The following is a 57,671-nucleotide window of genomic DNA, read 5'->3' as shown; positions in this document are numbered from 1 at the left end:
CTTCTTGGTGCAAAGATAGGCTTTTGGATTACAATTGTACAGTTGGTAGCTGGTTTCTTATTATTATTTTCATTTGATACGAATATTCGTATGCTTTATTTAGGCGAGGATTTATTGTTAACTTCTTTACTCATCATTTCTATTGTATTAACTGTTATACTTTGTATGTTACTATATGCAGCAGGCTATAAAGATTCTACTAGTTCTTTTCTAGCCTCTATAATTGTGTTCATTTGTGTAGTAGGTATAATGGGATGGATGCGACATGAATTAAGAGAAGCCTATTTATCCCCATATCTTGACGAACATCCACGAACAGAAGAAAGAATTGAATCTACCTCAGAATAAAATTAATTGTACCAATCATTTTTCTATATAACGTAATCCGCAATCCCGTTTTTCTATTAGGTTAAACGGGATTGCTATGTTATTAAAACAATATATCAATTCATTTGATTGAAAAGGTTTATCTTAAACTACGAGATAAAACTTCTGCTCATAGATAAAATCTAATGTAAATTGTAATGCACTCAAAATAGATTCACTATATAAATAACTCTGATCAATTTATCTTTTTATCATATTTTCCCCCTATTATAGGTTTACTTCAATTGTTGCTCTACTGTTATATTAAAAACTAAAAAGCCACACCTGTTTAGATGTGACTAGTAATACCATACTCAAGTATTAAGGTTACTTACGTACTTACATTTCACTTTATTTGTAAGCCCGAAATATAAAAAAAGCGCACCTTCTCGGTACGCACGTTGAATGGCCATCTATCCTATTTTTTCGGATAGATGGCTATTTTGCACATGTGACTTGGATTTCTTTCGACCAAGGCATGTAATTATTTAAAATCTCTGGTTGTTGGTGAATCGGTAAATTTGGCAATTCTGTCATTAACGTCACTAGGTATTGATAGAAATCGATGCCATTTGCTTTTGCCGTTTCAGCCAAACTTAAACAAATCGCATTTGCTTTAGCGCCTGCTTCACTAACAGAGAAAAGCCAGTTCTTACGACCAATCACATTTGGACGAATCGCATTTTCAGCTGGATTATTATCGATTTCAACTCGACCATCGAATAGAAAAGCCTTTAATCCATGTACACGATTTAATGTGTATTCGGCAGCTTTTGCGAGCGCATTTTTCCCGAAAAAAGGCGATTCGTCAACCCATTTTAGAAACTTCTCTACAATCGGCTTTGAATGTTTTTGCCTTGCTTTTCTGCGCTTACCTGGTGAAAGATGCTTAAATTGGCGTTCTAAATCATATAGTTGATCACAATAATCGACGCCAATTTTGCCGTTTTTGCTATCAGCTTTCAGCCAATAGCGTCGCACATGCGCCCAACAGTTGGCGAACGTAACGTCAGGTAGATTCCCGTATGCAGAATAACCATCACAAATCACAGTTCCTTGAAAACCAGCTGTAAAGTCTTCTAATACAGAACGGCTTCTCGATAAAGCGCTTTAAAAAAGAACGATGATCGGTCCTTGACTTGGCACGCTTCGGAACACCCAATTATAGGCGTTCGATTGACCGGATTTTCCGTCTGAACGTTTGATTATTTGCGCATAGGTTTCATCTACATGCAGAACAGATTTAGCTGTTAATGTCTGCTTCATCTGTTCATAAACCGGTAGAAGCCAATCTTCAGTTGCACGGATCACCCAGTTTGATAAGTTCTTATCATTCGTAAGCAGCCCATATCGTTCCCATTCCTTTACCTGACGGTAAAGAGGTAAGTATTGGATGAACTTATCATAGATGAGTTTTGCTAGAACGGTTGGTCCCGCAATGCTTCGCTGAATGGCAGCTTGTGGCGCTTTCCCACGTTTCATTTGTGCTTTTTGTGTGGCATCCATTTTACAGTGCCTGCACTCGTAGGCATGTTCAATATGCTGGATGCGCATCATTTTTGCCGGAATGAATTTTGCTTCTTCACGCGCAATAGTTGTACCGGCTTCAGTCATTTGGCCAAGGCAACAGTCGCATTGTGTATTGGCGGGGTGATGATGAATTTCTTCTATTTCAATCCCATCACGAAAAGAATCATTCCGTTTTTTCTTATGTAGTTTACGGACAACGGTATACGTAACAGTTGGCGTGCTTTGTTCTTCTGTGTGCTCAGATTCGTTAAAAGACGGATCGTCATCGAATAAAGAGCCTTGCCCGTCTGGTGCTTGATACTTTGATTTTTCTGATTTAGAGCCGTATAAAGCCTCGGTTAATTGGCGAACTTGTTCTGTTAGCACTTCAATTTGTTTCGATAAATCTTTGTTTTGGTTTTTCATATACGCAAGTTGTTCTTCAAGAAGTTGAATCACTTTTTCGTTAGAAGTGCTCATCAAATCATTCACCACATTTCATTCAATCTAAGTTATGGTTGATTATACCATCTTAGAAAGTAAATTTAAAAGACACCTTTTGCAGATTTCGCAATTGCCTTTGGTTGCTGAAGCGATAAACCTTCTAAAAGCCAGCGAAGTTCCTTTTGTGAAAGGTTACGTACTTCCTTTTCATCTTTTGGCCATTGCAGTTTGCCATTATCTAATCGTTTATAAAGTATGGCGAAGCCATCTCCATCAAAATACAAACATTTATAACGGTCTTTACTCGTTCCAGAAAATAAGAAGATGGAATCACTATATGGATCGAGTTTAAAAGAATCCTGAATGAGTGCTGCGAGACCGTCGATACCTTTACGCATATCGGTCTTACCGCAAATAATGTAGATGTTCTGCACGCTCGTAAAATCTTGCTTCATTGATTATTCAACTCCTTCAGGATCGTTTGGATGATGCGCTCATCTACGCCATTAAAGAAGGAAATTTCAGCACTAGTTGTTTTAATGATGCAGCTCGGCTCAGGAGAGTTTTGTGGTGAAGTTGTTGATAAAGAGTTGTCAGTGATCGGATCTAGTGTCACAGGGACAATTGTTAGTTTGGTAGTTGACATAAAGAAGCACCTCCTCTAATTTTTGATACATTTATCGTACAGGAGGTGCCTGTTTGTTTATATGCGTTATTTGATTACGGGCTTACCTTTATTTTACAATTTCTAATTGCTTAGCATTATAGATTAAAATATCCTGAACTGAATTTAAAGTTCCGTCTGGATAACTTCTTAATTCAACCAGTTTTGTTTTATCTGAAGCAGTTGCAAGGCCTTTCCCTTGTGGCATATGTGCGTTATCAACAATAAGATCTGGTTTTAGAGCTATAAGATCCTTTAGTTGAGCAGCCGTTAATTCCTCTGGACCATACTCCCCAACAACATCAAAACCAAACCATTTAACTAATGGAGTCATGTAAACTTGAGAAATCACTTTGACTTTGGATACATCTTGTTTTTTGGCCAATTGTTCTAGTTCTTCTACCACCTTATTAAACTCTTCTTCCCACTTGGCCTCCTCAGCTTGTGTACCCCAAATGTTCGCTAATTTTCTGGCTTCATTAAGGTAACCGTCAGGTGTATTATCTACTTCAATAACCGCTGTTAAATCCGAAGAAATATTTGAAGATTCAATCAATTTTTTCATAAATGGTTCATAACCAAGATAAATAATATAACTGTCAGTGATTTTTGACAAATCACTTGGGCGATAGTCATATTCTGGAGGATGACGTAATTCTAAAGGTGCTATGTAAGTCACATTCTTGGCACCAGCTGCTTTTGCTATCATTGCGGTTAAACTCGTAGAAGCCACTACACCTTTTACTTCTGAAAGGCTTACGGGTTTATTGCTTTGCTGATCAATGTATTTTCACTTTCCTTTGCATTTCCACATCCTGACAATGAAATAACAGTAAACAGAGAAAAATACATTATAGCTTTATTCCACTTCATCTCATAACCCCTTTTAATTCTTATTATTTAACGTCGGAACAGCAATGTGATTAGTAGTAAACTTACACCCACAATCGCAATTGTTGCCCCTATAGGAAAATCTAACATTATTGAAAGAAATAGACCTCCACAGGTTGTAAGCATGCCAAAAATAGAAGTCAAAAGTAACAATTGTTTGAAATCTCTTGAAATTCTTAGTGCTGATAGAGCAGGCAACAATATTATGGCGTCAATCATCAGTGCTCCAACAATTTTCATCACTATGCCAATAGCCAATCCAGTCATAAAGAGCAATATATTTTTTATTAACTCTGTTGGCATACCTAGCCATTCTGCCTGAACTTCATCGTAAAACAGTAGCTGAAGTTCTCGATAAAAGAAAAAATAGCACCCTACGACCATTAATGATAATACTGTTAGTAATATTAAATCCCACTTGGTCATGGTAAGTACGCTACCCGAAAACAACCCAAATACATCCATAGCTGGTATACCAGCACTATAAAATATTAGGAATGCTATAGCTATAGCACCGGTCATAAAAAAAGCGCCAATTAACCCTGTGTCCATCTTTAATTTTCGAGAAAAAGGCCCTAGTAATAGAGATCCCAACACAATACCACCCATAGCCCCTGTAATAGGGGTAGTACCAAACATTAAACCGATAGCTCCCCCGAGTAATGCCATATGCATAAGAGCAAATCGAATTGTAGTCAAATTCAACATCACTATTACAATACCCAGTAATGAAATAAAAGTTCCAGACAATATACATGCATATAATGCCTTTTGAAAAACCGGAAGTTCAAAATACTGCCATACATTCATCTTTTTTACCTCAACTCTTCATACATGCATCCATTTTGAAGACGAACTACTCGAGCACCAAATTGCTCTATTGCATCTTGTTCATGTGTTATTAGAATCACTGACATATTGTATAGGGTTCTTAATTCATTAACACATTGCTCTAACATAATACGAGACTCTTTGTCTAAATAAGTAGTAGGCTCATCAAGTAATAAAATTTTAGGTTCTCGTACTAAAGCACGTGCTATGTTAAGTCTCTGACGTTGTCCCCCTGAAAGCAACCGACAATCCTTGTCTTTCAGTTCAAATAAGCCAACTCTTTCAAGTAGCAAATTAGCCTTTTCTCTATCTTGTAATGAGGGGCGTCTACCAAAACCAAATGAGGTTCCCCATCTTCCTAGTAATACAGCTTCCTCCGCAGAAACGGGGAACTTTCCTGTAACAAGGGTTTGTGGAACATAACCAATCTGCGCACGCACCCAACGCTTATCAAATGATGAACTAATATTTCGACCAAGCATTAAACACTCGCCTTTTTGCCTTGGCAATAGTTGTAAAATCGCTCGTAGAAAAGTGGTTTTCCCTACCCCATTCTCACCAACTACTGCTACTGCTTCACCCATTCGCACATTAAAATCTAAATTACGAAGGATTGGTTTCTTAGTATATCCTCCTGTTAACCCTACTATTTTAATGGCATTTTCATCTTTCCAACAATTAGAATCCTTTCTCATTCCTCCTCAGTCTCCTTAGAATTATCCGTAATTGAAAAAAATTATCTTGTTTAAATGATAGTTACTTATTTCCTCCTTAAAATGGTTTAAAAGACAACTCTTTCCCAAAGTTAGGATATCATATATATGTGAAATAAAAATGAGGTTAGTATGTGATTAAAGTGAAATATATACATAAGGAAAAATAATAATTAAAGTTATATAACTATATCTTATTTGTGAAATAAAATGAGATATAGTTATATAAAATAGAATCAATTTTACTGTATATAAAAAGCTGTCAATTTGAAGATGATTGTTCAAATTGACAGCTTACTTTTATTTTTGAAATGGATTTTTCCCATGGAATAATAATTGTTGTATTGTTTATATATTATGATAAATAGAATGTGTAATATCACCTATATAGACGTAATCTCACTCACTATAAGCTTTAATGATTAAGTCCAAGCAACTTTTCATAAAGTGGTTGTTCTAAATATTTGAGGTTGACCTTGATTTTATGTAAAAGTTCCATTCCCTCTAACCAATAGACCTTCATGAAAACTCTTTGGTAATACAGGCATTAAATCATGTAACGGCTTAGCAAAGTCTGTTTATTAATAAACGTTTACTTCAGAACTAACTTCATTCTTTTAGATAGATGGCATCTAAATTTTTCTTGTTTATGTATTACAAAGTAAGCTGAAAATAATGACAAGTAGAATAGTTATGAACTATTGTATGACTAAACCTCCATAGTTCCAATCTATAGTTCATAGCGATTCTCATCCAAAGAACCTAATCTGAATAGGATATTAAAGTTCTATTTATTCTTTCAATCTTTGTATGTATTCTATATTTCATTAGCTATATTGAATACCAAACGAACTTCATTTCCACTTTTGTCTTTTATAAGGTTTTGTAAGATCATAATCAATTCTTTTTTTCAAAATATTTATTATCGAAATTTAGAGTATCAAATTTAAAGATGCTACTTGGTGTTTCTTCCAAACCTTCTGTAATCTTTTCTAAGGTCTGTACTATCTCTATTACTTTGTAATTTCTTATTGAACTAACCTGCCTCGTTAGCTTAAGTACACTGTTTCACAAACTCACATCAAAATTAACTTAAAATCCTATTTTTAATTTAGAAGTGTTATTCAATTAAATGGACATTTCATGAAGAAAGACGCTTTCCTTATTTCAGAAAAGCTTCCGATTGTTGAAGATCGTTAATGAACAAAAGCACCTAGTTAGTTCAATAAGAAAAAAAGAGCTGCATACACAATCAATGATTTTTAACTAATCATTAACATATATTTACCCCTAATTCATTCATAGATTTGTTATTTATAGTTTTCAAGATAGTTTCCTTTTTCAAAAATTTCTTTTGCACTGAGGGCAGTCCATTCCTCTGAGGTTACATTTGGGTGCAAATCAAGATAGGATTTTACCATTTTATAGCCCTCACTGTAACCATAACGATTAGGAAGGCCATTACCTCCCAGTATAATTTCGTAAGCCCGATTAAGATCATGCTTTTCGAGATCTACTACAATTTTTGACCAATAATATTTGTTGTATGTTGAATAAATTGGAACATAATAAATATCAGGATAAACTAACTTTTCAAACATAAACGCCTTTCCTTCAAATATTAGGCTATCCAAAACGGTAAAAGATGGAGCATTACGTAAGTACTTCTCTGTCCAAACACTATGATGATATTCGTGAGCCATGCTAGACCTTAAAACATCTTTTTTATAATATTTGTTGTAAAGTACTATTATTTTTCCTGCCCCCACAGTAGTCATTAGTGTATTTGTATTTGTGGCAGGAAAAACACATACAGTTGTTTCATTTCCAGATGGAAGAAGATCAGAAGATTTTAAAAGGGCTTCCTTAATAATTTTTTCAGTTTCTTCCCTATCAATTTTTTCACTTAATAGTTGATTTTCTGTTAAAAGGTCGGGAGCTACATTTAGAATTTCATCTGCCATATTAGGATATTCACCATTCTCAAAACAAGCACTATATACGGGTTTAATTACCTCTTCATTATAAATTTCCAATTGTGATTGTTTTGGATTAATTTCAACTTTATCTGCATAGTTTTGATAAAGTTTATAGGCATTGACTATTTTAAATTTTTGACCTGTTTGTGGGTGTTCGAATGATAAAACGATACTTTCAATATCTTGCTTTGCTTTCGATTCTTCAGCTTGTGTGCAGGAAATAATTATTAGAAGAAATATGACAACTGTTTTTTTGATAATTTTTCAAATAAAATCCCCCTATGTAAAAAAACAGACTATTCGCCCAATTATTTTACCATATTTTAGTATTAATTCTCGTATTACTTTGAATTTCTTATTGAACTAATCTGCCTCGTTACCTTAAGTACACTGTTTCACAAACTCACATCAAGATTAATATAAAATCCTATTTTAAGTTTAGAAGTGTTATTCAATTAAATGGCCCTTTCATGAAAAGGGACACTCTCCTATTCAAGGAAAGCGCCCGATTGTTGAACAAGAAGTTTAGTTTCTAAATAAAGCGATATTTCCGTGAAAATTGCGTGATAACCAAAATACTTGTTAACCCAACAACGAGATACCATATTGTAATAAAAGGAACTATGTACATAAATACACCAAATAAAATAGCTGTTAAAAAGCTAACTGTAATTGATTGTACATTCGTAATTTTATCTTGAATTAAATAATATAAAGTGAATGGTAGAGCTAAAGTAAATAACGGAATATAAATTGTTACAATAGATGATTTAATGAGGGATATTGAAAGCACGGCTATTATGAAACCTATTGACGTAGTAAGCGTTCTTCCCATAAATGCTTTACCAGTAAAATAGCCGTATAGCAGAATAAACATAAGCGTTAAACTGGAACAAATCCCCGTTATTAAAACAAATGGATGACCTATGACGAGAGCTGCTATTGAGATAAAAACTAAAGAAACGAATGGCAATAGCAATATTGAAGGATTTTGCACTTTTTCTACATTCATTACATTTGTAAAACTTACAAGAAGTAATAAAGTAAATGGAACCGTCAAATATCCTAATTCAAAGTTATTACCTAGACTAATATGATTAACCTTGAGGTTTCCAACCATTATGATTACAAGTGACGCACTGATTTGACCAAGCATCGCCCAAGTGCTTGATAATTTAAAAGCTTGAGTAAGCTTATCCGTAATTACAATTGAAACGACACCAATAAATAAAGCTAAATATACCAAATTCTCCCCTCCCAAAGTAATTCTTTAGAAATACTCAAAGTTAAATATTCCAATTCTAAATTATACAGTATATGTAAAAATAAATAAATACTAACTAAACCGCCCTGTTAGCTTAATTATATTGTTTTACAAACTCACATCAAGATTAACATAAAATCCTATTTTTAATTTAGGAGTGTTATTTAATTAAATGGCCCTTTCATGAAGAAAGACGCTTTCCTTATCACAGAAAAGCGCCCGATTGTGGAAGATCACTATTCAATTAAAGGCACTGTAATTGAAGTATAGTAACGATAAAAATTCAGTTTTAAAGCGTCGAATATACAGGTTAACACATCGTTTCAACAGCAATTCCTGGGTTTTGCCCTCTTTTCAAATTTTCATTTGGTAACGTTATTAGGTTTATTTATGTATACGTTATAAATCCTTGTTTAACTATTATCTCTACACTATGTTTCTAAAATTAGGACGAGGTTAAAAAAGAAGAAGTGGCTGGGACAAAAAGAAAAAATGCTAGACCAAGATATAATTTGGTCTAACATTTTTTGATTTAGGAAGGCATTTTTAACTTCTTGAAGTGAAAAAGCTAATATCCAATTTTATTGTTTTTCAATATAATCGAGTTCTGTCCCAACCTCTTTCTTAAACCGAAGGACTCTTTTGCTTAATAAGAAATGCCTTATTCAAATACAACCATTTCTCCGACATCTATAAACCCAAAGCGCTTATAGATATTTTTTCCATCATCTGATGCTTGTAAGACAACGGGTTTTTGTTTATCTTTTGTTTGAGTAAGAAGGTATTGAAACATTTCACTGCCATATCCTTTACCTCTAAATGTTTCTTTTGTCATTACATCATAAATACCATAACTTTCTTTGCTATCTATTAGTAAACCAGTAGATACAGTTATTTCACCGACGCGTCCAATAAACATTTGAATTTCTGAACCTAAATTTACTTCAGAAAACTTATTAAAATAATTTTCTAGCGCATCTTTTTCTGGTGTACCTTCAAATAGGCTTATAAAGACCTCTTTATATTCCTTAAGTTCTTCAAAATTCCCCACACGAGTAATCATAAGCTGATGGGAATTTCTTTGACCGGCATTAAGAGTATTTTCAAGTTTCATCATTACATTACGTTCTGCTTCTTTTAGATTGTATTCTTGCATCAAGTCTTGCCAACCAGCGTTCAAATACCGAGAGTCAATCCACGTACTAAAAGGATATTTTTTTAGAGACATATTTTCTATGCTACTTCTAATATTAAATGCATTTTTTATATGTGAAGCTTTCGGCAAAAGTATATTGAATGTATCCGTGGGTATTTCTGTATTCGCCAAAACGAAATCTTCTTCTTTGATAAGTTTTCCATTAACTGCACGAGTAAATATTCTTAATTTTTCTTCCAGGTTGTTTATAACTAATTGTTGATTTGCAATCATTTCTTTGCTCCTTCCAATTACTACAGCGCGCGCTTTTTTTATTATAGGGGCAATTCAATAATAATAATACATTGTTCACAATTTTTATATCCTCCCATAATTTTCAGAAAACTTAAAGCATACTTGTTTATGTACTCCATAATCTTGCTAATTGTTAAAAAACAACTCACATTGTTGATTATTTTAATTCTTCTTATTCCACTGAAACCCATTAGTTTAAGTACATTTGTTCAAAATATCTTTAGTATACAGCCTAATCGGTTATTCAAGAATATGGCCCTTTAACGGAAAAAGGCCCTTCCCTTATTCAAGGAAAGCGCCCGATTGTTGAATAACAGAGAAGTTTCAAAAAGCCGATATAGTTAAAGAAGCAATTATTAAACATTTAAAACAAGTATTGCAAATGCAAGGATTTTGGTCTCTTTCAAAACTTGCATTTGGGAATGTTACTAGTTTATTTATGTATACGTTATAAATCCTTGTTACACTAAAGCGCCCCTATCTACAGTATATCAAGAAATTCGAGGTTTACTTTTATCTCAAAATTAGGGATTTGTGGAAATTTTTTATTAATATTTTTTCAAAGGTAAGAAGTATATTTACATTTTATGTATAATTGGTAATTTGTAACAAAATAAAGAAATAAAAAGGAGGTTTTTTATGTCGAAGGTGAAAAAATTCTTTTTACCAGTATTAATGATTTTTGCTACCTTTTTCTATAGTTTACCTCAAACTACAGTTTCCGCGCTAACTAACGACGCTCCGGGTATTGTTCAAGTTATCGGCTCTGCGGCTGAGGAAAAGATTGATGCAACGTTTCGTTTAGTCGAAGAAGGTAAAGGGACTGTAGCTCCTACGTCTGCTCTTAGATTGGAAGGTTCAATTGTGTACACTGTCGGTGGTGGAGTTACAGCTGTTTCAATTCCTTTGCATGGGGATTATAGCCTTTCTAGTAACATCACGGTGTTCTTCGATGAGGATGATAACGTATTACAGACAAATGAAATGTTTCTTACCAAGAATGTACTAGGAAACTTCCAGGTTTCGACGTATTTGAATGGAACGCTTGTTAAATCTCAGGATATTGGGATTGCTTATATGACGGATGAGGAATTGCTTGCAGAAGAGCCCTCTATGATTCAACCGAGGAGTGTAGGCGATGTGGCAACTTGTCTTGTAGTAGCCATGGATATTGGTGGTACGCTGGCTTATGCCATTGCGGTTGCGTGTGGCGGTTCGTGTGCAGCACCAACACCAGTAACTGCAGTGATATGTGCTGCATGTATTGGTGCATATGCAGTTCTTGGTGCTGGTACTATTGCTGGAGCAGTATCTTGTTTTAATTATCTATGAGGTGATTCAATGAACAAGGTTTTGGCGTTTTTGATCTTGGGAATGGGTTTTACTGGATCCGTTTTAATAATCTCAGTCGTGCTATTGTTCAAATCTCGAACCGGAATAGTGTTGCAGATTGCTGTCGCCTCATCATTTGTTTTAGCGGTGTTCACTGTCTGGGCTCTAGTAATACGAAAGCGCTTTGAGAACGAATTAAAGTGAAAAACGTTGTGTTAAAAAGGGGGATTTGCCCTCGGTTTTCGACAAAAGGCATCGAGTTTTACTTTTCTCGGTGCCTTTGTCTTTTTTTCTTTGATTATTCTGGCTCGGCATAAAGAACATTGCCTTCTCTTTCAAATTCCCTTACATAATACTTCGATTAATTTTAATATAAACCTTCCCAAAGCGTCATTAGATAACATTTCATAAAAGTCTTTTATTCCACAATATGGCCCTATTAATGAAAAAGGCACAATTCCTTTTCAAGAATTGCGCCCGATTATTTCATATGTCTTCGAAATAGCGGTAATGAAAATAAATAAATTTTATATAAAGGAAATATCCTCTTGAAAGTAGAATATTACCCTACAACTATAATTAACTATTCCGATGAGGAGGATTCATGTGCGTCCACGACCATTATTTATTGAAAATCCAGAGCATGATAGGTATGTTAGTCTTGTGCCAGATGGAAATATTGAAGAGATACTTAATAAGCAACGAGCTAAGACCCTTACCCTCTTAGGCAGCGTATCAGAGGAGTTAGCAAGTAAGACGTACGCACCAGGGAAATGGACTTTAAAAGAAGTGATTGGGCATATGACCGACTCGGAACGTGTGATGTCATATCGAATGCTTGCCATTGCACGAAATGAAATTGTACCACTCCCAGCAATGGATCAGGATCAATACGTTTCTGCGGCAAACTTCAACAAATTATCATGGGAACAGTTACTAGCTGGTTTAGACACCGTACGCTCCAACACGTTAAGCCTGATTTCAACTATTGATGAAGCTGCTTGGGTTCGTAATGGGACTGTAATGAACAGCCCAGTTTCAGTAGGTACCATTGTATATGGCATTGTCGGACACGAGTTACACCATATGAAAGTGATTAGCGATAAATACTTATAAATCTCTTTCTATTAATGAAAAAACCTAATTTTTCATTTAATACTGAGAAATTAGGATTTTTAATAGTGAACCTTACTTAGCGTTATAAATCCGCATTTTCCTGACGTTATCCCTATTTATAAATTATCATTTCTTATTCAATTATATGTCCCTATAATGATCGAGCGCTGATCCTTATTACAGAACCGCGCCCGATTGTTGAGTAGTCTATTTACTAAATTTGAAAGGGAGAACCCAAAACAGGCTCTCCCTTATTTTTATTTTACTTGTTTATATATTTGATAACAGCCATTTCCTTTCCAAATCGGTCACCATTATCAATAAATCCTAAACTGGCATATAAGTGATGTGCTTCCTGATTTTCCGGATGATAACCAACAACAATTCTTTCTGCATCTGGCAACTTACTCATCTCTGAAATCATTAGCTTTGTCGCAGCTTTCCCTATACCTTTACCTTGAAAATTCTCATCAATCATTATCCTAAATACCCAATATCCATCAAGTTCCTCTTTTTCAGTGTTAAACATAAGGAAACCCACTACTTTATCTTTATAGTAAATTGCAAAAGGTTTTAATGAAGGTTCAAACTTTGATTGGGCAATTGATCTGGCGTTTGACTCCAAATACTCCGTTTGTTTCGCGGATAATTTCAATTCACAGCATTCATACCAGTTCTCTTCGTTCAATTCTACGATTTTCACATTACTTGTAAGCATATATTTTCCCCTTTCAAATTTCGGGGAAACGCTAAGTAAACTTTGTTAGTTAGGCGTTATCCCCTTTAAGTTCTTCAGTAAAAAAGTTTTTTTGTTTGTCATAATGAACGCCTCCCTTAATAAAATAATGTCTAAAAAACAATATTATGGAAATATTTAGACAATGTAATTATACCATATTCTTTTCCACAATATGGCCCTTTCATGAAGAAGGACGCTTTCCTTATTCCAGAAAAGCGCCCGATTGGGAGTTAGTTTAAGAAGAAAGGCAAAACTAATAAAGAATAGTACATAATTATGATACGTTTCACCTTAGTGTAGTTAATTTCCATTATATATCCTTACCATCGATTCTTCGCTATTTTCACCAAAACAACGTATAATAAGAGAAACAGAAGAAGAATTCATTTTTCCTCTAGTTAAAAAAAGAGGTGCAATTACTTGAAACAATTTGAAACAGCATTACCTGAGCAGTATGAAACATTAAAAAAACAGGCCAATTATACGTCTAGCTGGCGAGAGCGTTTAGACGCAGTCGAAAAATTATCAGCTTATCAACATGACAAAATCATAGATTTATTAAAAAATCGTATGCAGCATGATACTGTCAACAAGGTGCAATTAGCAGCCTATGAAGCACTTGCGGCGTTTGGCGAGGACGTAGAGAAGCCATCACCTGCACGTTTTGATATTATCAAAGGAACAGACAAAATTTTCCTGCGTGTTAAAAAGAGCTTGCCGAAGGACCATACAGTGGCAGACTTTGCGGATAAACTAAAACGCATGCGTTTAGATGTTTTTGATGCGTATGAAGGCGACAAAGGTGAGCAATTTATGAACTGGTTAGAGGAACGTTGGGCAAAACTATAATCAGCAGTTTTGCGATTTATGAAGGAAAGTCATTCTCTCCGCTTGTGTAGGGAATGACTTTTTCTTATCTTACGCTGCGGTTCATCGAAACGAATATTAAATTGTCTTACTTCTTTTCTTTGATCATCTATCTTTATTGTTTAATGATAAAACAAACACCTTATAAAACTAACTTTAGTTTAAGTGAAAATCTTCACAATTTCTTTGCTCCAAAACAATTTTGTTTAAATGTGTTACTCAAGAAAATGGCCCTATAATGAGATCGAGCGCATCTAGCTGCTGTAGGAGTTGTTCTAACTGCTCATTTTTCTCACGTAATAATAGAATTTTTTCTGGATAACGACCGTCTGCTATATCAATATCTATTGATCTTGCTTGCTGCTTATATTTTCTTAAATAACCAAAACACTTATTGACAACAATCCCTCATATACCTTGCATAAAAATTTGTATAGATAATGTTCATACATAAAGCCACAAAACACTGATTTAACAGCGCTCATGGCTTTTTCAAGTGTTTCCAAAAATTTGATTTGGGAACGTTATTTTGTATGTGTTATATTATACTTAGTTAAAGGTCGTTAAATTATCTGATATAGTATTTAAAAAATCTTTTTCAAATTTATAATAAAATTTACCCTCTGTCTCACTTAATGTTATTGAATCCGTTTGCATTCCGTTGCTTAAAGAAACCAATTTTATTGAATGAATTTCTGGCTGATTTTCTAACAATGAATCAAGTGATGTATTCGTTTCCATTTGAGTAAACATTTCTTTTAATTGTACTGGTGGCATTTCAGCTTCCATTTTATTAATTATAGCTTGCAATAGATTTACGAGATTTTCTTCATTTAGATTTACACCTTCTGTGGCTGCCATCAATAATGCGATAACTTCTTCACCGCTAAAACTCTGTAATCCTTTTTCAAATTCAAATGCTACTTGTGTGATTGCTCTCACTCGAATATCTTCTGGCAAATCGTATTCTAATCCATTTACAGAATCAATGAGCGTTGAAATAGTTTCCACATCAATTACTGAATAATAATCAATTGGTAATGCTAATAATTTTGAAACAGTCGTTTTTACATTATCAGCGCCCCCATATTTATATGCAAACAATAATTTATCGTACAAAGGTGTCCCATCATTATTAGTCGATACTGGTGCATATGTCTCAGCAGGGAATGATACAACTTTCATCATCTTTTTATCTTTATTATAAGTAAGTAATAGATTTAGATAAATTCTATTATCCATCTCCTTTGATTTCACCGTAATTAATGTAGTTGAAACCTTCTCTTCTTCAACCACTTGGTTACTTGCAGTACGTATGTTAGATTCTTTAGTCAGATTTCCAGGGAGTAATGATGGCAAAAATAAAAATAAACATAGACCTATTATTAATATAGAAACTGTTACTGGTGCGAATTTTTGTAGGAAAATAGGTGACTTTTTTTGCATATGAGAATCCCTGTCTATTTTCTTAATTTGTTCAAATACTTTTTGACGATCTTCTTTCGTAAATTGTAGTTCTTGATTCAACTTATTAGAAAAGTGAGTTTTTGAACGTTTCTCATTCATTAACTTCTGCCTCCTTTATCATCGACTCTAATCGTTGTTTTGCTCTTCTTAATCGAGTTTTCACTGTATTTACTGAAACATCTAAAACATTGGCAATTTCATCAGTCGTCAATGAATCGTAGTAGTATAGATAAACCACTTCCCAATATACTTTTGGAAGAGAAAAAATCGTATCTTTAATTTCTTCATTATTGTATTTATCAAGTACTGTTTTTTCTGTTGAAGGTAATATTGACTTCGCCGTTTCATTAATAAAACTTTTTACGTGTACCATTTTGTAATTCCAACTTTTCAAATAGTCCTTACATTCGTTAATGGTAATACGATAAAGCCATGTTTTAATTTGTGCGTCAAAGCGAAATGAATCAAGGCTTTTGTAACATTTGATAAACGTATTTTGAACCATGTCCTTCGCAATCTCTGCATCTTTCACATATGAAAAGGCCAATCGTACCAACTCATTACCATAATCAATCATCAATTTTTCTAGTATGAAATCATTTTCTTCTCTATCCAATCTACTTCCCTCCTTCTCAACCTGCTCCCAAATTCTTCTATTAGACGATTATCAATTCAAGAAAGGTTCAATTTTTAAAAATAACTCCGAAATATCCGTTACCGACTTGTAACAATTGCGAGTGTAAGCGCTGAGAATAGGCGGGCGTTGGATTTGTTAATTATTTGATCAATCTTTCCATAAATTCTATTGATTGCTCCTTTTATAAATTATCAATGTCTGAATTATAGACGCGATTTCTTTGAAAGTGAATGACTCCTGTCTAACCATTTATTCTTCTCTCCTACTATTTCATAAGAATAGAGTAGCATTGTAATAATGTTGGATTTAATTAATGATATCAGAGCAAATCTAAAGAGCATGTTTTGAAAAAGATTGTTCAAAACATGCTCTTATTTAATGGGGCAGATTAAATTCTTTATAGAAAAGTCTGATTATTATTAAAAAACCCTTGTTGTGCTATAGCACTTGTTAATTAAAATATGATTCTTCACAAATTCTTCGTTATTCGTAATAAGTAACAGATTACCTTTTTTATAAATTAATTCAAAGTGTTCAGTAAAACACTAACCAAGTATATTTTTTTGCTATTCCATCTAAAGAGGCTTTCATTTTTCTTTCAATTACTTTAATATCGATAAGGGCACCCCAAAAAAGATAGAGGTGCTAATATGTACGGTATTATTAATTATGAAATGTTTTTATTAACAGGGATATTATTAAATCTAATCCCAGGTGCTGATACCATGTATATTGTTGGTAGAAGTATTTCACAAGGTAAAAGAGCTGGTGTTTATTCTGTATTCGGTATTATTACTGGCTCCTTGGTTCATACGTTATTTGTTGCTTTTGGCTTATCGCTTATTCTAACAAAATCGATTGTATTATTTAATACCATAAAGATTATTGGTGTTATTTATCTCGTTTATCTAGGAATTAAAATGATACTTGATAAATCAAACATAGGTTTTGAAGCGTCATCAAGTAAATTAAACTTAAGAAAAATTTATATACAAGGTCTTTTAACAAGTCTAACGAATCCCAAAGTCTCGTTATTTTTTATTGCTTTTCTTCCGCAGTTTATAGATATTAAAGCATCAGGTCCTGCTCCTTTTTTAATTTTAGGGCTTACATTTACAGCAACTGGACTCCTATGGTGTTTATTTGTTGCTTATTTCTCCTCGTACGTTACTAAAAAACTAAGAGGAAACCAAAAATTAGGTATGATTCTGAATAAAATAACAGGAATGATATTTATTTGTATGGGGTTAAAGCTACTTCAAACAAAAGCTCCACATTAAACTTGTAAAATAAAGCAATGCCCCCTTAATGAACAGTCCTTTCAAATTTGAAGGGACTGTTTCTTAATTAATATCCGCTCGTTTACTGCCGACTTTATTTCTGACATTCATTCAATATAGTGATGAAATTTATAGTTTCCCTTTAGTATATATGTTTAAGTACCATTGATAGTACTATCTTTCCCATACTATTTCCTTTTAAAAACAGAAAATGGATATATAAAACTGATTCTATTAATCAATTCTTTGAACTTTTAACTAGAAAATCACTTCTTAATATAAAGAATTATCTAACAAGAATATTAGATACGGATCATACATATATTGATTTTAGTATTTCATTAAAACAGAACTATTAATCACTTCTTAATATAAAGAATTATCTAACAAGAATATTAGATACGGATCATACATATATTGATTTTAGTATTTCATTAAAACAGAACTATTATTATCCTAATGATGGAATTAGAATATAAGCAAAAATTTTCTATAAAGATAGGATGATGACAATTATTGAAAAATCGGTTCTTGCTATGGTTATATTACGTGTATTGTCTGGAAGTATTGAAGTAAGTGCTGGATTGTTGATGCTAAAGTTGAATAATTTAGAAAAAGCATTCTATATTAATACAATGCTTGCATTGGTTGGTCCAACAGTTTTAATCGTAACGACAGCAATTGCCTTATTTGGACTAGCTGATAAAATTCCTGTGACGAGAATCATTTGCTTATTTACCGGTATCACACTTATTATTATTAGCTCACATATTAAGTAATATGGACATCCCATTTATTAGCCATCATTTTCCGTCATTTTTGAACAATATTTTATTGTAGCGTGTGATAACGCTGCATTTTTTTATGTATAGGTACCTCTACATGCACAAATTTATATTGAGTGTATTGCAAGCACTTATTCGGTTGTGGCATTGGTTGACCGTTACATCCTCTCTCATTCAGTGTCATTAACTCAATAACCCTTTTAGCTTTACATAACTCTTCTAGCCCTTCTATTCTTGCTGCATCTGCTGACTTAGATTAGATTTTTGTCTAGACAATTGTTGCACTGAATATTTTATTCGTCTTAAGAAGAATCTAGATAAAACGATAAATTATGGGAAACATCCGATGACTAGATTAGAAAATTGTGACCAAAGTATTTATATTATGTAACCCAAAATAATTTTAGGCTTGAATATGTCAGTTCCCTTGTATGAGGATCATCAGCATAATTTGATGGTCTTTTTATTCCTTGTTAGCCTTTTTCAACGTTCTTAATTGAAAATAAAGTAAAACAAAAATGACAAATATGTTTATTATTATTAGGAAAATTTTATTGCTAAATAGCAAAATTGGTACTGATGCTATATTTAAAATTGGTTCTATATTGGGTACATCAATACCCATCATACCTAATATTACAGCACCTAAAATAATACAAGCACAGCATATTACTAATATAAATAACCATCTTACTATTTGTAATAGTATAATAAACGCTCTCATATAAACCTCTTTCTAACTACTTATGAAAACAATTTTAAGTTACTTTCCAAACTATTAATACAAGTAAAAAAAGCCAATTAAATTCTTTAACTACACAGCTCCGTTAGTTTAACAAAGTGAAATTTTCCCACCACATTATGTATTCGCTAAAGGAATATTAGCCTTTTGTTTTAAAGGAGTGATTTTATGTTTTTAAGTGGTAAAATTCCTAAATTCAATTTTGGCGAGGTTATTGAAATTGTAGTAATAGCACATTCTGAAAAATAAATAAAACGGCAGTGTTTCTGCCGCTTTATACTTAGAGTAAACCTAATAATGCACGATCTGGAACTAATTCAAAACTCTGCTTTACCATCATTTGTGTACGGTTCACCTTTTCTGAATCTAAATGAGGCCCTTACTCATTAATCCTATAAAATCGATTTCAAGATCGTTAAGAGAATTCCTATCGTAAACCCGCATATAGCTCCATTCACTCGTATCCATTGTAGATCCTTACCAACGCTATTTTCCATCATATTAATAAGCGTTTCGTTATCCAATTTATCTAGATTTTCTTTAACGAGAACTCCTATTTTTGAATGGTTCATATCAAGGTAATATAAAATTTGCTTTTGAATCCAATTTTCAATACTTTCCATTTTTTCAGGTGTTTTTACTATGTTATTTACATAGTTTTGAATAAATGAAATCACATGCTTGTCAATATATTCGTCATCTTCGGCTAGAAGCATCAACTTTTTCTGTAGTTGTTTTAAAATCTCAGTAATTTGATCTACTGGGCTCCAATTGTTTACGAATGTTTTCTTCCAATTATTTATCTCAGCCATCAATTCTTCCTTATCCTGCATGCCTACTACCTCTTCTCGAATTCGAGAAAGAATCAAATGCCTATATGGGTCATCTTCTCTTTGTAAAAGAATGATTCTTTTAAGCAAATATGGTTGAAGCATATTCCCTAGCTTTTCCTCCGTTATTAGATTACGAAAAGAACTAATTGCCATCTTTAAAAAGCCGTCTGCTTCGGTATTATCAAGTAATTGTTTGGCCATTACTCCTATTTTTCGCTTTGTCTCTTCTTTTGACATCCACTTTTCCATTTCAGTCAAGATATAGTTCAAAGCTTTTTCATCTAACTTTCTATTGAATGTTTGAGTAATTATAGTTTCAAGAATTTTTTCTACTTTTAAAGTATGAAGATACTCTTTTAACTCCTTTTCAATAAACGGAGCCATTTTTTCTATATTGACAAAACTGATGAACTCATTAAGAATTAAACTAATTCTTCTCTTCAAAGTTACTGATGACAATTCATTCTCAGCAATTTGTATTAGTTTATCTGTAAAATTAATTTGATTGATTTTCTCTTTAATACTTTCTTTAGTCAGCCAATCTTTTTCAAGCATGGTGATAAGAGCTGTAATCATTCGATCTCGGTTTTTTGGCAGCAATGCGGTATGAGGGATGGGAATACCCATTGGATGGCGAAAAAGAGCTGTTACAGCAAACCAATCTGCCAATCCTCCAACAAGTCCTGCCTCAAATCCACCTTGCAATAATCGTCCCATAAAGGTTTCTTGAAAAGGAATCGTTATGAGAAAGCCTGCACCCATAACGCCTAAAGATATTTTCGCTAAATAATTTGATTTATTTCCTTTTTTTATCACTGTAATCAACCTCTTAAATTTTTTTATACATATTCCTTATCGGACTAATTTGCTTCGTTAGTAAAATACAACATAGTCTGTATTGAATGCATCAAAATGGAACATCCATCAATCCGAATTTTAGATGCCAAATTCGTGTTTAATCAAGTAGAACCGATTTATTCCATCTCATCCATTATAACAGCAACATCAATTTACTCTCTGTCGTCTGCTGGTGTTAAGTCATCTTGACCATCATCTTCATTAAAAAAGCTAACCAATCCTTTAAGCCCACTATCTGATTATAATATACCACGGTTTTAATATTCCCAAATAAGCCGACTTTTTCCGTCATTTGAAAAAGAAAAAGATAGGATCTCTATGGAATCCTATCTTAAAGTAAAGCACTATTTTCTTTCATAAACATGAAAATAGTAGTTATAAGGGTTTTTGTCATTCATTATCCCTTTTTCAACAGAAACTTCTTTCCAATTATTGAAATGAACTTCTGGGAAAACTAAATTCTCATAATTTGTTTTATTTTTCCCAGATCAATACAGCACGTTCTAAAATTGAATCCCAAGAATCCTTTCCAGCAGTGATTTTTTCTACATCATAGTCCACATAATACACAGCATCAATTTTTTCACTTTCAGGAAGGTTAGAGATATATCCTCGTTCATTATTTTCATTGCTAAAAAGTTTTCTTGAAGGTGAATCGGCAATTGTTTCTGTATAAAAGATAAAACTCACATTCTTTTTCTCACCGTCAATTTCAAATGGACTAGGATGGGTCCCGTGAAAAGTAGCATAACTTTTACCGTAATAATGAGAAACCAATTGATTATCATTTTGCATTTCAATTTTAAATAGATCTTTCGAATACGGAATAACCCTTTCATAATAAAAAATAAGTAGATACGCTCCTAATAAAAAGATAGTTGTAGCAAAAATGGAGGCAAATGAAATGATAACTTTTTTCTTACGCCATTTTTTATTAATCTTTTGAATAATAGGGGCTTTATTTTCTGCTGGAATATACAGGTTACGTTTCATTGTTTCATATTCCTTTTGGCATTTTTCACAATGCTGTAAATGCTGGTCTACCATTTCTTTTGTATCTTGACTAACTACTCCATCAATATAAAGAGGTAAAATATCTTGAATAATTGTGCATTTAATCTCTTTCATAATTCTTCTCCTCCATATACTCAGTAATTTGTTTCCTTGCTCTGTAATAGGTCACCCTTGCCCAGCCTGCACTTTTTCCAAAAAGAAGCCCTATTTTCTCAAACGGTAATTCTCCAAAAGTCCGTAATGAAAAGACCTCCTTATATGGCTCTTTCATCGAGTGTAGAAACTGGTGAACTGCAAAGGCATCTTCTTCATTCATCAAATGATTTACAATTTGCACTCCTGATTCTTCTACTACATCCAAATCTATTTGTCGTTTATTTTTTTTGTAGTGAGAGAAATATGTATTTTTTGCAATTGTAAAAAGCCACGCTCTAATATCTTTAGAACCATCGAATTTTTCAATTGCCTTTAACGCCTTAAAAAATGCTTCTTGCGTAATTTCCTCGGCTATCCCCTCATCGTGACTTAATGATTTGATAAACAAATAAATTTCTTTAAAATATGCTTGATAGATTTCCTCAAAGTCCACCTCTTTTCACCCCTTTCACTTATATAACTCCTAGAATTTAATTTCGTTACAAAAATATTGGAATATTTTACACGATGAGCATTATATTTTTTGATTTTGCAATTGCCTTTGAATTTATCGATGCTTTTTAAAGCCTTAAACTGCTATCTTTTCAAACGAGTGAACATCCCGGAAGTATTGATTGTATATACGCTCAAACTCAGTCACATTTCTACCTCCTTTCCTAATTAAGACTAAGTAAAGTAAGTTTCGTTACAAAAATTATGAAAATTGGCAGACATATAAAAGGTCTGCCTTTAGGTCATATAGTCCTAATTCAAGTAAACTGCACCGTAAGTACTATAATTTAAGCACTTGTTACTTGAATAACTTATCTCACGCATAACTCCCTAGTAAAAGCAGAAAATATGGTGAGGTGATGAATATATGTTCAAAACAAAGATTGGCTATATGATTTGTTTTTCGATTATTTTAAGCTTACTTGATTACAGTAAGTCCATAAGTGCAAAATCTTTGGAGTTACCCTTTTATCAGTCGCACAGCGATAAAGGTGAACATAAACAAACTCAGGAATTGGAACAACGTTTAGATAGCCTCGAACCACCTGAACCTACCACTATTCTTGATTCACCATTTCCATTTGAAAAAGAAACAGAAATGAGTTTTCCTACCGATATCATCCCCATTTCAGAAGTGTTAAAAGAAGGAGTAAAAATTCCTTTCAAAGTAATAAAAAGCGAACCAAGCTATATTAGACCGATATATGAAGAACACTGGCATAGCACATATTGGGGTGGGAGATGGAGCTATATTCCTTCTCGAATACATTATTCTCTTCACCGCATATTCCCTTTTTATGCCATTGGGATATCGGCTGAATTAAATTTCCAACAGAATGTGGGTATTACTTTTTCTACTACTGCAAATGAAACAGATTTAGACCTCTATATAGTTGTGTTTCAAACTACTATCACAGATGTTTATACAAAAGGAAATCAAGTTGTTGTGGTTGGAACACCTAAACGAACAGGAGTAGAGGTAATTTCCATTAAGACTGCAGATATACATCCAAGTAATAAAGAGAAACTTTTGTTAGTTCAGTTAGCAACAAATGGCGCTGAACTTGATTATTCTTTCATTAATTATCAACCACCCGATTTTTGGTTAAAACAAGATCAAAAATTAAATGGACGTGAAAAATCTCAATAAGAGTGAATTTTAGCCTTATCATGTAAATTGATAAGGCTAAAATTTTATATTTCATTTTTCTACAACTAACCTGCTCCAAATGCATGATATAGGAGTAGGTAATTACTTTACTCCACAATATAGCCTTGAATGCAAATAGACGCATTCCTTATTAAAGAAATACGCCCGATTGCTGAATATAAATTTACTAATGGCCACGTTAATTGAATAAGATTTCAACAACTTTTTGCTATTTTACCTAAACTTATCCTTCTTTATCGTAAGTGTTCCTTGTAAGATTGAGCTTTGGCATATAAGACCCTCCAGCTGCTACCATTTCTTTCGTTTCAACATCATAAATTGCATATCTACCCCTAAATTCTTTTTCTGTGTCTTTAAAGGAATAAAAGAAATAAACTTGCCTCTCAGGGCTAATAACCTGATAGTCGTTAATATCTATACCAGGATAAGTACGAAGAATATTGCCATCAAAGGTTATATAATTGAATCCTTCTACTTCCTTAAATAATAATTTTTTTCTAATACTTACAGATGCATCAGGCATTTCTTTAAAAAGAACAGTATCTAAATGTCTTTGCTGTTCCTTTGGCTTCTGCTTATATCTTTGATAAAGCTCCTGATGTACAGAATACTTTAGATCTCTAAGTGCCTGGTAAAATCCCTCTACAGTTTCATCAAATATTTTTTCCTTATTAGCTGGATATAAATATGCCATTTCATCTGAAGATGTAGTTTGTGAATAAGCAGGATTTCCAAATAACATGGACAGACTAAACGAAAATATAAACGTAGACAAGCTAATTAAGCATAGATTTTTCATTGTAGGTTACTCCTTTTAAATAATAAGATACCCTTAATGTTCTTTCACCATCCTGCTTAGTAAATAGAAATGCAACTGCTCTATTGAACAATTGCATCAGGTACTTTAAGAGGAAAACTTCATTTTTCAAATCTAACTAACGTATTTCAGGCATTTCACTATGGTTCATGAAGTTGTTGTTTCTTTTTTATTTTTTCTCGACTAATCTTAACTTTTTATAGCCTTTTGCAGCTAATGAAAGATCTTGCTGTTCATTCCATATGCTGTAAGGGAAAACTAAACTAATGATTGTTTGTTGTTCTTTTTCTAAGTATTCAACATTTGCACTGTTTGCGTAGAAGGATTCGCCCTTTTCATTTACTAATGCTGTTTTAAAAATATCATTTTCATTTTCAACGTAATTATCAATTTTAAAAGATACTTGCATAGAACCATTTGTTAATGCAGCTTGTTGTAATTCGAGACCTGGAACGTCATTTCCCCCTACAAAAACTTGTGTTTTAACCGATGCTGATGTTAAATCAAATGCCCATTCGCCATCAATCAAACTAGCATTTCCATCCTTATCTATTAAATTTATTGTTTCAATAACTAGTTCAGCACCATCTAATGAAGGTACAGCGACTCCATTAGATACACTGAGCATTTCTAATGTTACAGCATGTTTTTTTACATTCTCCAATGTGAACTGACCGCCACTAAAAATTCCTGGGCCTGCTATTGGCTTTGTATCGGATACGAAAGCATCTATTTCCTCACCCTGTGCGTTATAAAGTCGAAATTCCACGTTCATATCATACACGTCACCCATTTGCATATGATCCGATTCAATATTGAACTGCATAGCTAATCGATATGCATCCACAAAAAAGTGTTCTAGTGTTATGGTAATATCTTCTGATTGCTGTGATTGTGCCACATATTGCACATCTCCATGATCACTTGCTAATTCAATCCCAGGATCCTTTAAGTTGAAAAAGGTTTGTAATTTTGCTAAAACTGTATTATTTGTTAACAAAACCACTGAAGCTAGCGCAATTGTCGCTACGGCAGCAACTGCCATAGGCTTAAACCATGACTTTTTAGTTTTTTTCTTTGATAGTTGACGAATCTGTTCGTAGGATTGATCAAAAGCTATTCGAAGTGATTGTGGTAACTCTTGCTCTTTATTCATTTGCTGAAAGCGTTCTTCTCCACTGTTTTTCATAGCGATTGTGCCTCCTCCACATAATAGTTGTTTTTCAAATATTGTTTTGCCCTCGAAATTCTCGATTTAATTGTGCCTTCGGGTTCATGAAGTAACTCACTAATTTCCTTAGTTGTTAGCCCATTCACATAATACAGTGTTAATGCAATACGATAATTTTCATCTAAGCTATTCAACGCATCGTCTAACTCAAGTGGTAAATGGTCTTGATGTGATAATGCATTTAGTGTATCTGAATCGAGAGATACAACCTGCTTATGCTGCTTCATAAAGCGATAACAATTGTTCAATAAGATACGGCAAAGCCAAGTATTAAAATATTTCACCTCTTTTAAAGTACCTATTTTTTCAAAGGCAGTTAAAACCGTCTCTTGCAATAAATCTGCTATATCTTCATCTTTTAGACCCAAAATCTTTGCGGTACGATAAAGAATCAATTCGTATTGCCTTATTAACTGTATAAACGCTTCTCCATCTCCTTCTTGTGCTTTTTTCACTAGAAATTCAGATTTCATCATTAACACCTCTTCTTTCCTTACATACCGTTAGAGTATTTTGATCAGTAATTAGTTGCATAGAAGTTAAATATTTTTACAAAGTAGATCTGACTACCTAAAACCAAATTTTCCAAGATGGCTTGAGTATGTCATCTTTTAGAACTATCAAGTTGCTTAGAAGATATTTGATTGTCCAACAAACAATAGAAAAAGACAAGAGTTACTCAACAAATGTTGTGTTTACTCTTGTCTTATTACCAATATTCTTAAAAAGGGAGCACTTTTAAATGTATAAAATCCTTAGGTATAGTTGCATATTCGGTCATTCAATGTAAGTCAGTAGACTCCAACAAAATATGCGACTCGTTCGCTAGGAAATTATTTAGCACTATTATAAAAGCGTATTCGAAAAAAACTCGAATACGCTGCATTAATCTTCCACCGCTTCTAAATAGCCTTGCTGTAAACATGTATCCGTCATAAACTGCTTTATCCCCGTAGCAAATGACAATTTAATCGTGCTACTCGTAACGGCCAAAATTTCGCCATCTCCAAAAATCACATGCTTTACTTTTGAGCCAACGATTAACGCGGATTCGGTTGTAATCGTCTGCTCATTGCGGTATTGCTTTAGTGCTTTCTTCGGACTTTTTGACGCTTTCTTTGGCAATTCCTGTGGTGAGACGATTTGTTTTAACGCCTTCATGAACATCGATGGCACCACACTTGCTTTAAAGCGCTTGCTGTATGAAATTAATTCCAAATGGTGAATAGCACGTGTGATACCGACATAAAAGAGTCTCGTTTCTTCCTCTATTTCTTCTTCCCTCTCACTAGGTAAAATCCCATCAATTAAATCAATCAAATACACATGGTCAAATTCCAAGCCTTTTGAACTGTGTAATGTTGTTAGTGTAATAGCATTCCATTCATTTTTCGTATGAGACGTACGTGCTAAATTTTCAAGGTACTTCAAACGTCCCGCAAATTCGGTCATCGTTGACGTATGGCGAGCAATTAACCCAAGTACATCCACAATATCTTGTAAATTTTCATAATTAAAACCGAGGTCCTCACTCATTTTCTTTAAGGCACGCTCATAACCAAGGTCATAACGGATATGCTCTAGCATGGCTGTTGGCGTTGTTTTATCAAATTGAATGCTATCATACGTTTTGCGAATCCGCTTAATATATTCAGGCTGATAATCCTTTAACTCCACATGCTCTAACAACAGTGTGAATACACAGCCATCCTCTGGCACTTTATGCAGCGCTTTTAATTGCGTTGGTGTAATATAAGCATTCATTTTTCTGTACACTTTTTCAAATATCGAGATATTTTTTGTATTGTACGCTAGCCGCATGAAGTTCATAATATCCTCCACGACCCAATGCGTGAAAAAGCAAATTGAGGAATCCTTCATATAGAAAGGCAAACCCGCTCTGTCTAAGGCGTCCATAAGCGGAATGGCTGACGTATTATTTCGATATAAAACAGCCGCTGTGCCACGCTTAGACAAATTTTTTAACTGGTTCACTAAATATTTGGCCTGTAAACTGTAATTCTCTAGGATTTTAAACGAGATTGGCTCTGCTGCAGGATTTTGCGTAAACATTTGTTTGTTATAACGCTTTTTATTTCGCTGAATAAATAGATTAGCTGGCTCTACAATCGTTGCAGATGAACGATAGTTTTGTGTCATTAGTAAAACATGTGCCTCCGGATAAATCTTTTGGAAATTCAACAAATAATCGGGCTCTGCACCGCGCCAGCTATAAATGGCCTGATCCTCATCAGCAACGACGCATACATTTTGATGGACTGCGACGAGCTTCTCGATGATCGCATGTTGAACTGGCGACGTATCCTGACTTTCATCTGTTAAATAAAAATCGTATCGACGTTGATATTGCGCCAACACCTCTCGATTTTTCGTAAAAATATCATTCGCCATTAACAGCATATCGTCAAAATCAATCAATAAACGGTCACTACCTGAGCGCTTATATTCCTCATACCGCTGTAAAATCTCGACTTTTCTGGGCACCTTTACTTCGGCAATTGCCCATTCCTGTTCTGGCAGCATTTTATTTTTGACAAACGTTATGTACGTCAGTAGCTCGTCTAACTGATCTTCAGTAATTTTCGAGCCATTTAATTGTTCAAAAATTTCACGAAGCACTCGTTTTTTTGACATAACACCAGGCTTGTCCGCTTCTTCCATAATCCCATACGAAATGCCCTGACGTTCAAGTGTCTGCCGCACAACTTGAAATGCTAAACTATGAATCGTTGAGAAATCAACCGGTGTCAAATGCGGAAAAAACTTTGCAAAACGTGCCTTCATATCATTTGCCGATGCCTTACTAAACGTGACAGCCTTTATGCGAGAAGGCTTCACACCAAGCGTCTCAATCATATAGCCAATACGCATAATAATCGTCGTTGTTTTTCCTGAACCAGGAGATGCCAAAAGTAACAACGGACCACTCGTTTGCAATACCGCCTGCTTCTGCACATCATTTAGATAAACGCCAAGTGAACGCTCCTTTTCCTCAAAAAATGCTTTTTGCGCTCCATTCATATCAATTGCTCCGTTCTAAAAAATCTATATTCTATTATACCAGATGATGAGGACTCATCCGAGGAAAGCAAAGAAAGGATACTCATATGTATCAAGCAGCTTTATAATAAGGACACTTAAATGTCCTTTTACGTGTAACTACCAGTAAGTTTTTTATTTCCGCTGAGGAGATATTGTACAGAATGGCGTATATTTTTTGTTATTTTTATGCTATACATGCCACATTTAATATTCATTCCTTAGCAATATTACATCAAATACGTGTAAGGAACATCTTATGTGGATAAATATTGTGCAAATATACTTTAAATTATATGTAGCACAATTTGTACGAATAACACTCTTATGAACGATAAATTACTCCCTACTCCCCTAAAACCAAAATGTACGTACATGCATATAGGGTATCAGAGGATTAATTAGCTCTAAGTCGTGGACTTCTGTTTACATAGTGATACCTATATGATAATTTTAGGGTAATTATTAAAAAGGTGGTAAAAAAATGAAGAGGATTCATGTTTTAGGTATAGTTGTTTTAACTGCATTATTGAGTATAAGTGGTACGTTTTTGATTATGAAAAAGAACGATGACAACGAAACTTCTAAAAATGTCGAGAGCGAATTAGATAACGGTCAATCGATTTCAAAAGAAAATGATAAGAAAGAGTTTGTATCGACAGTGGATACGAATTTTGGTTGGGAAAATGCTACATATTCCAAGAAGATTGATGAATGGAAAAGTGGAGATGAACCCTTTGTTGAGAATCTAATGCAAGAAGTTATTCAGCAAATGTCACATCAAAAGGTGATTGCTGATGAAAAAGAGTCATCAATTATGATTACCCCTGAAAGAATTGAAACTTTACTCCAAATGGTACAGTCAAATAAAGATCATTTCGAACACAGAAATAAATATGTAGAGCTATTAAGTCATTGGCAGCAGAATGATTTTTCATCCGTAGACCAAGACCATAATGATATGTGGTATCTTCAAGGCACAAAACAAAGTGGACTAGCCAATGCTATTGCTACAAAAGAACAAGAAAGCGACTATATATTCCGCGTCTTTGGTATTCCAGTAGAAAAACAGAGTTAAATTTCTGTTTTTTTTAATAAACTTCCTAAAAGGATCCATTTTGAAAAAAGATTGACCAAAATGGATTCTTATCCAGTCGATTTAAAGTTGGTTTTGATAAAAAAGGATGAACTTTTTCTACCTATGTTATTCAACTAGCGCGCCCGATTGTGGAAGATTATAAGCATAATTCTTGTTAAACTAAAGCCCCCTATAGTTTAAGTAGATTTCTTCACAAACTTGTCTTTTTTTAACCTAATTAATTATTACTATTTATATGCTTATTTATTTTTTCTTCTGTCAATGATAAACCATTTTAAGATTCCAATTATTAGTATTAAAAGTGGTATTCCCTGGATGAAGAGAAATCCTGTCCAAAAATCATTTGTAGTGCTGGTCGGGGGTGCTGTTGCCATTACACCTATAAATAAAGCCGTTGGAGTTGCGATTACATTCAATCCCAAACTAATCATAACAAATGATAATTTTTTACTTTTAATCTTCGGTAACCCAGCCGACCAAAATAAAATTATTGCAACTAACAAAATCAAAACACCCCAAACACCAAAAACCCACAAGACACTCAAAACACCCAAAACCTCTACCTCCTAACTAAACGATAGCCCATCCCATTTTCCTGGAAAGATGAAGATGCACCAACCGTCTACTATTTCACCACAAAAACCCATATTGTTGTTCAACTAAACTGCGCCGTTAGTTTAAGTACTCTTCACAATCCTTGCGTCCAATAATTATTGTATTTTATTCTATTAAATGGCCTGTTTATTGTATAATCTTACATGATTTTAATACAGGAAACCCCTTTAGATAAAGCATATCTAAAGGGGCAAAATGGTACGACTTTCTTTTAAATCCATCACAACATCTAAAGAAGTTCCATCAACTATTTAATTTTTACCGAGTACCTCTGCCAAAATTGGGATAGAAGAAGAGGAGCCTTTTCTTGATACTGCAAGTGAAGCAGCCTTTGAGGCAATGTTAAGGGCATATTTAACATCAGGTTTTTGAGAAATCATACTAAGGAAATAACCCAAGAAAGTATCACCTGCTGCCGTCGTGTCTTTCACCTTGACATTATAGATTTCTTGCTTGTGCTCTTGTACATTGTCTTTATATATGACCCCATTTTTACCTAAAGTCAGCACAATCTTTAAATTACTATAGATTGATAGTAAGTGATTGAGTATTCTATTAGGTGAACATGCCCCACTAATTTCTTGTCCTTCAATCTCATTCAGTATCAGAAAATCAATTTTCGAAAAGTCTAAAGCCTTAATATCCTCGCTTATCGGAGAAGGATTAAACGCAATGGTTAACCCCTTTTTATAAGCTGCATTGATTAGGTATTCCAAGCAGTTTGTTTCGTTTTGTAGAACTAGAAAATCATCCGCATGGAAGTCCTCTAATACTTGATCAATTTGTTCAACCGTTATTTCTTTATTCGCTCCACCATAGAGCAAAATACAATTTTCACCTGTCGGCGCTACTTGAATAAGGGCATGCCCTGTGATCAAACCGTCCTCATCTATGCCCTCAACATTAACTCCCGCTAATGCTAATTGTTGTTTTAGAAACAAACCATCTTTGCCAATTTTACCTGCATGAAACACTTGGGCACCAGATTTTGCAAGGGCTATGGATTGGTTTAATCCTTTTCCACCTGGATATTCCTCATAACTGACTGAAGATAACGTTTCTCCTTCTTTAACAAGGTGAGGAACTGTATAAACTTTATCAATATTTAATGATCCGAAATTTATAAATTTCATTTACACACCCCATCATGTTAACTTACCAATAATGCTAATAGACGTTTCTTGAATAACTGATTGTCAATGGACTTACAAACTGTTGCATTAGGCATGTGCCCTGCAAATCCATCCGAAATGGCAAGTTTACTACCGTCATTTATGATCACTTGACCATAGGCAGCAGCTTCTGTCGTACATACATAGCAGTAACATAACTTGTCTTCCAAAACGATTTCATCCCATAATACAACACCCATTGCTACGGCATCAGGTAAATCAACCATATGTTCATTACTTCTTTGTAAATTATATTCAAGCAAGGAACGATTACATTGAACGGAGAACACAGCTTCTTCTTTACCACTTGCTAGTAATACATCCATATCGTCCTTATTCAAAGCTGCCTCACCTAAACATACATCAAATCCAATGATGGTAGTCGATATACCAGAGTTGAGCATAATACTATATGCCTCTGCATCTACATACACATTAAATTCAGCAACAGGTGTAGTGTTACCAGGGCCAAAGCCAGAAGTACCCATTGTGTAAATATGCTTTACCTTTTTCATGGTCTCTGGTGCTTTTAAAATAGCAAGGGCAATATTTGTAACAGGACCAATGGTTACAATTTCAATTTCATCAGGGTTATTTTCAATCATTTCAAGGATCGCATCTACCGCATGCATGGTTTCTGGCACAAGGGTAGGATTTATTAAATGACAATCGCCCATTCCGTCTTCACCATGAACATTAACAGCTGTAACTAAATCACGCATAAGTGGTTTGGCTGCCCCAACATAAAGTGGTGGCTTTTGACCATTAGCAACCTCGATAGTCATTAGAGCATTTTTTGTTGCTAATTCAACTGGGACATTGCCACAAACCGTTGTAATCGCCTCTACTTTAAGATTAGTTGATTTTAATGCCATAATTAATGCTACCGCATCATCACTTCCAGTATCTGTGTCAATAATTAATTTCCTCATAACAAGACCTCCAATTCTTATTTGCCCTGATTATATAATTCAATCTATAATGAAAACAGGTCAAATGACCAAAAGCAAAAAGAAGGTGAAAATTTGGATTTTCAAGATATTGTGAATGATGCACCGACGCACATTAAGAAAGAATTTATTTATAGAAGCCACAAGAAAGGAAGCCTTATTATTCACCCGCATGAACAAAATAATTATCTTTATATTCTAACTACAGGGATGGCTGAGGTGTATAGACAAAGCTATGAGGGGGCGATGCTTTCGCTATATATTTATGATTCATATAGTTGCTTTGGGGAAATAGAAATTTTTAATGAAAAAGTGAAAACACTCGGTGTTATTGCGAAACAAAATTGTGAAACGATCGCTATCCATAAAACAAAGGTTTATGAATGGATGAAAATCGATTTTAACTTTAATTTATATATAATGAAACAACTTGCTTCAAAATTAACTTCAAGTTCAGATACTACGGCAAAATTATCATTGCTAACAGTTAAAGATCGTATCTTATTAAGCATACATAATCATTATAAAATCGGTGATTTAGATAACCTTACAAAGCAAATTTTATCAAGTGAGGTCTGTGCACCCATTAGAAGCTTAAATCGTTCTATCGCTCAATGCATAAATGAGGGCTTGATAAGTTATAAAAATAAAAAATTCGCTATAACTTCAATTGAAGAAATAGAAATGTACCTTGAAATTTTTATATAAAGATAAAATTCAGGATGATAGTAGTTTTCAGATTAAAAATAGAAGGCTGCCATTCTGTACTATGGTGTCGCCTTCTTATCAAAGCAATAATGCTAGGATTCGAAACCCTTCTGGCTAATGAAAAGTTCATCTTCCGAAAAATATTGCCGCATTCGTTTATAAACCATTTGATAGATGGACGGATGGTACCAATCTTCCATTTCGAGATTGCTATATAAGGCTTGTACACCCATCCTATGTGTTCGTTTCCCACCGCTTCCGTCCCCCATAAAATAATCGTCAATACATACGCGGTTAACCAAGGGACGCAGTATTTCTGCAAAACGCTCGCTGCTTGGTAATACGGGTGCGATGGCAACCTGTGTAGGAATATCGAATTCAGCCAGCTGTTGGAGTGTTTTAAGCCTTGCTGGAATAGGAGGCGCATAGGGCGTAAAATACTTGCGAATATCCTCCCTATCCGTTTCTACTGTCATACTTACCCGCACTTTATCTTTGAATTGTCGCAGTAAATCCATATCTCGACTGACAAGCGGACTTCTTGTCTGTACAAATAGGAAGTCAGGGGGATCCTCTACCATAACTTCCAGTAAAGATCGCGTCACTTTTTCCTTATGCTCTATTGGTTGATATGGGTCTGTACTTGAGGACATAAAAATGGTTACAGGCCCTTTTGCTTTGGCACGATGGAGCTCCTTTTTTAATACATTCGCCGCACCATTTTTAACATCTACCCAACTTCCCCATTCCCCTTCTCGAAAAAGAGATACAGGCATTTGACGTACATAACAATAGGAGCATCCGAATGAACAGCCTGTATAAGGATTGAGTGAATGTGTATAGCCAGAAAGAAAGCCAGTCCCTTTATTCAAAATGGTTTTTGGATTTTTATAAAAGATTTCACTTTTCATACAGAACCTCCATTCCAAGTGCGACAAGTATTACTCATTACTAGATGAAGCTCGCTTTTCAAGGTCCAAGAGCAATTTCTTCATTTCTAATCCGCCTCGATAGCCAGTTAAAGAGCCATTCTTTCCTGTTACACGATGGCACGGTATAGTAAGTAAGACTGGATTAGCCCCAATAGCCGCTCCGACAGCACGAACAGCTGCTGGTTTATTTATAGCATGAGCAATGTCGGTATAGGATTTCGTCTGCCCATAAGGGATTTCACAAAGTGCTTGCCAGACGGCTAGCTGAAATGGCGTACCTACATACGCCAATGGGACAGTAAAGGTTTTCCTCTTCCCTTTTAGATACTGAATGATCTCAATAACATAGGGTTCAAGCTTTTCCTCATCTTCAACAAGCGGACTTCCTGGAAAGCGTTTCTTCGCCCATTCAAATAATTCCTCGAATGATTTGTTCTGTGAACCTACAAACACAAGCCCCATGGAGGTAGAAGCTATAGAAAAATGCCAATCCTCAAACTTTAGTAAAGACCAATACAGTGTTGGTTTAATCTTTGTTTCCATCATTCGTTTCCTCCATTTTTCTCATTTGACGAAATTGTGCTGGTGTCTGTCCCGTTTTCTTTTTAAATAAAGTAATAAAATAGGGCACGTTCGCCATACCCACACAGATGGCAATCTCTCCAATCGCCTTATTTGTCTGAATCAAATACTGTTTCGCCACGTGTACGCGAACTTGTTGTATATACGCAACGGGCGTCATGCCTTTAATCTTTTTAAAGGTTCGATGCATATGATAGGGACTTCCATGACAAATCGTTGCTAACGATTCTAGCGTTAATTTTTCTGCGAAATTTTTATCGATGTATGCTGTGATGACATCAACCCACTCACTATCAGGCAGATTTTCATTCGTTGGCTTGCAACGTTTACAAGGGCGAAAATTTGCGCGGAGTGCTTGTTCAGCGTTTGCAAAAATACATACATTTTCTTTTTTCGGCACGCGAGATTTACAGGATGGTTTACAAAATATCCCTGTTGATTTCACAGCATAGAAAAATTGATTGTTGTACGCTGGATCATTATTGAGAATTGCTTGCCACTTTTCATCTGTCATCATGTCTGTAGCATTCGAAATTTTATTTTCATCATTAATACGATCCCGCATTTATCTCACCTCTCCTTACAATATACTCCCTAAAAATTCACAATGTACAATTCTGGATATGGAATAGCAAGATATTGAAGTTTTTTTATTTAGAATCGTGAAAAATGATGCCAAGACCATATCGTTCTCCCGCAGTAACCGTACTTACTCCATGACGAACTGTATTTTTGTAATATCCCTTTTTACCTAGAACAGGTCTATGATTAGTAGGAAAGATGAGCGCACTGCCTTGATCTAACGTAATGACATGTCCCCTACTCTGAGCACGAGGAATTTGTTCCACTAACAGTGATTCACCACCACAAAAGTCTTGTTCGCGTTGATTTAACACAAATACTACTTGAAACGGGAAGAAGATATCCCCATATAAATCTTGATGCAAACAATTAAAGCCACCTGCTTCATACTTTAAGAGTAACGGTGTCGGTCTAGTTTGTTCATATTCTTCACAAGTGTTCAAAAAATCGTGAAGTTGAGCTGGAAACTGCGCTGTTTTCTTTAAATAACCCAACCATCGATTGGCTGTTTTGGCCAATTCTTGATAAAAGGACTCTCTTAAACTTTGGATGATTTCCGGCAATGGATAGGAAAAATATTTGTATTCCCCATCCCCAAAGCGATATCTCGACATATTGATGGTCGTTCTGTATGGCTCTTCCGTACAATACAATCCTATCAAGAACTCACATTCCTCTTTTGTTAAAATCGCTGGAAGCTTTGCAAATCCTTGCTTATCAAGATCATGTTGAATAGAATCCCAATCTAAGCTCCCGACACGCGTTTTAATCGTTTGGACCATTTTTATTCCCTCCGTAGTTTTCTTAATAACTAACACTATAACCGCATCAATAGAAAAAAATAAGGAGTTTAGAATGGAATAGCAAGATAACAAAATGAGGAAAGATCTTTTTATGATAAAGTAAAATAACAAACTGTGTATGTTGTAAAGGAGAATGAAAAAGTGACATGGCATGAAGTAGATGATGTGATACGCATTACCCTACCTGCAAATTTTGATATGAATGCGAATCTAGGCTATTTAACGAGAGAAAATAATGAATGCATGTATGAAATAGAAAACGATATCATCACAAAAGTGATAGCCATTGGAGAAATTCAGTCATTAGTGCAGATAAGCGTAATCGATAATCAACAAATGATTGTTCAATTCCTAAATGATTCTAGACCTTTTGAACAGTGGAAGCGGGAAGCGATTGTAACATATATTCATGAATGGTTTGATCTTGATAACGATTTAACGCCATTTTATGAAATGGCAAATGCAGACCCAATACTTAAAATGCCTGCCGAAAAATTCTATGGATTGCGAGTTATCGGCATTCCCGATTTATTTGAAGCTTTATGCTGGGGCGTTTTAGGGCAACAAATTAACCTAGCCTTTGCCTATACCTTAAAGAGGCAATTTGTAGAAAGCTTTGGCGATTCTATCGAATGGAATGGTAAAAAGTATTGGATATTCCCATCATACGAACGAATTGCACAGTTAACCCCTGCTGACCTAGCAGCTATTAAAATGACGGTTAAAAAAAGTGAATACATCATTGGCATTGCCAGATTAATGGCAAGCGGAGAATTATCAAAGGAACAATTAAAGAAAATGAATTTTAAAGAGGCGGAAAAAAGCTTAATCAAAATACGAGGAATCGGACCTTGGACAGCCAACTATGTGCTAATGCGTTGCCTTAGGTTTCAGACAGCTTTTCCAATTGATGATGTAGGTCTTATTAATTCAATAAAAACAGTACGTAATATGAACCAAAAGCCTACGAAAGATGAAATCTTAGAGCTATCGATTCCATGGAAAAACTGGGAATCCTACGCTACCTTCTATTTATGGCGTGTTCTTTACTAAATAATGACAACTTTATAACCTTGATTTTAGAGCATGTTTTGAAAAAAATCAATTAAACATGCTCTTATGCAGCTACGTTCTTCGACAATAATGGCGAACAATCGCAATGGACACAAAATTCATATTATAGCTGTAATTCTTTAATACAATCCATCGTTGTTTTTATAAACGCTTTGACAGCGGGAAGAGATTGTTTCTTTGACCGAGTAATGATGCTTATTTCACGGAAAGGTTCGGGTAAGAGAGGTTTTACAATGGAACCTTGTAAATTATAGGGTAAAGCTAGTTCTGGTATGATTGTAATGCCTAATCCTTCACGTACCATTGCAATGATCGTTTGATTTTCTTCCACATTAAACTGTATCTTTGGGGAAACTTTTTGTTCTTTTAAAAATTGTTTGACACTCACTTCACATCCTAGCTGGGGCATAATAAAAGCCTCCCCTTGAAGATCTTCCACTTTCACTTGTCCATTTTTTGCAAGATGATGATGATTAGGTACTATAAGGACTAATCGATCTCTTAATAAGGGTATAGCCTCCAAATGAGCCAGGGGGTGACTCAAAGATGTAAAACCGATATCCACTTTCCCCTCTTCCACCGAACGTGTAATTTGCTCATAGCTCCCCTCATAAAAGTTTATTTCAATTCCTTCAAACTCTCCTCTAAACCTTGATATGATCGTTGGCAACACTTTTGAGGCGAAACTAGAAAAGCTACCAATGTTTATTTTTCCGTTTTGTATACCTAAAATAGAAGCGGCTTCTTGTTTAATGCTTTCTGCTTCGGATAAAATATTTCTCATATTTTTAATGATACGTTCTCCACTATCTGTTAATGAGATGCCATTTCTCCCTCTATTCAAAAGTGTAATACCGAGTTCTGACTCTAATGAAGCGATGTTATGGCTTATGCCCGATTGTGTCATCGTCAATATTTCTCCTGCTTTTGTGAAATTCCCAATATCGACTACTTTGACGAATATTTCTATTTGCAAAAGGTTCACCATATAACCTCCGTATAAGATTTAACTTTCCATTCGACTTCCTCATGTTGATGATTAAAAACATGAGTTTTACTTATTAATTCTATCATAATACAATAATCTTAGAATGAAGGAGGAGATAGCAATGAATAAAAAGGTAGCGTTTTTTTATGTAGATGCTTTCACAACAGAAACGTTTGGAGGAAATCCAGCTGGCGTTATACCGCATGCAGAAAACCTAACAGATGAGGAAATGCTAAAAATAGCCAATGAATTAAACCTGTCGGAAACAGCCTTTCTTTTACCGTCAACAAATGAAAATGCAGATTATAAAATAAGATATTTTACACCTACAAAAGAAGTTGATTTTTGCGGTCACGCTACGTTAGGTACAGCATGGTTAATGGCTAATCAGTACAATTGGATTGATAAGGACGAAAAAATAACCTTTGAATCGAACATTGGACTAATTCCCGTAAAATGGATTACAGAAAACAACCACTTAACGAGCGTGTCTATGACCCAAGTACGCCCCCATGTAAAAAATATAGACATTCGCCCTGAAGTAGTTGCGGATCTTGTAGGAATTCATGAAACAGACATTGATGATCGATACCCTATCAAAATAGCGAATACAGGGGTCCCGCATCTTATGGTTCCAGTTAAAACCCGTCAAGCAATTGACCAAGCAGAACCTAAATTAAACGAGCTTAAAAAGATGAACAATCAATTCAACATATCAACCACTCACCTCTTTACCTTTGACACAAATGGGGAATTTGATATTTATACAAGAGATTTTTGTCCAAATATAGGAATTGATGAAGATCCAGTTACAGGGGCAGCAAACGGTGCATTAGGCGGTTATTTATATCTAGAGAATCTACTAGCTCCACAAGAAAAACATCAATTAGTAATTGGTCAAGGACATACGATCAATAGACCAGGGATTCTTTATGTGACGATTACACCTGATGGAGAGAACGCCGTTATTGAAGTAGCAGGAGCAGCAGTGATTTCAATAGAGGGGAAAATACTTTTATAACAATATTTTTCTGAATTTTCTGTATTAATAATCATCATAAAATAAAACTTCTCTAAATTCTTCACTTAAATTTAGAGAAGTTTTATTTATGCCAAAAGAAGATTGTAGTGGTTAGTTTAATGCATTTAAATGCGTTTTTAAGAATTGCATAAATGGTTGCTCGATTAGATCGGATTTTCGTGAGCAAATAAATAAACTTTGCTGAATAGCTGCCTGCTCAACATACACTTGAGCAAGTTTCCCGTTTGTTATACTTTCGGCCACACTATAGGACGGAGCTAAAGTCATGCCATACCCCGCTTCCACTACTTTGATGGATTCATGTAAGCCCTGCATTTGAAGTCCTAGTTTAGGTAAAGGCGCATTAAACGTGTAAAAAATGGACTCCAATAAATCGAGTGTCGAGCTACCACGTTCCCGATAAATAAAGTCTTCGTTCGATAATTCATAAATGGAGACCGTTTGATTTGCGAGAGGATGTAAAGGATGGACTATAAACCAAAACGGGATATCTAATACCTTTTCAAACTGTAAATCTGTATGGCCAATTTTACTTTGAACGACGAAACCAAAATCTACTTCATAATTCAGAACTTGTTCTTCCACAGATTGAACATTGCCTAACGATACAAAAAATTCAATTTGAGGATGAGCAAGCTTGTACTTAGCTATGATAGGCGGAAGTATATAATTAATAGGGATGTAAGAGGACGCAATATGTATTTTATCTTCCTTTGCTAAAAATTTACCGAGCTTCTCATCGATTTGTGCTTCTAAATAAAATAAACGCATGCCTTGCTCGTATAAAAACTTCCCCTCTGGCGTTAATTGAATTCCACGTCCTTTGCCTTCAATCAATTTAGCCCCTATTTCATTCTCTAATTTTCGAATTTGAATAGTGACAGCAGGTTGACTAAGTAGCATACTATTCGCTGCTGCAGTAATGCCACCAAGCTTGGCTACATTCGTAAAGATCCTCAATGCATGTAAATTCATTCCATTCACACCTTTCTATCCATAAATTTAATTTATGAATAAGAAATAATTATATATTTGTTTTATGTATAGTTTATCAGTAATTTAAATATAGAGGTGATTGAATGGAAATTTTACTACAGGAATGGTTATCAGTAAAAGGAATGATTTTGTTTACAATTGGTTTGCTCGCAGCCATAATAGGTGTTTTGTTCGGTGCAGCAGGCTTTATTTTGATGCCTTCATTGTTACTCGTTGGCATACCAATTCATACAACGGTTGTCGTTAATAAATTCGCGACAGGTTTATCAGCCCTATCAAATGTTGTTTCGTTTGTCATAAAAGGACGTTTATCTGTAAAAAAATATTTTTCTTTCATGATCGTTTCTAGTTTGGGAGGGGTACTTGGTGCATTATTAGCAATCCTCTTATCGGAACAAATCATGAATGTAGTCGCTTGTATAAGCTTAATTTTCGCATTTATGATTGTCCTTTGCAGTAATAAATGGATTGTCAAAGATCTAAAAGAAACAGAGGAACAACCTTTGAATAAGCTCATTCCATTTGCAATTTCAATTTATGACGGAGGCTTTGGACCAGGCTCAGCTCTTATGAATATAACCTATTTCTTGAAAAAACAATACTCTTATTTAAAGGCAGTTGAATTAACAAGAATGATCTCTTTGTCAAGCTGTACAGGTGCTTTTCTCTTTTATTACTTTACTGGTCTTGTTAATTGGGGAATTGCTATTCCAGTTTCACTTGGCTCTATTGCGGGCTCTTTCTTAGGCTTAAAAATTATTCCGTACATCCAAACAAAATGGATTCAAATGATATTACCCATCATTTTTTTGTTTTTAATTGTTCAAGTTGTCACGGATTTAATAAAATAAATTTACATACATGCAGAAAACAAGTCCTACCTTTTTTGCTCCCAAATTTAAGGACATACAAGGTAGAGCTTGTTTTGAATCCGCAATTTACGTTAGAAATAGCTACTGTTAATAGAATAGACGAACAATTTTAGCAATAATACTTTGCATATTTTTTATTTATCTACCGCCACTCACATTTATAATTTCTCCAAGGATGTAATTTGAGGCATCGGAAGAAAGGAAGGCAATTACTTCCGCTATCTCTTTAGGCGCTGCAGCTCTTTTAATTGGTACAGAGGAAGCCATCCGTTCAAGTCGATTGTCGCCAGGAGCAAATTTATCGTGAAAGGGTGTTTCTACCATTCCAGGTGCTACCCCATTAACGATAATTCCATATTCAATTAATTCTCTGGACATGCCAATCGTCATTGTATTGATAGCTCCCTTAGCAGATGCATAATGAATACTTTCCCCTGCCCCACCAATACGTGCAGCTGCAGAAGAGACATTAATAATTTTTCCGCATTTCTTCGGAATCATATGTCTTAATACAGCTTGAGAGCATAAGAGCACACTATTGACATTTAGTTTGAACGTTTCTTCCCATAGCTCTTCACTCATCTCCATAAAAGTACTTTGACGGATGCCGCCTCCACCGTTATTCACTAAGACATCAATCGTGCCGAATGAAGAAATAGCTTGCTCAACCATTGCGTTCACGTCTTCTTTATTCACAATATTAGCTTGAATAGCAATGGCGTCTCCACCTTTTTCTTGAATTCGTTTGACAGCTTCATTGGCACCTTCCACATTTGTATGATAATTGATAATTACTTTAGCCCCTTGTTTTGCTACTAGCTCAGCTGTGGCAAATCCAATCCCAGAGCTTGCACCTGTGATAAGAATAACCTTTCCTGACAAGTTATGCATAGCGTCCCACCTAACAAAATGATATTAATAGTAATTCGTTCATAAACAACTCAATGCTCACGCACCACGATCGTTAGTCACACGATGCTACTACTAGTATATTTTTTAATGATCGTAACTAAAATCGCAAGAAGAAGTACAATAAAACTATTAATGAGTAAATAGTAGGCAATGTTCAATCCATAGAATAACGCAAAGGGATCACGAATAATGATTAGTGCTAATACACTTCCTAGTCCACCAAATACACCTGCTAGTAGTAAAATGATGAAAGCAGCATGATATAGATTTTTCTTTTTTTTGAAAAATAGAAACCCAATCACATTTGCACTAACGATCAAAAAGCCTATTAGTATAAAGAAAAAACTTTCCATTTAACGCCCTCTTTTCAAAACGATTTCTTACTGGCTATCCCTTCCCCTTTGACTCATTATATACAATAAGCGTAATGAGTGTTTTTATTAAACAAATTCCCCCATCCATTTTATTCTCCTTAAAAAATATCCTTAATAACAATTTAGCAGGAGATAGAAACAATGCTACTGTCAAATGACTCTGCCCTTTTTAATGATTGCTCCTGTTTGTTGAAGAAGCTTTCGTTTAATTACTCTTGTTCTCTAGCCTTTCAGCTAAATCATGAAAATCTTGCACCGCTTCTTGTAGGGATGATTTTTTAGCTAACGAAATCCCTTTTTGAATAGATTTCGAAGCTTCTTCAAATTTATTTGCTTTAATTTGGGCATCTGCAAGGCAATACCAGTAAAACCAGGCATCCATTTCTGAAATTTTATCTTTATAAAACTTTTCGATTACTGGATAGTATTTAGAATATAATTCTTCGTTATAGAGCAACTTGTCATCATTCCATTTTAGTACATTCACCAAATAACTATCGCCCATATACATTTGCCAAATTGCTAGTCCAACTTTTTGTTTTTCATTCACAAACTCCATTTTATGATAAGGAACATCAGCAATTTTTTTGAATGCATTATTAATCCATTGATAAATTTCAAGTTCGCTTCCTGCCGCTGCACCAATTGTAACACCGAATAAGTATTCCTTTTTCCCATCACCTGTAATATCTGCCAAACCTGAAAAATCCAAATCTATCCCTTGAATTTTTGTTTCCAACACTTTTCGCCAATCAGCATTGTCCTTTTTTAGCACGATTGATTCAAACTGGAAAGGAGATGGTTGATTTTTTGCTTTCATTTTAAATGTAAATATTATTTCTTTCTGTTCATCTTGATCAAAGTCATAGAGTTGAATTGGCAATGTGGGGTAAGAATTTTTAGGACTTATAAGGGACGCATTCAATGGCATAAATCTGCTAACAATTTTCATTATGTCTTCTTTCTGGTTCTCGCTAGCATGGACCAATATTGGACTAAAGCTAATTGCAAAGAGTAGCCATAATGTAAGTAGCATTATTTTCTTCATCAATATGTCTCCTTTTCACACCAAAATCAAACCAATACAATTTATGAGCCTAGTGAAATCTTAGTTTGTCCTATTCAGTTACAATAATTCTTTGTCCAACTAGCCTGCTTCGTTAGCACAAGAAGCGATAGCTCTAAATGAGCAACTAGCAAAGTCTATTTACTAGCAACTACTTTTTGGTATGTTATAAATAGCATAAACCCTATAAAACAACTAAAGAAATTCAAAATAAAATCATCAATATCAAAACTTCCTAAATAGCTTAGTAATTGAAAACTCTCTATGCTAGCTATTAACAAGAAACAAGTAAACATGGTTCTCGTTAAATTTCTTTGGATTGGAAAGGCCATAGGTAGGAGAAATCCCATTGGTATAAAAGGAATAATATTGCCTAGGATGTTTATTAAATAAACGCCATATTGTATATCGCTTAGATAAGCGCCAATTGTTCTAAAAGGAACTAGGTTTACACTTGTTCCTCGTGATTTATTCATTTGTATAGTATTGATGACGCTCATTATATTTCCATCGAACTTAATCACTACAAAAATAAACAACATGAATAAATATATAATAAATACACCTTTCCAAGTGTTTTTAAACACCTTTGCAAACCTCCTTCCACAAGCTTCTTTTGAGTTATGCCATTCATACAATTATCATCTTATTTTGGATAAAATAGGGAACTCATACCATTACATACTAACATATAATTGAATTAATCAGTACCGATAGCTTAAATAAAAAAGGCTCTACTCCATACTTGAAGTAAAGCACCTCGGTAGTTCAATAACAAAACATTAAAAGAATTCATATAACCCATTTACAAAATAATCATATACGTTATCATCAATAATCTTTTCCCCATACCCTTCAAAAAAAATGGCTTTATCTATTTCATGTTCAAAAGCATTGGGCTTTGGGCGTATAGCCAATGATATGTCATACCTTGGGTCACCATAAGCTCCGCTTCCCCAATCATTTACTCCTGTAATGACTCCATTGGAAACTAAAACATTATCAATTGTAAAGTCGCCATGAATTAAAGTTTGTTTATAGAAGTTAGGTTTATTTGTTTTAATGTATTCTAATAATTTCTCATTTCCATCCACTTTATAATTTTTCAAATTATATTCAGCTTGATTTAGCATTTGATCAATCCATTTTCGTTCACAAATTAGCTCTTTTGGACATGGGGTTGTATGGATTTGAAATAGGAGTGCACCAAAGTTAAATATCATTTCTTGCCGCTTCGCTTTATTTTTCTCGCCAAATAAAGCCGTCCTTAGTGTTTCCCCCTCTAAAAACTCAAGGAGAGCCCAGGAATTCCTTTGGTTTTCTTGTTTAACAAATTTCTTCACTTTTGGAACAGGTAGTTTGGTTTGATTAGTCAAACAGTTTAATACAGCTATTTCTCTATTCAACCAAGAACAAAATAATTCTCCCTTTGTCCTTTTCAATGCATAAAATCCTTGGTTATTTTCAATTAATCCAACATCAGAGCTATAACCTTGCCGTGGAAACCTTATAGAATAAATTTTGTTAAGATATTCTTTAATTTCACTTGGAATTTCATCGATAAGTATTGGTTGCATTGAGTACACTCCATCTAGTAAGGATTTTTACTATACTTATTTCTCTACATATAATAAAATCCCCTTCTTCAACTAAATAGCACTACTATTAAGTAGAAAAAGATTCTACTCCATACTTGAAGGAAGCTCCTCTTTAGTCTAATAGCAAAACAGCTGTTCAAAAAGGTGCGTCTTTTTGAACAGCTGCATTTTATTGCAATGGAATGTTTACTTCAATATTTTCCCCAATCGGATTCGTGTAATAGTTCAAATATAGTTTAGCTTTTCCATTATATTCTTCAAATTGTGATGTCTCCACTACATACTGCTCATCTCGAGAAATCGTCACACCTTTGAATTCTAACGGCGTACCATCTTCTTTTATGGCATCAGAGAGCATTAATAATTTGCCTTCATTATTTTTATTCATCTTAACTGCTACATTTTGCTGCACTATTGAAATGTCCCCCTTAAAATAAGTAGGCTTTGTGAGTATTTCGTTTGTGCCAAAATCAACTTCGATAAAATCCTCACCCTTTGGCACAGCTTGAACTGCGCCAATCATAACCGTCAATGACGCTGGATCATCGAAATAGTTACTTTGCAAATAGAGCGTAAATTTGCCATCTCGAATATCTCCACCTGTTGAAATATCATTTCTAATACTATCTCTACGCTCACCGCTTTCTGTCATGACGGCAACATCATCCAGCGCTAATAGTTGCATTGTATTATCTTTGGCTACCTCAATATCGAGTGCCACTTTTAATGGCGAACGGCGAATTTGTGTAATCGTAAATCTCTGCCCATTGACATCGATCGTACGATTCGCAGTAAAAATTTTCTCCTTTGCGATCTCATTTTTCAGTGAAAACGGTAAAGATATTTTAATGTTACCTTTCTCTTCATCATGAAAGTGAAAAACTGCTTTAAAATCCTTGGAAGTATAGGCGATAGGCTTTAAAAAATTATATTTCACTGATGAAGAGATGTATGTTTGATTGCTTGCATTCATCGTAAACGTACAGCCGCATTCAATCTCCTCATCTCCTTGAAACAATTGAACTTTCTCTAAGTTTAATTTTGAAATATCAAATGAGGCATCAGCGTCATAGAACAATACAAATCCCGAATTATCGGCAACCGCGCCCTGCAATGTAAGTGCTAGACCTTTTCTAGATTGCGTCACATTGATTTCTTCATAGTATTCATGATCTACAATATCTTTTATTCCTTTATCTATTGCAATCGCTGTTACAATTGCTTGAAAGCCAGGTATTTTGGCAACTTGGCTAGCAATCGTTGGCGAGACGCGAATCGAAAAGAGAAGGCTTAGGCAAAGCATGGTGATGAATGTAGCCGAAACAATGCGCTTCTTTCTTCTTTTTTCTCGTTTAACTTTCCGAAACATGTCCATGCGAACTTGTTGCAATTTCTCCTTTGGAACGTCAATCAATGGTTTACTCATAGCCAGTCCTCCTTTTCTCTAGCAAAGCTTCTAAGCTTCTTTAAAATGTGATGAAGCTTCGACTTTACAGTTCCCTCAGGAATTTGATTTAGCTCAGCAATTTCTTTATTTTTAAGTTGTTGGAAATATTTCATATAGACGAGTTGCTGCTCTGACAAAGATAAATGTTCTAATAATCTCTCCATATCTGAATAGATGACCCATTCAGATAGGTGGTGTTCCTCGATTTGAACAGTCGGTGGACGTTTTCGTAAATGGTCTTTACAGCAATTGATTAAGACGCGCACAAGCCAAGTTCTGGCATATTCGTGCTGTTGAACGGTATGCATTTTTTTGAGTGCCTTGTAAACAAGCTCCTGCATCACGTCCATCGTGTCTTGCTCATTTTTCATATATGTAAAGGCCATGCGATATAAAATATCCTCATCCATTTCAATAAGTGAAAGTATCGCTTCTTGATCTCCACGTATAGCACGCTGCTCTAATTCAAATTTCATCTTTTTTCGCCTCCTTCCCTTATTAGACTACGTATTGTTTCATTTCGTTCAAAATTTCTGAATTTTTTTAGGAAACTGTCATTTCAACACATCTCCCGTTAATAATAAGAAGCGATTGCTCTACTTGAACAATCGCCTTTTCCCCTTACCTGTATGTATTGACAAAATTAAACACCATAATGAATCATTCATTTATTTTGTTTTATTGCCTCAGCTATTTTCTTGATTAATTCTTCAAGTTCTGCTGATTGGTATTCTGCATTGGCTTCACTGACCATATTTAAAAATTGTTTATGAGAGCTCAGTGATATCAAGGTTATTCCCCAATAGGCGAGACTTTTAAACGGTCGATTTGTGCTATGTGCGAATGTTTCGAGTCCTTAGAAAGCAGTTCATCAAAAAGGTCACCATCTACATCAATGCCATTATATATTTCAGGTGCATAAGCAGCATACTCCTTGCTTTTTCTATACAAGAAATGATTCCGGCATAGTATCACACACCCCATTTCTAAAATTAGATTATGTTTCTTGCAAGAGGATTTTTGCTAGACGAACAATGCCTTCCTCAATTGCTAGCTCATCTATTTTAGCAAAACCAAGTACCCATCCTTTTCGATTATTTTCTAAGCAATACTTGCTAAGTGGATAAACACGTATCCCATTTTCGAGTGCGAGGTTCGTCATCGCTTCTTCATCAAACGACTCTTCCGCTTCAAGAAGCATATGCAAACCCGTTTCAATGCCACTTAGCTTGAAACGTTCGGCTAGTCCTGTTGCCATAATCGCCTTCGTCATCGCTTCATGTCTACGTCGATAGACATTTCTTGCTCTCCTCATATGACGCATAAAATGACCGTGCTCAATAAAATGAGCAAGCGTTAATTGCTCCATAATGGGAAGATGTCGATAGGTTAATTGTTGGACTTGCGCAAGTTGGCGAATGGCATCTTTCGGGCCAATCACGGCAGAAATTCGTATGCCAGGAGCAACCATTTTGGAAAAACTCATCATATACAATGTGTTTTGAGGTTGTTGGCTAAACAAGGTAGGAAGCGGGCCACCTCGATACCTAAACTCACCATCATAATCATCTTCTACAATCCAAAATTGATCCTTTGCAGACTTTTGCAGCAATTGTTGTCTGCGTGGCTCAGACATAATGACACCAACCGCACATTGGTGAGAAGGCGTAACAAAAATGAGTTTGGTTTGTGGATCAATATGCTCTACTTGTACGCCATACTCATCCACGGGTACAGCAACAACATTCATACCCCGATATTTCATGGTCATCCAGGCCGCAGGAAAGCCAGGATCTTCAACAGAAACTGTTTCTCCTTCCTTTAAAAGGGCTTGGGCAATGAGATCGATGCTATGCTGTGCACCAGAGGTTAAGATGATTTGGTCAATATCTACATGAACACCTCTTTCAAATGTCAGATAACGTTGAATCTGTTCACGTAGCGGTGTAAAACCATAAGCGTTGCCGTAACCCCAATTGGTCAAATCGGTTTCTGCTGAAGCCTGTAAAAAAGATTGTCGCCAAATTTTTCGAAATTGCTCGTCCAAATACGGCTCATGGGGGCAAAAATCGATTTCTACGTTTTGATTTGCTTTCCCTCTAAACCAGCTGTTTAATTCATCAACTGCTACGTTTAATAAAGGTAATGATGGCGTAGATGGTCCTTGAGGAATCACCTTTTCTTGCGAGTCGGTTTTATATCCCCATTCACTTACCCTTGTTCCGCCACGCCAATTTGTCACGGTATATCCTCGACTAAATAATTCCTCATAAACAATTTGAATGGTTGAGCGTGAAACACCTACTAATAAGGCGAGCTCTCGGGATGGAGGAAGTAACTCGCCTGGTGGCCATTTTCCTGTTGTAATATGATGAATTGCTTGGTCAAGCAACTGCTGCCATATGGGATTTTTATCGTCTCGGTTAACTTGTAACATTCAATTCACTTCCAGTTAGAATAGATATTGTTAAAATTAATAGTTTCGTACAGTCAAACTTATTATACTATCAATTCGATAATTAAATGGAAATAGGATGTTTTTAGTACACTTTGCATCATTTAAATACATGATACTATACTTTTAAAGGCTACATCGGCAGCATGAATCGTTCTATCAATATCATGTATGGAATGAGCAGTCGAGATAAATATGCTTTCATATTGAGAAGGTGGTAAAAGTATACCCTGTTTAAGCATCTCTCTATAAAAACGACGAAACATCTCGACATCTATTTTTTGAGCATCATCAAAATTTTGTAAGGGATGATCGATGAATGCGTATCCAATCATCGTCCCAGCTTTCGTTGTTTTAAGGGGAATATTATAGTTATGAGCTACTTTTGATAGGCCTTGAATAAGTCGATCTGCTAACGCTTCTATATAGTTGTAACTGTCATGATTTAATTTATTGATTGTGGTATACCCCGCTACCATCGCTATTGGATTACCCGATAAGGTTCCAGCCTGATAAATATTCCCTTCAGGAGCAATTTGATTCATGATTTCTTTTCTTCCACCATATGCGCCAACAGGCATTCCTCCACCAATGATCTTGCCTAAACAAGTTAAGTCTGGTTTTATGTTATAAAGCCCTTGAGCAGAATGATAATCTATCCGAAAACCAGTCATGACCTCATCAAGTATAAACAGCCCACCATATTTTGTAGTGAAAGAACGTATTGCTTGGAGAAATTCAGGGTTAACTGGTATTCCCGCCATATTGCCTGCAAATGGCTCTACTATAACCGCTGCAATTTGTGCGCCATATTTATCAAATATTTTCTTCAGTGCTTCGCTATTGTTATAGGGAATGGAGATTGTATGTTTAGTTATTTCTAAAGGTACACCCAGACTATCAGGGAGGCCGAATGTAGCAATTCCTGAGCCTGCCTTTACTAATAGATGATCACTGTGTCCATGATAGTTTCCATCAAATTTCACAATCAAGTTTTTGCCAGTAAAGCCTCTAGCTAGTCTAATGGCGCTCATTGTCGCTTCTGTACCCGAGTTAACCATTCGAATCTTTTCTATGGAAGGAATCCGAGTAGATATTAATGTGGCTAGCTTATTTTCTTGTAAAGTTGGCAATCCGAAACTTGTCCCACTATTAATGGCTTCAAGAAGTGCACTTGAAACCTCCTGATCTGCATGCCCGTGAATTAATGGTCCCCAGGAAAGAACATAATCTATATAGCTATTGCCATCAATATCAAATATTTTCGAGCCTTTCCCATGGCTTATAAAAATCGGCTCCATCCCAACGGATTGGAATGCTCTTACTGGGCTGTTTACGCCACCGGGCATAAGCTTTTTTGCTATTTCGAAGGCTTCTATTGATTTCGTCGTATCTATTTTAAAAACCGCCTTTCGTCATTAAATGTTTGTTAGTTTATATTTATCTTTGTTTAATTTGTTGTCCCTCATGTATGTGTTGCTGTTTTCTGAGCAATGGCACATTCATTAATAGATGTGCGCCTAAACCAGCTACAAGCCCCCAAAATGCACCACCGACTCCTAGTAATGTAACATTTGCGGCTGTTGCCAAAAAAGTAATGAGTGCCGTTTCGCGTCCATTAGGATTTGTTAAAGCATTGGCAAGGCTACTACCGATTGTACCTAGCAAGGCTAATCCAGCTAAGGTTGCAATAAACGTAGCTGGAAGAATTAGAAACAACGCAGCCAATGTTACCCCAAAAACACCGACAATTATATAAAAAATGCCACAGACAATCCCCGCAATATAACGTTTTGTTGAATCCTCATGAGCGTCCTTTCCCGTACAGATGGCTGCTGTGATCGCTGCTATGTTAAAGGCATGCGATCCAAAGGGTGCTGTCAGGAGCGATCCCAATCCTGTTACAATCAAAATCGGATTGGCACTCGTTTTAAATCCATCATTTCGCAACACTAACATGCCTGTCATGTACTGTCCCGTTAAGGTAATAATAAAAAGCGGCAAAGCGACACCCAATAATGCATGTAGAGAAAACGTTGGCGCAACAAAAACAGGAGATGCGAAGGCCAGCTCGATATGGCTGAAATCTACCCGCCCCATACTTATCAAATAAATCAAGCCAATGACTAGCATACCGACAATGGCATAGCGAGATGTAAACCGTCTTAATACGATATACGTAGTAAACAGGACGATGACAAGTAAAGGTTCCACTTTCGCACCACCAAAGGCTGAAATACCAAACTGTAATAAAATACCTGCCAGCAGACCTGAGGCAATGCCTGGCGGAATGAGCTGGACAAAACGTTCAAACATGCCTGATAAACCTAACAACACAAATGCTGCTGCAGAAATAATATAAGCACCAATGGCTTCAGCATAGGGAGTAACCGCCAAAGCCGAAACAAGAAACGCCACGCCCGGTGTTGACCAAGCTGTAATAATGGGTTCACGGTATCGGTAACTGAGCCAGATACCCGTCACCCCCACACCAATGGAAATCGACCATATCCATGATGCGGTCATTTCTGGACTTAGACCAGCAACCTTGGCAGCCTGAAACACCAGGATAAAAGTGCCCCCATAGTTAACTAAAACTGATATAAAAGCAGCTATGGTGGGCGAAAGTAAATCACGCACATTCAGTGAAACGGATGTTGGGTTCATACATTTTCCTACCTTTCTACTAATTAGTTAAATCGCATCTTCATTCTAGAAATATTCATCACGTATTAATGTCTGTTCTCTTCATTTGTGGCTGTTGTCATTAGCTCTTTTTATGTAACGTGAAGATTCCAGTGATACTCTAAATTTGCTTAATTTCCAGAAGCGCTTTACCGAATGAAAAAAGTGTTACGCACTTCCACTTGCCGCTATCCGATAAAGTCTAAACTAAACTGTAGCATGCCCCTCCTTACTAATTGTCAGTTATAAATGAACGGTCTTAGCATAACGTAATACGGATTGATAAAAAACATCCAAAAATGCGAATTTTAGCAGTCCATAAAATTAGGTACATAAAAAAACCACTATCCCTATATGACTAGGGGTAGTGGTGCTTACAGTGATTTCATTTACCAAGCTCTGAAAACCAGTACTATGTATGAGGGATTTTTTCAATATGGAACATCTCCCCTAATGCAATTGGATTTTCTTTCGCGGTAATATGCTGAGGATCAATACGGTACACTTGAACAGGCCCTCCGAAAACGGCTGATCGGTATTTGTCCACGTGTTGCTGGGATAAGGGACGATGATAGTAACCAGGTACATATTTATTTATCATTTCTTGCAACATATGTGTCGCTTCATTCAGATCGATGATAGGTTGAGCCTTGCCAAAAACCATGACACTCATATAAGCCGTGTCCGTCTTTGCAGGTACTGGATTCGTAATCGTTCCATATTCATCACATACCGTAAAGCAGACCTGTGGATTCTCTCCCATCACTTGATTTCGTCTCCCACCAGTGGCTCCATGGAAATAAAGCACTCCATTTGTCCACACAAAATTAAGTGGGACAACATACGGCAAATGACCATCAACCAAACCCAGATGCCCAATGCGAGCTTGCTGCAAAAAAGTTTCGATTTTGTTCTTGTCCAACACTTCTCTTACTTTGTAACGTACCTTATCCATTGTTATCACTCCTACTTGTAGTATGATGTGATTTTATCAACCTTTGGATTGAATAAAAACGTCCATAACTATCGCAATTAAGCAATCCATTTTCAGTGGAGAGTTTAAATTGAATAATAGCTATGATTAATTATTAGCAGGTTTAGTTCAAAGTTTTATAAAAAGAACTGAGCGGGAAATAACGCTCAGTGCCATTGCCTCATTTGGTCATATTTAGTTCCAGAAACATTCTTTAACGTCATAGGATTCGATTTGAACGAAAACTAAATGGTTATTAGTTAAGTTAGTAATTTTAATGGTGTCTCGGCTTGAAAGTGGGAGCTGAAAAACAGGATATGTTACATCCTTCATTAAGAAAAAATTGAAGCCATTCACGTATTCATTTTCCTCAATAAATTTACCTAATTGCGTATTAAACGTAAGTTTGTCTACTCTAATTAAGTTAAAAAATTGATTCTTTTCAATGACCTCTAAGTGGTGAAGCTTTCTTCTACTTGGGAAAACAGGCGTTTGTAAAATGAGCTGATAATCGTTATTTAGATATTCACTAATTATTTCGAGCGGTATTTCACTTTGATATTCCTTGATTCTGTTAGGGGGGTTATTTGAAATGAAAGGCAAATTTTCAAAAGCATACTCTTTCACATATTTTTCTCCTTTCCACTAACCTCAATAACTACTTATTGGCGTCTTTTAAATCTTCTATCATACTTCATTCTTTCTACAAAGGCATTATGTCAATATGAATCCTGTAGGTTACCATTTGAAATCTTCCTTACTATTTCCAAATAACTAAAACCGTATTGTCTATCTGATTTTTGCAGCCTACAAGATTATAATCCGTTCTTTCAGTAGCTTCGACCATCTCAATTGAAGTGCAAGTAGTATCCTCAACACTTCCTACACCAAATTTATCTCTTCGTTTGTCTTTTGTTGATTTTATAACTACACCATCATAGTCAAGATCATGAAGAATTGGATCACCTTCTACTGTATACCTAACTACTCGTATAAAAATACAACATAAAAAAGCCTATTTAATTTTTACGATGATCTTCCCTTTTGCCCTGCCAGATTCCGCATAGTCCATCGCCTTTTGAGCATCTTCAAATGAAAAAGTTCGATCAATGATTGGTTTGATTTTACCAGTCTCAACCAAATCTGCGATAATTAGTAATTGCTCACCACTTGGCTTCATGAATAAGAAGGAATATTGAGCATGATGTTTCTTTTCAAGTGCAGTCAGTTTATGACTTGCTGCTGAAAATAACAATGTTTTGAAAAATCCTGAACCGTATTCTTTGGCGAAACGAGCATTCGGCCTGCCTGATACGGAGACAATTTTCCCACCATCCTTAATGATTTCGAAAGATTTTTCGAGTGCCTGACCACCAAGCGTATCAAAGACAGCATCATAATTTTTCAGTATAGCTTCAAAGTTTTCTTTCTTATAATTAATCACTTTATCTGCACCTAGAGATGTGACTAAGCTTGCACCAGCTTCGCTAGCCGTTGTTGCAACTATGGCACCCATCGCCTTTGCTAGTTGAATAGCAAAGGTTCCTACACCACCAGAGCCAGCATGAATTAAAATCTTTTGTCCTTTCTGTAATTGCATGATGTCATGTAAGGCTTGGTATGAAGTTAAACCAACCAATGGGATCGATGCGGCTTCCTCAAAGCTTAAATTTTTAGGTTTTAGGGCTATGTCATCTTCATGAATGGAGATATATTCCGCAAAAGTACCAATTTTACTCTTCCGTGGACGCGCATAAATTTCATCCCCTACTTTAAAACGAGTTACTTTTTTACCAACTTTCACTACGACTCCTGAAAAATCATTTCCTAGGATAAGAGGCATTTTATATTGGATTAACAGTTTCACTTTCCCATCACGGATTTTAAAATCAATCGGATTAATACTTGCTGCATGGATTTCAGCGAGTACCTCATATTCATTTATTTCAGGTGTCGGCATTTCTGCCAAGCGCATTGGGGCTTTGCCATATTGATCGATAACCATTGCTTTCATTGTTTATTCCTCCAGATAATATATCGTATTTTCAATAAAATTCCGTTAACAGCGTCTCAATATCCAAAACAAGATTTTTTAACGAACCTAGTTTTGTCCGTATATCTATATAGTAAAAGTTTTTTGTACCTTCTTTACGCATTAAAATAACACCAGCATCTCGCAAAATCTTAAGATGATGTGACACAGCAGGACGAGAAAGATGCGTTTGTTCCGTGATTTCTCCCACACGCAGCCCTGTTTGACAATCTGTTCCCATTAAAACCATTAAAATGGCTTGTCTGGTTTCATCACCAATGGCTAATAGTACCTTTTGAGAATTTATAAAATCGTCCTTAATCAAGTTAAGCTGGTCCTGTTTATTCATTTAATTAAATACCTCCGCTTACTAATTAGTTGAATAGTTTAAGTTAATGAACCATCACTGCATACAACAATATAATATCGCTGTATTCCCTGCAATATTGGGAAAGTAAATCGAGACGAATCATTTTTAGAAGGCGTACACCCTATTTTCCCCATTTTCAATAAAAAAACACAGAAGTCACATGGACCTCTGCGTTATTTGCTCTCCTTAATAAGAGCCTTCATATCTCCAACGATTGTTTCAACTGGTACGTTTGTCGCGCCATCATAGTCTTTTACAACTGTGCCGTCTGCGTTTACTAAATAATAGCTCGACATATGTATGACTTGGTCTGAGTTAGGATCGTTTTTAACTAAAGAATTAAATGATTTACGTGCAAATTGTTCAATGAATTTTTGTTGATAGCCCGTTAATAGCTGCCACTTGCTTTCATCTACAACATTATACGTATTTAAGTAATTTGTTAAAACATCAGGCTTATCCACCTCTGGATCCACGCTAAATGCCACAATTTGATAATCCTCAAGGCCTTCATCTTGCAGTGCTTGTTGAACTTCTGTCATATTAAATGTCATCGGTGGACAGATTGTCGTACAATTTGTAAAAATAAACATGGCTAACCAAGGCTTACCTTTAAGATCATCTAGGCTCACTTGTTCATTTTTTTGGTTCGTTACTGTGAAATCTTGAACCTCTAGATTTAATGTTGGTTCAAACTTGTAACTACCACAAGCAGCTAAAATGCTACTAATTGCTAGAACTAAAACTAGCAATATCCTTTTCTTTTTCATTCGTGTTGCCCACTTCCCTTCATTTCATCATCTTATTTTATTCATTATAGAAGCTAAACACAAGATAATGGACTTACACCCAGATGGCTATTTGTATAACATGTGAACATTAACTGATTCTGGAATTCCACCACACTAAATCTTCCAAATGACACATCCTTTTCAAAAATTTTTTCGTAGCTTTTTTTTATTATTTTCGTTATTTCCCAAAACCTCAGATAATTGTTATATAACAAATTATTTCTGCTGATTGAGCTTCCTTGGAATTTAATAGCAGAATAATAAAATACAGAAAATTCTCTTTTATGTTTGTATTTTCTCCTACATTCATTTTTATTAACAACAAACTATTTTAACAATATTATTTCATCAGAAAACCGCACGCTCTTTCAAACAAATTTATTCTAATAAATCCTTATTATTTCTATGTTATTTCCTCAAAACGAAAGTGACTAAAAATTATAAAAACTCAAAATTTAGTATTGCATTATAGGAATCTCCCCCATAAAATAAGTGAATATAACGACGAACGAAAAAGAAATATGTCGTTTAAAACAGAAATATATAACTTTAGGGGGAATAATAATGGCGAATGTTTCAAGTAAAAAACAGGCCCAATCAATTGATTATCATGCAATTGAAGCAATGGAATCGTTTAATAGCTTTGTAAAAAAGAAAAATACCTTTCTGTTCTCGATTACAGCAGTGTTTTTATTTCTTTATATCTTGCTTCCGATTCTTGCTTTCCAGCCTGTACTACAACAAAAAATCTTCGGAAATATTACGGGTGTATGGGTTTATTCAGCAGGATTATTTATCATGACGATTGTGCTCTGTACAGTATATGTAAAAAAAGCTGCTTCATTCGATAAAGCTGCAGCTGCTGTGCTAGCAGAGTATCAGGCGAAAGGTGGAAAATAAATGAACATCGTATCCATAGGTTTCTTTTTAGCTATTGTGGGCTTAACACTTGTTGTTACCTATATTGCAGCAAAGCGTACATCCTCTGCGGCTGATTTTTACACAGCTGGTGGTGGCTTAAAGGGGTGGCAAAACGGCTTTGCGATTGCTGGTGACTATTTATCGGCAGCGGCCTTTCTTGGTGTGTCTGGTGCGATTGCCTTAACTGGTTTTGACGGTTTCTTCTTCTCTGTAGGCTATGTCGTAGCAAATTTAGTGCTTCTTTATGTCATTGCTGAGCCAATGCGTAACTTAGGTCGCTACACGTTAGCAGATATGTTAACGGCTCGTTTCAATGAAAAACGAATTCGTGGCGTGGCGGCATCAGGTACGATTATTATCGTTATCCTTTATATGATTGCACAGCTCGTTGGTGCTGGTGCATTGATTAAACTATTATTTGGCATTGAGTATTGGGTTGCCGTATTAATAGTCGGTGTTATGATGACAACTTATGTACTATTTGGTGGCATGACAGCGACTTCCTGGGTGCAAATCATTAAAGCAAGCTTGTTATTATTCGGGACAGGTCTATTAGCGGTATTAGTGTTAATGAAATTTGACTTCTCTCTTATGAAGATGTTCGACACAATTGCAGTAGATCATGGTGAAAAATTCCTTGTACCTGGAATTAAGTACACAAGCACAATTGACTCTGTTTCGATGATGATGGCTTTAGTTTTAGGAACATCTGGCTTACCACATATTTTAATGCGTTTCTTTACAGTAAAGGACGCAAAGACAGCACGTGCCTCTATTTCTTGGACAACTTGGATTACAGCTATTTTCTTCTCATTAACCATTTTCTTAGGGTTCGGTGCATTAAACTTTGTAGGTTTAGATCAAATTCTTGCTGAAAGTAAGGCTGGTAATACAGCTGCTCCCCTTCTTGCGCATTATTTAGGT

General features: G+C 35.2%; 58 protein-coding genes and 2 pseudogenes (2 of these 60 cut by a window edge). 14 read left to right on the top strand and 46 right to left on the bottom strand.

Annotated elements, in window-relative coordinates; genetic code table 11:
• A protein-coding gene (locus tag ACEVFT_RS15260) for a cytochrome ubiquinol oxidase subunit I (RefSeq protein WP_205443622.1) crosses the window boundary here: on the top strand, positions 1-348 show its 3' portion. It extends 693 nt beyond the left edge of the window; 348 of the gene's 1,041 nt are visible here — the last part of the coding sequence; its start codon lies beyond the left edge, outside the window; its stop codon occupies positions 346-348.
• A gap of 456 nt (positions 349-804) precedes the next feature.
• Here ACEVFT_RS15260 and tnpC read toward each other — a convergent pair.
• From tnpC to ACEVFT_RS15210, 9 genes and pseudogenes are all read right to left on the bottom strand, one after another.
• A pseudogene (gene tnpC / locus ACEVFT_RS15255) lies at positions 805-2,355 on the bottom strand (IS66 family transposase).
• Positions 2,356-2,420: 65 nt separating this feature from the next.
• Positions 2,421-2,774 carry an IS66 family insertion sequence element accessory protein TnpB gene (gene tnpB, locus ACEVFT_RS15245; protein ID WP_068982733.1) on the bottom strand — a complete coding sequence of 118 codons (354 nt, stop codon included), beginning with the start codon at positions 2,772-2,774 and terminating at the stop codon, positions 2,421-2,423.
• Positions 2,771-2,965: a hypothetical protein gene (locus ACEVFT_RS15240; protein WP_393950601.1), complete on the bottom strand. Its 195-nt coding sequence runs from the start codon at positions 2,963-2,965 to the stop codon at positions 2,771-2,773. The genes tnpB and ACEVFT_RS15240 overlap by 4 nt, the downstream gene beginning before the upstream one ends.
• 88 nt (positions 2,966-3,053) lie before the next feature.
• Entirely contained in the window at positions 3,054-3,692 is a 639-nt protein-coding gene (locus ACEVFT_RS15235; protein ID WP_393950600.1) for a hypothetical protein, read from the bottom strand.
• A gap of 191 nt (positions 3,693-3,883) precedes the next feature.
• Positions 3,884-4,684 (bottom strand): metal ABC transporter permease, encoded by an 801-nt coding sequence (locus tag ACEVFT_RS15230; RefSeq protein ID WP_205443625.1) that lies wholly within the window; start codon positions 4,682-4,684, stop codon positions 3,884-3,886.
• Between the two features lie 5 nt (positions 4,685-4,689).
• Positions 4,690-5,400, bottom strand: coding sequence for a metal ABC transporter ATP-binding protein (locus ACEVFT_RS15225; protein WP_205443627.1), 711 nt, complete (start codon positions 5,398-5,400; stop codon positions 4,690-4,692).
• A gap of 1,328 nt (positions 5,401-6,728) precedes the next feature.
• Complete coding sequence (locus ACEVFT_RS15220) at positions 6,729-7,658, bottom strand: DUF2268 domain-containing putative Zn-dependent protease (RefSeq protein WP_205447513.1); 930 nt, start codon at positions 7,656-7,658, stop codon at positions 6,729-6,731.
• A gap of 271 nt (positions 7,659-7,929) precedes the next feature.
• Entirely contained in the window at positions 7,930-8,643 is a 714-nt protein-coding gene (locus ACEVFT_RS15215; protein ID WP_205443628.1) for an MraY family glycosyltransferase, read from the bottom strand.
• 679 nt (positions 8,644-9,322) lie between these two features.
• The gene (locus tag ACEVFT_RS15210; protein ID WP_205443630.1) at positions 9,323-10,090 is read right to left on the bottom strand and encodes a GNAT family N-acetyltransferase; all 768 of its coding nucleotides are present in this window, start codon (positions 10,088-10,090) and stop codon (positions 9,323-9,325) included.
• Positions 10,091-10,750: 660 nt separating this feature from the next.
• Here ACEVFT_RS15210 and ACEVFT_RS15205 point away from each other — a divergent pair.
• Together ACEVFT_RS15205 and ACEVFT_RS15200 are read left to right on the top strand one after the other, a co-directional pair.
• On the top strand, positions 10,751-11,443 hold the full coding sequence (locus tag ACEVFT_RS15205; protein ID WP_205443631.1) for a hypothetical protein: 693 nt from the start codon (positions 10,751-10,753) through the stop codon (positions 11,441-11,443).
• Between the two features lie 606 nt (positions 11,444-12,049).
• The gene (locus ACEVFT_RS15200) at positions 12,050-12,559 is read left to right on the top strand and encodes a DinB family protein (protein ID WP_393950598.1); all 510 of its coding nucleotides are present in this window, start codon (positions 12,050-12,052) and stop codon (positions 12,557-12,559) included.
• A gap of 262 nt (positions 12,560-12,821) precedes the next feature.
• Here ACEVFT_RS15200 and ACEVFT_RS15195 read toward each other — a convergent pair whose 3' ends face one another.
• Positions 12,822-13,277 (bottom strand): GNAT family N-acetyltransferase, encoded by a 456-nt coding sequence (locus tag ACEVFT_RS15195; RefSeq protein WP_205443634.1) that lies wholly within the window; start codon positions 13,275-13,277, stop codon positions 12,822-12,824.
• A gap of 441 nt (positions 13,278-13,718) precedes the next feature.
• On the opposite strand from ACEVFT_RS15195, the gene ACEVFT_RS15190 reads away from it, so the two are divergent.
• Entirely contained in the window at positions 13,719-14,147 is a 429-nt protein-coding gene (locus tag ACEVFT_RS15190) for a HEAT repeat domain-containing protein (protein ID WP_342440551.1), read from the top strand.
• A 567-nt stretch (positions 14,148-14,714) separates the two neighbouring features.
• On the opposite strand, the gene ACEVFT_RS15185 is transcribed toward ACEVFT_RS15190, so the two are convergent.
• Entirely contained in the window at positions 14,715-15,731 is a 1,017-nt protein-coding gene (locus tag ACEVFT_RS15185) for an LCP family protein (RefSeq protein WP_393950597.1), read from the bottom strand.
• Positions 15,724-16,248 carry a sigma-70 family RNA polymerase sigma factor gene (locus ACEVFT_RS15180; RefSeq protein ID WP_393950596.1) on the bottom strand — a complete coding sequence of 175 codons (525 nt, stop codon included), beginning with the start codon at positions 16,246-16,248 and terminating at the stop codon, positions 15,724-15,726. The genes ACEVFT_RS15185 and ACEVFT_RS15180 overlap by 8 nt, the downstream gene beginning before the upstream one ends.
• Positions 16,249-16,919: 671 nt before the next feature.
• Here ACEVFT_RS15180 and ACEVFT_RS15175 point away from each other — a divergent pair.
• Positions 16,920-17,549 (top strand): LysE family translocator, encoded by a 630-nt coding sequence (locus ACEVFT_RS15175; protein WP_393950595.1) that lies wholly within the window; start codon positions 16,920-16,922, stop codon positions 17,547-17,549.
• 503 nt (positions 17,550-18,052) lie between these two features.
• A complete protein-coding gene (locus ACEVFT_RS15170; protein ID WP_009371666.1) occupies positions 18,053-18,328 on the top strand; it encodes a YqhV family protein in 276 nt (91 codons plus the stop codon).
• 1,140 nt (positions 18,329-19,468) lie between these two features.
• Here ACEVFT_RS15170 and ACEVFT_RS15165 read toward each other — a convergent pair.
• The 4 genes and pseudogenes from ACEVFT_RS15165 to ACEVFT_RS15155 form a co-directional block, all read right to left on the bottom strand.
• On the bottom strand, positions 19,469-20,725 hold the full coding sequence (locus ACEVFT_RS15165; RefSeq protein WP_393950594.1) for a DUF445 domain-containing protein: 1,257 nt from the start codon (positions 20,723-20,725) through the stop codon (positions 19,469-19,471).
• A 386-nt stretch (positions 20,726-21,111) separates the two neighbouring features.
• Positions 21,112-21,219: pseudogene (locus ACEVFT_RS24770) on the bottom strand (dihydrofolate reductase); the annotation flags it as partial.
• Between the two features lie 22 nt (positions 21,220-21,241).
• Positions 21,242-21,895 (bottom strand): zf-HC2 domain-containing protein, encoded by a 654-nt coding sequence (locus tag ACEVFT_RS15160; RefSeq protein ID WP_393950593.1) that lies wholly within the window; start codon positions 21,893-21,895, stop codon positions 21,242-21,244.
• Positions 21,882-22,370 carry an RNA polymerase sigma factor gene (locus ACEVFT_RS15155; protein ID WP_393950592.1) on the bottom strand — a complete coding sequence of 163 codons (489 nt, stop codon included), beginning with the start codon at positions 22,368-22,370 and terminating at the stop codon, positions 21,882-21,884. The genes ACEVFT_RS15160 and ACEVFT_RS15155 overlap by 14 nt, the downstream gene beginning before the upstream one ends.
• Before the next feature lie 426 nt (positions 22,371-22,796).
• Here ACEVFT_RS15155 and ACEVFT_RS15150 point away from each other — a divergent pair, with 426 nt between their 5' ends.
• Positions 22,797-23,579, top strand: coding sequence for a hypothetical protein (locus ACEVFT_RS15150; RefSeq protein ID WP_393950591.1), 783 nt, complete (start codon positions 22,797-22,799; stop codon positions 23,577-23,579).
• Between the two features lie 244 nt (positions 23,580-23,823).
• Here the strand turns inward: ACEVFT_RS15150 and ACEVFT_RS15145 are convergent, their stop codons facing one another.
• The 4 genes from ACEVFT_RS15145 to ACEVFT_RS15130 form a co-directional block, all read right to left on the bottom strand.
• Positions 23,824-24,399, bottom strand: a complete 576-nt coding sequence (locus tag ACEVFT_RS15145; protein WP_393950590.1) for a hypothetical protein — start codon at positions 24,397-24,399, stop codon at positions 23,824-23,826.
• A 187-nt stretch (positions 24,400-24,586) separates the two neighbouring features.
• Positions 24,587-25,606: a DUF4179 domain-containing protein gene (locus tag ACEVFT_RS15140; RefSeq protein ID WP_393950589.1), complete on the bottom strand. Its 1,020-nt coding sequence runs from the start codon at positions 25,604-25,606 to the stop codon at positions 24,587-24,589.
• A complete protein-coding gene (locus ACEVFT_RS15135; protein ID WP_393950588.1) occupies positions 25,603-26,121 on the bottom strand; it encodes a sigma-70 family RNA polymerase sigma factor in 519 nt (172 codons plus the stop codon). Before ACEVFT_RS15135 ends, ACEVFT_RS15140 begins: the two co-directional genes overlap by 4 nt.
• A 412-nt stretch (positions 26,122-26,533) precedes the next feature.
• Positions 26,534-28,690, bottom strand: coding sequence for an ATP-dependent helicase (locus ACEVFT_RS15130; RefSeq protein WP_393950587.1), 2,157 nt, complete (start codon positions 28,688-28,690; stop codon positions 26,534-26,536).
• 502 nt (positions 28,691-29,192) lie between these two features.
• Here ACEVFT_RS15130 and ACEVFT_RS15125 point away from each other — a divergent pair.
• Positions 29,193-29,786, top strand: a complete 594-nt coding sequence (locus tag ACEVFT_RS15125) for a DUF6241 domain-containing protein (protein WP_393950586.1) — start codon at positions 29,193-29,195, stop codon at positions 29,784-29,786.
• Between the two features lie 260 nt (positions 29,787-30,046).
• On the opposite strand, the gene ACEVFT_RS15120 is transcribed toward ACEVFT_RS15125, so the two are convergent.
• From ACEVFT_RS15120 to ACEVFT_RS15110, 3 genes are all read right to left on the bottom strand, one after another.
• On the bottom strand, positions 30,047-30,361 hold the full coding sequence (locus ACEVFT_RS15120; RefSeq protein WP_393950585.1) for a hypothetical protein: 315 nt from the start codon (positions 30,359-30,361) through the stop codon (positions 30,047-30,049).
• Positions 30,362-30,673: 312 nt separating this feature from the next.
• A complete protein-coding gene (locus ACEVFT_RS15115; RefSeq protein WP_393950584.1) occupies positions 30,674-31,555 on the bottom strand; it encodes a ribokinase in 882 nt (293 codons plus the stop codon).
• A gap of 17 nt (positions 31,556-31,572) precedes the next feature.
• Positions 31,573-32,526, bottom strand: a complete 954-nt coding sequence (locus ACEVFT_RS15110) for a nucleoside hydrolase (protein ID WP_342532438.1) — start codon at positions 32,524-32,526, stop codon at positions 31,573-31,575.
• A 93-nt stretch (positions 32,527-32,619) separates the two neighbouring features.
• On the opposite strand from ACEVFT_RS15110, the gene ACEVFT_RS15105 reads away from it, so the two are divergent.
• On the top strand, positions 32,620-33,252 hold the full coding sequence (locus ACEVFT_RS15105) for a Crp/Fnr family transcriptional regulator (protein ID WP_393950583.1): 633 nt from the start codon (positions 32,620-32,622) through the stop codon (positions 33,250-33,252).
• Positions 33,253-33,344: 92 nt separating this feature from the next.
• Here ACEVFT_RS15105 and ACEVFT_RS15100 read toward each other — a convergent pair whose 3' ends face one another.
• The 4 genes from ACEVFT_RS15100 to ACEVFT_RS15085 form a co-directional block, all read right to left on the bottom strand.
• Entirely contained in the window at positions 33,345-34,163 is an 819-nt protein-coding gene (locus tag ACEVFT_RS15100; protein WP_393950582.1) for an SPL family radical SAM protein, read from the bottom strand.
• Between the two features lie 30 nt (positions 34,164-34,193).
• Positions 34,194-34,727 (bottom strand): methylated-DNA--[protein]-cysteine S-methyltransferase, encoded by a 534-nt coding sequence (adaB, locus tag ACEVFT_RS15095; protein WP_393950581.1) that lies wholly within the window; start codon positions 34,725-34,727, stop codon positions 34,194-34,196.
• Positions 34,711-35,331: a bifunctional transcriptional activator/DNA repair enzyme AdaA gene (locus ACEVFT_RS15090; RefSeq protein WP_393950580.1), complete on the bottom strand. Its 621-nt coding sequence runs from the start codon at positions 35,329-35,331 to the stop codon at positions 34,711-34,713. Before ACEVFT_RS15090 ends, adaB begins: the two co-directional genes overlap by 17 nt.
• A gap of 85 nt (positions 35,332-35,416) precedes the next feature.
• Entirely contained in the window at positions 35,417-36,130 is a 714-nt protein-coding gene (locus tag ACEVFT_RS15085; RefSeq protein ID WP_393950579.1) for a 2OG-Fe(II) oxygenase, read from the bottom strand.
• A gap of 162 nt (positions 36,131-36,292) precedes the next feature.
• Between ACEVFT_RS15085 and ACEVFT_RS15080 the strand changes: the two genes are divergently transcribed.
• Positions 36,293-37,204, top strand: coding sequence for a DNA glycosylase (locus ACEVFT_RS15080; protein ID WP_393950578.1), 912 nt, complete (start codon positions 36,293-36,295; stop codon positions 37,202-37,204).
• Positions 37,205-37,328: 124 nt separating this feature from the next.
• Here ACEVFT_RS15080 and ACEVFT_RS15075 read toward each other — a convergent pair whose 3' ends face one another.
• Positions 37,329-38,213: a LysR family transcriptional regulator gene (locus ACEVFT_RS15075; RefSeq protein ID WP_393950577.1), complete on the bottom strand. Its 885-nt coding sequence runs from the start codon at positions 38,211-38,213 to the stop codon at positions 37,329-37,331.
• Between the two features lie 121 nt (positions 38,214-38,334).
• Between ACEVFT_RS15075 and ACEVFT_RS15070 the strand changes: the two genes are divergently transcribed.
• A complete protein-coding gene (locus tag ACEVFT_RS15070) occupies positions 38,335-39,234 on the top strand; it encodes a PhzF family phenazine biosynthesis protein (protein WP_393950576.1) in 900 nt (299 codons plus the stop codon).
• Between the two features lie 111 nt (positions 39,235-39,345).
• On the opposite strand, the gene ACEVFT_RS15065 is transcribed toward ACEVFT_RS15070, so the two are convergent.
• Positions 39,346-40,230 carry a LysR family transcriptional regulator gene (locus ACEVFT_RS15065; protein ID WP_342440573.1) on the bottom strand — a complete coding sequence of 295 codons (885 nt, stop codon included), beginning with the start codon at positions 40,228-40,230 and terminating at the stop codon, positions 39,346-39,348.
• Between the two features lie 104 nt (positions 40,231-40,334).
• Here ACEVFT_RS15065 and ACEVFT_RS15060 point away from each other — a divergent pair, with 104 nt between their 5' ends.
• Entirely contained in the window at positions 40,335-41,102 is a 768-nt protein-coding gene (locus ACEVFT_RS15060; protein WP_393950575.1) for a sulfite exporter TauE/SafE family protein, read from the top strand.
• Between the two features lie 159 nt (positions 41,103-41,261).
• Here the strand turns inward: ACEVFT_RS15060 and ACEVFT_RS15055 are convergent, their stop codons facing one another.
• From ACEVFT_RS15055 to ACEVFT_RS14975, 17 genes are all read right to left on the bottom strand, one after another.
• Positions 41,262-42,014, bottom strand: a complete 753-nt coding sequence (locus ACEVFT_RS15055) for an SDR family NAD(P)-dependent oxidoreductase (RefSeq protein WP_393950574.1) — start codon at positions 42,012-42,014, stop codon at positions 41,262-41,264.
• A gap of 77 nt (positions 42,015-42,091) precedes the next feature.
• Positions 42,092-42,388 (bottom strand): 3-isopropylmalate dehydrogenase, encoded by a 297-nt coding sequence (locus ACEVFT_RS15050; protein WP_342440576.1) that lies wholly within the window; start codon positions 42,386-42,388, stop codon positions 42,092-42,094.
• 226 nt (positions 42,389-42,614) lie between these two features.
• The gene (locus tag ACEVFT_RS15045; RefSeq protein ID WP_393950573.1) at positions 42,615-43,457 is read right to left on the bottom strand and encodes a hypothetical protein; all 843 of its coding nucleotides are present in this window, start codon (positions 43,455-43,457) and stop codon (positions 42,615-42,617) included.
• Positions 43,458-43,612: 155 nt separating this feature from the next.
• Entirely contained in the window at positions 43,613-44,062 is a 450-nt protein-coding gene (locus ACEVFT_RS15040; RefSeq protein ID WP_393950572.1) for a VanZ family protein, read from the bottom strand.
• Between the two features lie 195 nt (positions 44,063-44,257).
• Positions 44,258-45,052 (bottom strand): phosphotransferase family protein, encoded by a 795-nt coding sequence (locus ACEVFT_RS15035; RefSeq protein ID WP_393950571.1) that lies wholly within the window; start codon positions 45,050-45,052, stop codon positions 44,258-44,260.
• Between the two features lie 190 nt (positions 45,053-45,242).
• Positions 45,243-46,499 (bottom strand): DUF4179 domain-containing protein, encoded by a 1,257-nt coding sequence (locus ACEVFT_RS15030; protein WP_393950570.1) that lies wholly within the window; start codon positions 46,497-46,499, stop codon positions 45,243-45,245.
• Positions 46,496-46,996: a sigma-70 family RNA polymerase sigma factor gene (locus tag ACEVFT_RS15025; RefSeq protein WP_342532442.1), complete on the bottom strand. Its 501-nt coding sequence runs from the start codon at positions 46,994-46,996 to the stop codon at positions 46,496-46,498. The genes ACEVFT_RS15030 and ACEVFT_RS15025 overlap by 4 nt, the downstream gene beginning before the upstream one ends.
• Positions 46,997-47,312: 316 nt before the next feature.
• Entirely contained in the window at positions 47,313-47,471 is a 159-nt protein-coding gene (locus ACEVFT_RS15020) for a hypothetical protein (protein WP_393950569.1), read from the bottom strand.
• A 46-nt stretch (positions 47,472-47,517) separates the two neighbouring features.
• Entirely contained in the window at positions 47,518-48,957 is a 1,440-nt protein-coding gene (gene pdxR / locus ACEVFT_RS15015) for a MocR-like pyridoxine biosynthesis transcription factor PdxR (protein ID WP_342532445.1), read from the bottom strand.
• A 122-nt stretch (positions 48,958-49,079) separates the two neighbouring features.
• Positions 49,080-50,372, bottom strand: a complete 1,293-nt coding sequence (gene hemL, locus ACEVFT_RS15010; protein WP_393950740.1) for a glutamate-1-semialdehyde 2,1-aminomutase — start codon at positions 50,370-50,372, stop codon at positions 49,080-49,082.
• Positions 50,373-50,415: 43 nt separating this feature from the next.
• Entirely contained in the window at positions 50,416-51,642 is a 1,227-nt protein-coding gene (locus tag ACEVFT_RS15005) for a benzoate/H(+) symporter BenE family transporter (protein ID WP_393950568.1), read from the bottom strand.
• A 430-nt stretch (positions 51,643-52,072) separates the two neighbouring features.
• Positions 52,073-52,615 (bottom strand): pyridoxamine 5'-phosphate oxidase family protein, encoded by a 543-nt coding sequence (locus tag ACEVFT_RS15000; protein WP_393950567.1) that lies wholly within the window; start codon positions 52,613-52,615, stop codon positions 52,073-52,075.
• Between the two features lie 213 nt (positions 52,616-52,828).
• A complete protein-coding gene (locus ACEVFT_RS14995; RefSeq protein WP_393950566.1) occupies positions 52,829-53,260 on the bottom strand; it encodes a hypothetical protein in 432 nt (143 codons plus the stop codon).
• 133 nt (positions 53,261-53,393) lie between these two features.
• Entirely contained in the window at positions 53,394-53,627 is a 234-nt protein-coding gene (locus tag ACEVFT_RS14990; protein WP_393950739.1) for a DUF4362 domain-containing protein, read from the bottom strand.
• A gap of 21 nt (positions 53,628-53,648) precedes the next feature.
• Positions 53,649-54,647, bottom strand: a complete 999-nt coding sequence (locus ACEVFT_RS14985) for an NADP-dependent oxidoreductase (RefSeq protein WP_393950565.1) — start codon at positions 54,645-54,647, stop codon at positions 53,649-53,651.
• A gap of 31 nt (positions 54,648-54,678) precedes the next feature.
• The gene (locus tag ACEVFT_RS14980; RefSeq protein WP_221682857.1) at positions 54,679-55,014 is read right to left on the bottom strand and encodes an ArsR/SmtB family transcription factor; all 336 of its coding nucleotides are present in this window, start codon (positions 55,012-55,014) and stop codon (positions 54,679-54,681) included.
• 194 nt (positions 55,015-55,208) lie between these two features.
• Complete coding sequence (locus tag ACEVFT_RS14975; protein WP_205443681.1) at positions 55,209-55,805, bottom strand: SCO family protein; 597 nt, start codon at positions 55,803-55,805, stop codon at positions 55,209-55,211.
• A gap of 585 nt (positions 55,806-56,390) precedes the next feature.
• On the opposite strand from ACEVFT_RS14975, the gene ACEVFT_RS14970 reads away from it, so the two are divergent.
• Positions 56,391-56,726 (top strand): DUF485 domain-containing protein, encoded by a 336-nt coding sequence (locus ACEVFT_RS14970; protein WP_205443682.1) that lies wholly within the window; start codon positions 56,391-56,393, stop codon positions 56,724-56,726.
• A protein-coding gene (locus ACEVFT_RS14965; RefSeq protein ID WP_342440592.1) for a solute symporter family protein crosses the window boundary here: on the top strand, positions 56,727-57,671 show its 5' portion. 609 nt of this gene lie beyond the right edge of the window; only the first 945 of its 1,554 coding nucleotides appear in the window; it begins with the start codon at positions 56,727-56,729; its stop codon lies beyond the right edge, outside the window.

Source organism: Lysinibacillus sp. PWR01, from assembly GCF_043359455.1.
Classification (GTDB): domain Bacteria; phylum Bacillota; class Bacilli; order Bacillales_A; family Planococcaceae; genus Lysinibacillus; species Lysinibacillus fusiformis_F.
Note: the sequence above shows the minus strand (reverse complement) of the source record. Positions and strands in the feature narration are given on the sequence as shown.

What these genes read in the sequence shown, in the direction of transcription:
- tnpB (WP_068982733.1), bottom strand. Translation starts at nt 2,774, where the DNA reads ATGAAGCAAGATTTTACGAGCGTGCAGAACATCTACATTATTTGCGGT.
- ACEVFT_RS15240 (WP_393950601.1), bottom strand. Translation starts at nt 2,965, where the DNA reads ATGTCAACTACCAAACTAACAATTGTCCCTGTGACACTAGATCCGATC.
- ACEVFT_RS15235 (WP_393950600.1), bottom strand. Translation starts at nt 3,692, where the DNA reads ATGATAGCAAAAGCAGCTGGTGCCAAGAATGTGACTTACATAGCACCT.
- ACEVFT_RS15230 (WP_205443625.1), bottom strand. Translation starts at nt 4,684, where the DNA reads ATGAATGTATGGCAGTATTTTGAACTTCCGGTTTTTCAAAAGGCATTA.
- ACEVFT_RS15225 (WP_205443627.1), bottom strand. Translation starts at nt 5,400, where the DNA reads ATGAGAAAGGATTCTAATTGTTGGAAAGATGAAAATGCCATTAAAATA.
- ACEVFT_RS15210 (WP_205443630.1), bottom strand. Translation starts at nt 10,090, where the DNA reads ATGATTGCAAATCAACAATTAGTTATAAACAACCTGGAAGAAAAATTA.
- ACEVFT_RS15205 (WP_205443631.1), top strand. Translation starts at nt 10,751, where the DNA reads ATGTCGAAGGTGAAAAAATTCTTTTTACCAGTATTAATGATTTTTGCT.
- ACEVFT_RS15195 (WP_205443634.1), bottom strand. Translation starts at nt 13,277, where the DNA reads ATGCTTACAAGTAATGTGAAAATCGTAGAATTGAACGAAGAGAACTGG.
- ACEVFT_RS15185 (WP_393950597.1), bottom strand. Translation starts at nt 15,731, where the DNA reads ATGAATGAGAAACGTTCAAAAACTCACTTTTCTAATAAGTTGAATCAA.
- ACEVFT_RS15175 (WP_393950595.1), top strand. Translation starts at nt 16,920, where the DNA reads ATGTACGGTATTATTAATTATGAAATGTTTTTATTAACAGGGATATTA.
- ACEVFT_RS15170 (WP_009371666.1), top strand. Translation starts at nt 18,053, where the DNA reads ATGATGACAATTATTGAAAAATCGGTTCTTGCTATGGTTATATTACGT.
- ACEVFT_RS15160 (WP_393950593.1), bottom strand. Translation starts at nt 21,895, where the DNA reads ATGAAAGAGATTAAATGCACAATTATTCAAGATATTTTACCTCTTTAT.
- ACEVFT_RS15150 (WP_393950591.1), top strand. Translation starts at nt 22,797, where the DNA reads ATGTTCAAAACAAAGATTGGCTATATGATTTGTTTTTCGATTATTTTA.
- ACEVFT_RS15145 (WP_393950590.1), bottom strand. Translation starts at nt 24,399, where the DNA reads ATGAAAAATCTATGCTTAATTAGCTTGTCTACGTTTATATTTTCGTTT.
- ACEVFT_RS15140 (WP_393950589.1), bottom strand. Translation starts at nt 25,606, where the DNA reads ATGAAAAACAGTGGAGAAGAACGCTTTCAGCAAATGAATAAAGAGCAA.
- ACEVFT_RS15135 (WP_393950588.1), bottom strand. Translation starts at nt 26,121, where the DNA reads ATGAAATCTGAATTTCTAGTGAAAAAAGCACAAGAAGGAGATGGAGAA.
- ACEVFT_RS15130 (WP_393950587.1), bottom strand. Translation starts at nt 28,690, where the DNA reads ATGAATGGAGCGCAAAAAGCATTTTTTGAGGAAAAGGAGCGTTCACTT.
- ACEVFT_RS15125 (WP_393950586.1), top strand. Translation starts at nt 29,193, where the DNA reads ATGAAGAGGATTCATGTTTTAGGTATAGTTGTTTTAACTGCATTATTG.
- ACEVFT_RS15115 (WP_393950584.1), bottom strand. Translation starts at nt 31,555, where the DNA reads ATGAAATTTATAAATTTCGGATCATTAAATATTGATAAAGTTTATACA.
- ACEVFT_RS15110 (WP_342532438.1), bottom strand. Translation starts at nt 32,526, where the DNA reads ATGAGGAAATTAATTATTGACACAGATACTGGAAGTGATGATGCGGTA.
- ACEVFT_RS15100 (WP_393950582.1), bottom strand. Translation starts at nt 34,163, where the DNA reads ATGAAAAGTGAAATCTTTTATAAAAATCCAAAAACCATTTTGAATAAA.
- adaB (WP_393950581.1), bottom strand. Translation starts at nt 34,727, where the DNA reads ATGGAAACAAAGATTAAACCAACACTGTATTGGTCTTTACTAAAGTTT.
- ACEVFT_RS15090 (WP_393950580.1), bottom strand. Translation starts at nt 35,331, where the DNA reads ATGCGGGATCGTATTAATGATGAAAATAAAATTTCGAATGCTACAGAC.
- ACEVFT_RS15085 (WP_393950579.1), bottom strand. Translation starts at nt 36,130, where the DNA reads ATGGTCCAAACGATTAAAACGCGTGTCGGGAGCTTAGATTGGGATTCT.
- ACEVFT_RS15075 (WP_393950577.1), bottom strand. Translation starts at nt 38,213, where the DNA reads ATGGTGAACCTTTTGCAAATAGAAATATTCGTCAAAGTAGTCGATATT.
- ACEVFT_RS15070 (WP_393950576.1), top strand. Translation starts at nt 38,335, where the DNA reads ATGAATAAAAAGGTAGCGTTTTTTTATGTAGATGCTTTCACAACAGAA.
- ACEVFT_RS15065 (WP_342440573.1), bottom strand. Translation starts at nt 40,230, where the DNA reads ATGAATTTACATGCATTGAGGATCTTTACGAATGTAGCCAAGCTTGGT.
- ACEVFT_RS15060 (WP_393950575.1), top strand. Translation starts at nt 40,335, where the DNA reads ATGGAAATTTTACTACAGGAATGGTTATCAGTAAAAGGAATGATTTTG.
- ACEVFT_RS15055 (WP_393950574.1), bottom strand. Translation starts at nt 42,014, where the DNA reads ATGCATAACTTGTCAGGAAAGGTTATTCTTATCACAGGTGCAAGCTCT.
- ACEVFT_RS15050 (WP_342440576.1), bottom strand. Translation starts at nt 42,388, where the DNA reads ATGGAAAGTTTTTTCTTTATACTAATAGGCTTTTTGATCGTTAGTGCA.
- ACEVFT_RS15045 (WP_393950573.1), bottom strand. Translation starts at nt 43,457, where the DNA reads ATGAAGAAAATAATGCTACTTACATTATGGCTACTCTTTGCAATTAGC.
- ACEVFT_RS15035 (WP_393950571.1), bottom strand. Translation starts at nt 45,052, where the DNA reads ATGCAACCAATACTTATCGATGAAATTCCAAGTGAAATTAAAGAATAT.
- ACEVFT_RS15030 (WP_393950570.1), bottom strand. Translation starts at nt 46,499, where the DNA reads ATGAGTAAACCATTGATTGACGTTCCAAAGGAGAAATTGCAACAAGTT.
- ACEVFT_RS15025 (WP_342532442.1), bottom strand. Translation starts at nt 46,996, where the DNA reads ATGAAATTTGAATTAGAGCAGCGTGCTATACGTGGAGATCAAGAAGCG.
- pdxR (WP_342532445.1), bottom strand. Translation starts at nt 48,957, where the DNA reads ATGTTACAAGTTAACCGAGACGATAAAAATCCCATATGGCAGCAGTTG.
- ACEVFT_RS15005 (WP_393950568.1), bottom strand. Translation starts at nt 51,642, where the DNA reads ATGAACCCAACATCCGTTTCACTGAATGTGCGTGATTTACTTTCGCCC.
- ACEVFT_RS15000 (WP_393950567.1), bottom strand. Translation starts at nt 52,615, where the DNA reads ATGGATAAGGTACGTTACAAAGTAAGAGAAGTGTTGGACAAGAACAAA.
- ACEVFT_RS14985 (WP_393950565.1), bottom strand. Translation starts at nt 54,647, where the DNA reads ATGAAAGCAATGGTTATCGATCAATATGGCAAAGCCCCAATGCGCTTG.
- ACEVFT_RS14980 (WP_221682857.1), bottom strand. Translation starts at nt 55,014, where the DNA reads ATGAATAAACAGGACCAGCTTAACTTGATTAAGGACGATTTTATAAAT.
- ACEVFT_RS14975 (WP_205443681.1), bottom strand. Translation starts at nt 55,805, where the DNA reads ATGAAAAAGAAAAGGATATTGCTAGTTTTAGTTCTAGCAATTAGTAGC.
- ACEVFT_RS14970 (WP_205443682.1), top strand. Translation starts at nt 56,391, where the DNA reads ATGGCGAATGTTTCAAGTAAAAAACAGGCCCAATCAATTGATTATCAT.